50 protein-coding genes (2 of these 50 only partly in view) are annotated in these 57,671 nt (G+C 59.8%); 10 read left to right on the top strand and 40 right to left on the bottom strand.

The window, feature by feature from the left end; translation table 11 throughout:
• Nucleotides 1–75, top strand: partial view of an NfeD family protein gene (locus JZX89_RS04560; RefSeq protein ID WP_174373882.1) — the final stretch only. The gene continues 390 nt to the left of window position 1, outside the view; 75 of the gene's 465 nt are visible here — the last part of the coding sequence; the start codon falls outside the window, past its left edge; the stop codon is at nt 73–75.
• Between the two features lie 16 nt (nt 76–91).
• Here the strand turns inward: JZX89_RS04560 and JZX89_RS04555 are convergent, their stop codons facing one another.
• Nucleotides 92–1,087, bottom strand: a complete 996-nt coding sequence (locus JZX89_RS04555; protein WP_207133239.1) for a KpsF/GutQ family sugar-phosphate isomerase — start codon at nt 1,085–1,087, stop codon at nt 92–94.
• A 60-nt stretch (nt 1,088–1,147) separates the two neighbouring features.
• Nucleotides 1,148–1,513, bottom strand: coding sequence for a PAS domain-containing protein (locus JZX89_RS04550; RefSeq protein WP_149899542.1), 366 nt, complete (start codon nt 1,511–1,513; stop codon nt 1,148–1,150).
• Between the two features lie 186 nt (nt 1,514–1,699).
• On the opposite strand from JZX89_RS04550, the gene JZX89_RS04545 reads away from it, so the two are divergent.
• Together JZX89_RS04545 and uppP are read left to right on the top strand one after the other, a co-directional pair.
• Nucleotides 1,700–1,927: a hypothetical protein gene (locus tag JZX89_RS04545; protein ID WP_207133238.1), complete on the top strand. Its 228-nt coding sequence runs from the start codon at nt 1,700–1,702 to the stop codon at nt 1,925–1,927.
• Between the two features lie 6 nt (nt 1,928–1,933).
• Nucleotides 1,934–3,439 (top strand): polysaccharide biosynthesis protein UppP, encoded by a 1,506-nt coding sequence (gene uppP / locus JZX89_RS04540; protein WP_207133237.1) that lies wholly within the window; start codon nt 1,934–1,936, stop codon nt 3,437–3,439.
• Between the two features lie 54 nt (nt 3,440–3,493).
• On the opposite strand, the gene galU is transcribed toward uppP, so the two are convergent.
• Nucleotides 3,494–4,381 carry a UTP--glucose-1-phosphate uridylyltransferase GalU gene (gene galU / locus JZX89_RS04535; RefSeq protein ID WP_149899544.1) on the bottom strand — a complete coding sequence of 296 codons (888 nt, stop codon included), beginning with the start codon at nt 4,379–4,381 and terminating at the stop codon, nt 3,494–3,496.
• Between the two features lie 195 nt (nt 4,382–4,576).
• Here galU and JZX89_RS04530 point away from each other — a divergent pair, with 195 nt between their 5' ends.
• From JZX89_RS04530 to JZX89_RS04515, 4 genes are all read left to right on the top strand, one after another.
• Nucleotides 4,577–5,800: a lytic murein transglycosylase gene (locus tag JZX89_RS04530; protein ID WP_153514809.1), complete on the top strand. Its 1,224-nt coding sequence runs from the start codon at nt 4,577–4,579 to the stop codon at nt 5,798–5,800.
• Nucleotides 5,801–5,861: 61 nt separating this feature from the next.
• The gene (locus JZX89_RS04525) at nt 5,862–7,097 is read left to right on the top strand and encodes an SGNH/GDSL hydrolase family protein (RefSeq protein ID WP_207133236.1); all 1,236 of its coding nucleotides are present in this window, start codon (nt 5,862–5,864) and stop codon (nt 7,095–7,097) included.
• Between the two features lie 178 nt (nt 7,098–7,275).
• Nucleotides 7,276–7,950 carry a response regulator transcription factor gene (locus JZX89_RS04520; protein ID WP_149899547.1) on the top strand — a complete coding sequence of 225 codons (675 nt, stop codon included), beginning with the start codon at nt 7,276–7,278 and terminating at the stop codon, nt 7,948–7,950.
• Nucleotides 7,947–9,302, top strand: a complete 1,356-nt coding sequence (locus JZX89_RS04515) for a sensor histidine kinase (protein WP_207133235.1) — start codon at nt 7,947–7,949, stop codon at nt 9,300–9,302. Before JZX89_RS04520 ends, JZX89_RS04515 begins: the two co-directional genes overlap by 4 nt.
• Nucleotides 9,303–9,502: 200 nt before the next feature.
• On the opposite strand, the gene JZX89_RS04510 is transcribed toward JZX89_RS04515, so the two are convergent.
• Genes JZX89_RS04510 through gltB form a run of 3 tightly spaced genes read right to left on the bottom strand, consistent with a single transcriptional unit; the run spans nt 9,503 to nt 15,885 of the window.
• The gene (locus JZX89_RS04510; protein ID WP_149899549.1) at nt 9,503–10,957 is read right to left on the bottom strand and encodes a glutamate synthase subunit beta; all 1,455 of its coding nucleotides are present in this window, start codon (nt 10,955–10,957) and stop codon (nt 9,503–9,505) included.
• Between the two features lie 15 nt (nt 10,958–10,972).
• Nucleotides 10,973–11,131: a hypothetical protein gene (locus JZX89_RS04505; RefSeq protein WP_207133565.1), complete on the bottom strand. Its 159-nt coding sequence runs from the start codon at nt 11,129–11,131 to the stop codon at nt 10,973–10,975.
• Between the two features lie 8 nt (nt 11,132–11,139).
• Nucleotides 11,140–15,885 (bottom strand): glutamate synthase large subunit, encoded by a 4,746-nt coding sequence (gene gltB / locus JZX89_RS04500; protein ID WP_174373887.1) that lies wholly within the window; start codon nt 15,883–15,885, stop codon nt 11,140–11,142.
• 371 nt (nt 15,886–16,256) lie between these two features.
• Between gltB and JZX89_RS04495 the strand changes: the two genes are divergently transcribed.
• A complete protein-coding gene (locus JZX89_RS04495; RefSeq protein WP_207133234.1) occupies nt 16,257–17,309 on the top strand; it encodes a threonine aldolase family protein in 1,053 nt (350 codons plus the stop codon).
• Nucleotides 17,310–17,342: 33 nt separating this feature from the next.
• On the opposite strand, the gene JZX89_RS04490 is transcribed toward JZX89_RS04495, so the two are convergent.
• The 9 genes from JZX89_RS04490 to JZX89_RS04450 all read right to left on the bottom strand — a co-directional run bounded on the left by JZX89_RS04490 (nt 17,343) and on the right by JZX89_RS04450 (nt 28,288).
• Nucleotides 17,343–18,032 (bottom strand): response regulator transcription factor, encoded by a 690-nt coding sequence (locus JZX89_RS04490; RefSeq protein WP_207133233.1) that lies wholly within the window; start codon nt 18,030–18,032, stop codon nt 17,343–17,345.
• A 60-nt stretch (nt 18,033–18,092) separates the two neighbouring features.
• Nucleotides 18,093–20,795: a DUF4118 domain-containing protein gene (locus JZX89_RS04485; protein WP_207133232.1), complete on the bottom strand. Its 2,703-nt coding sequence runs from the start codon at nt 20,793–20,795 to the stop codon at nt 18,093–18,095.
• A 55-nt stretch (nt 20,796–20,850) separates the two neighbouring features.
• Nucleotides 20,851–21,417 carry a potassium-transporting ATPase subunit KdpC gene (gene kdpC, locus JZX89_RS04480; protein WP_207133231.1) on the bottom strand — a complete coding sequence of 189 codons (567 nt, stop codon included), beginning with the start codon at nt 21,415–21,417 and terminating at the stop codon, nt 20,851–20,853.
• A 12-nt stretch (nt 21,418–21,429) separates the two neighbouring features.
• Nucleotides 21,430–23,514 (bottom strand): potassium-transporting ATPase subunit KdpB, encoded by a 2,085-nt coding sequence (kdpB, locus tag JZX89_RS04475; RefSeq protein WP_207133230.1) that lies wholly within the window; start codon nt 23,512–23,514, stop codon nt 21,430–21,432.
• A 44-nt stretch (nt 23,515–23,558) separates the two neighbouring features.
• Complete coding sequence (locus tag JZX89_RS04470) at nt 23,559–23,723, bottom strand: hypothetical protein (RefSeq protein ID WP_194287612.1); 165 nt, start codon at nt 23,721–23,723, stop codon at nt 23,559–23,561.
• Nucleotides 23,724–23,732: 9 nt separating this feature from the next.
• Nucleotides 23,733–25,436 (bottom strand): potassium-transporting ATPase subunit KdpA, encoded by a 1,704-nt coding sequence (kdpA, locus tag JZX89_RS04465; protein ID WP_207133229.1) that lies wholly within the window; start codon nt 25,434–25,436, stop codon nt 23,733–23,735.
• Between the two features lie 34 nt (nt 25,437–25,470).
• Complete coding sequence (gene kdpF / locus JZX89_RS04460; protein WP_035226808.1) at nt 25,471–25,560, bottom strand: K(+)-transporting ATPase subunit F; 90 nt, start codon at nt 25,558–25,560, stop codon at nt 25,471–25,473.
• A 317-nt stretch (nt 25,561–25,877) separates the two neighbouring features.
• The gene (locus JZX89_RS04455) at nt 25,878–26,831 is read right to left on the bottom strand and encodes an asparaginase (RefSeq protein ID WP_207133228.1); all 954 of its coding nucleotides are present in this window, start codon (nt 26,829–26,831) and stop codon (nt 25,878–25,880) included.
• On the bottom strand, nt 26,828–28,288 hold the full coding sequence (locus tag JZX89_RS04450; protein WP_153514387.1) for an amino acid permease: 1,461 nt from the start codon (nt 28,286–28,288) through the stop codon (nt 26,828–26,830). Before JZX89_RS04450 ends, JZX89_RS04455 begins: the two co-directional genes overlap by 4 nt.
• A gap of 271 nt (nt 28,289–28,559) precedes the next feature.
• On the opposite strand from JZX89_RS04450, the gene JZX89_RS04445 reads away from it, so the two are divergent.
• Nucleotides 28,560–29,987: an aspartate ammonia-lyase gene (locus tag JZX89_RS04445; RefSeq protein WP_369809529.1), complete on the top strand. Its 1,428-nt coding sequence runs from the start codon at nt 28,560–28,562 to the stop codon at nt 29,985–29,987.
• Here the strand turns inward: JZX89_RS04445 and JZX89_RS04440 are convergent.
• The 4 genes from JZX89_RS04440 to JZX89_RS04425 all read right to left on the bottom strand — a co-directional run bounded on the left by JZX89_RS04440 (nt 29,956) and on the right by JZX89_RS04425 (nt 36,065).
• On the bottom strand, nt 29,956–30,672 hold the full coding sequence (locus tag JZX89_RS04440) for a FadR/GntR family transcriptional regulator (RefSeq protein WP_153514386.1): 717 nt from the start codon (nt 30,670–30,672) through the stop codon (nt 29,956–29,958). The two genes, JZX89_RS04445 and JZX89_RS04440, sit on opposite strands and share 32 nt — an antisense overlap.
• A gap of 163 nt (nt 30,673–30,835) precedes the next feature.
• The gene (locus JZX89_RS04435) at nt 30,836–33,907 is read right to left on the bottom strand and encodes an efflux RND transporter permease subunit (protein ID WP_207133226.1); all 3,072 of its coding nucleotides are present in this window, start codon (nt 33,905–33,907) and stop codon (nt 30,836–30,838) included.
• Nucleotides 33,904–34,989 carry an efflux RND transporter periplasmic adaptor subunit gene (locus JZX89_RS04430; RefSeq protein ID WP_207133225.1) on the bottom strand — a complete coding sequence of 362 codons (1,086 nt, stop codon included), beginning with the start codon at nt 34,987–34,989 and terminating at the stop codon, nt 33,904–33,906. The genes JZX89_RS04435 and JZX89_RS04430 overlap by 4 nt, the downstream gene beginning before the upstream one ends.
• The gene (locus JZX89_RS04425) at nt 34,989–36,065 is read right to left on the bottom strand and encodes an efflux RND transporter periplasmic adaptor subunit (RefSeq protein ID WP_149899563.1); all 1,077 of its coding nucleotides are present in this window, start codon (nt 36,063–36,065) and stop codon (nt 34,989–34,991) included. Before JZX89_RS04425 ends, JZX89_RS04430 begins: the two co-directional genes overlap by 1 nt.
• 300 nt (nt 36,066–36,365) lie before the next feature.
• On the opposite strand from JZX89_RS04425, the gene JZX89_RS04420 reads away from it, so the two are divergent.
• Nucleotides 36,366–36,983 carry a TetR/AcrR family transcriptional regulator gene (locus JZX89_RS04420; protein ID WP_207133224.1) on the top strand — a complete coding sequence of 206 codons (618 nt, stop codon included), beginning with the start codon at nt 36,366–36,368 and terminating at the stop codon, nt 36,981–36,983.
• 20 nt (nt 36,984–37,003) lie between these two features.
• Here JZX89_RS04420 and JZX89_RS04415 read toward each other — a convergent pair whose 3' ends face one another.
• The 21 genes from JZX89_RS04415 to JZX89_RS04315 form a co-directional block, all read right to left on the bottom strand.
• Complete coding sequence (locus JZX89_RS04415) at nt 37,004–38,458, bottom strand: NAD-dependent succinate-semialdehyde dehydrogenase (protein ID WP_207133223.1); 1,455 nt, start codon at nt 38,456–38,458, stop codon at nt 37,004–37,006.
• 10 nt (nt 38,459–38,468) lie between these two features.
• Nucleotides 38,469–39,551, bottom strand: coding sequence for an ABC transporter ATP-binding protein (locus tag JZX89_RS04410; RefSeq protein ID WP_207133222.1), 1,083 nt, complete (start codon nt 39,549–39,551; stop codon nt 38,469–38,471).
• The gene (locus JZX89_RS04405) at nt 39,548–40,348 is read right to left on the bottom strand and encodes an ABC transporter permease (RefSeq protein WP_153514380.1); all 801 of its coding nucleotides are present in this window, start codon (nt 40,346–40,348) and stop codon (nt 39,548–39,550) included. Before JZX89_RS04405 ends, JZX89_RS04410 begins: the two co-directional genes overlap by 4 nt.
• A 1-nt stretch (nt 40,349) precedes the next feature.
• Nucleotides 40,350–41,177: an ABC transporter permease gene (locus JZX89_RS04400; protein ID WP_246746670.1), complete on the bottom strand. Its 828-nt coding sequence runs from the start codon at nt 41,175–41,177 to the stop codon at nt 40,350–40,352.
• A gap of 107 nt (nt 41,178–41,284) precedes the next feature.
• Nucleotides 41,285–42,295: a polyamine ABC transporter substrate-binding protein gene (locus tag JZX89_RS04395; protein ID WP_207133220.1), complete on the bottom strand. Its 1,011-nt coding sequence runs from the start codon at nt 42,293–42,295 to the stop codon at nt 41,285–41,287.
• A 57-nt stretch (nt 42,296–42,352) separates the two neighbouring features.
• A complete protein-coding gene (locus JZX89_RS04390; protein ID WP_207133219.1) occupies nt 42,353–42,667 on the bottom strand; it encodes an NIPSNAP family protein in 315 nt (104 codons plus the stop codon).
• 4 nt (nt 42,668–42,671) lie between these two features.
• On the bottom strand, nt 42,672–44,138 hold the full coding sequence (locus JZX89_RS04385) for an aldehyde dehydrogenase (protein ID WP_207133218.1): 1,467 nt from the start codon (nt 44,136–44,138) through the stop codon (nt 42,672–42,674).
• Nucleotides 44,139–44,141: 3 nt separating this feature from the next.
• On the bottom strand, nt 44,142–45,182 hold the full coding sequence (locus JZX89_RS04380) for an LLM class flavin-dependent oxidoreductase (protein ID WP_207133217.1): 1,041 nt from the start codon (nt 45,180–45,182) through the stop codon (nt 44,142–44,144).
• Nucleotides 45,179–46,117, bottom strand: coding sequence for a flavin reductase family protein (locus JZX89_RS04375; protein ID WP_207133216.1), 939 nt, complete (start codon nt 46,115–46,117; stop codon nt 45,179–45,181). Before JZX89_RS04375 ends, JZX89_RS04380 begins: the two co-directional genes overlap by 4 nt.
• Nucleotides 46,114–46,959 carry an alpha/beta fold hydrolase gene (locus JZX89_RS04370; protein ID WP_207133215.1) on the bottom strand — a complete coding sequence of 282 codons (846 nt, stop codon included), beginning with the start codon at nt 46,957–46,959 and terminating at the stop codon, nt 46,114–46,116. Before JZX89_RS04370 ends, JZX89_RS04375 begins: the two co-directional genes overlap by 4 nt.
• Before the next feature lie 11 nt (nt 46,960–46,970).
• Complete coding sequence (locus JZX89_RS04365) at nt 46,971–47,573, bottom strand: amino acid synthesis family protein (RefSeq protein ID WP_207133214.1); 603 nt, start codon at nt 47,571–47,573, stop codon at nt 46,971–46,973.
• A gap of 117 nt (nt 47,574–47,690) precedes the next feature.
• Nucleotides 47,691–48,869: an iron-containing alcohol dehydrogenase gene (locus tag JZX89_RS04360; RefSeq protein WP_207133213.1), complete on the bottom strand. Its 1,179-nt coding sequence runs from the start codon at nt 48,867–48,869 to the stop codon at nt 47,691–47,693.
• Nucleotides 48,870–48,967: 98 nt separating this feature from the next.
• The gene (locus JZX89_RS04355; protein ID WP_153514800.1) at nt 48,968–49,699 is read right to left on the bottom strand and encodes an amino acid ABC transporter ATP-binding protein; all 732 of its coding nucleotides are present in this window, start codon (nt 49,697–49,699) and stop codon (nt 48,968–48,970) included.
• A 29-nt stretch (nt 49,700–49,728) separates the two neighbouring features.
• Nucleotides 49,729–50,418, bottom strand: a complete 690-nt coding sequence (locus JZX89_RS04350) for an amino acid ABC transporter permease (RefSeq protein ID WP_006316017.1) — start codon at nt 50,416–50,418, stop codon at nt 49,729–49,731.
• Nucleotides 50,419–50,509: 91 nt separating this feature from the next.
• Nucleotides 50,510–51,370, bottom strand: a complete 861-nt coding sequence (locus JZX89_RS04345; RefSeq protein WP_149899578.1) for a transporter substrate-binding domain-containing protein — start codon at nt 51,368–51,370, stop codon at nt 50,510–50,512.
• Nucleotides 51,371–51,554: 184 nt separating this feature from the next.
• Entirely contained in the window at nt 51,555–52,250 is a 696-nt protein-coding gene (locus tag JZX89_RS04340; RefSeq protein ID WP_174373909.1) for a GntR family transcriptional regulator, read from the bottom strand.
• Between the two features lie 157 nt (nt 52,251–52,407).
• Nucleotides 52,408–53,292, bottom strand: coding sequence for a formyltetrahydrofolate deformylase (gene purU / locus JZX89_RS04335; RefSeq protein WP_207133212.1), 885 nt, complete (start codon nt 53,290–53,292; stop codon nt 52,408–52,410).
• A gap of 89 nt (nt 53,293–53,381) precedes the next feature.
• The gene (gene glnT, locus JZX89_RS04330; protein WP_207133211.1) at nt 53,382–54,689 is read right to left on the bottom strand and encodes a type III glutamate--ammonia ligase; all 1,308 of its coding nucleotides are present in this window, start codon (nt 54,687–54,689) and stop codon (nt 53,382–53,384) included.
• Nucleotides 54,690–54,772: 83 nt separating this feature from the next.
• Nucleotides 54,773–56,101, bottom strand: coding sequence for an FMN-binding glutamate synthase family protein (locus JZX89_RS04325; protein WP_149899582.1), 1,329 nt, complete (start codon nt 56,099–56,101; stop codon nt 54,773–54,775).
• Between the two features lie 16 nt (nt 56,102–56,117).
• Nucleotides 56,118–56,804 carry a GltB/FmdC/FwdC-like GXGXG domain-containing protein gene (locus tag JZX89_RS04320; protein WP_207133210.1) on the bottom strand — a complete coding sequence of 229 codons (687 nt, stop codon included), beginning with the start codon at nt 56,802–56,804 and terminating at the stop codon, nt 56,118–56,120.
• A 38-nt stretch (nt 56,805–56,842) separates the two neighbouring features.
• A protein-coding gene (locus tag JZX89_RS04315) for a class II glutamine amidotransferase (RefSeq protein ID WP_207133209.1) crosses the window boundary here: on the bottom strand, nt 56,843–57,671 show its 3' portion. Its footprint extends 77 nt past the window's final position; only the last 829 of its 906 coding nucleotides appear in the window; the start codon falls outside the window, past its right edge — the gene reads right to left on this strand; it ends in the stop codon at nt 56,843–56,845.

Raw genomic sequence — 57,671 nt, 5'->3', positions numbered from 1 at the left:
CTTCCGGCCGGAACCCGTGTGAGGATCGCGTCAGCACGCGGCCGCACGCTGACGATCGAACCAATAGACCGATAAGAGAGACAAGTGGGCCTCAGGCCACGCCGATTCTCAATAGATCGTGGAAATGCACCAGGCCGATCGGCCGGTTGTCATCATCCACCACGATCAGCGCGCCAATGTGGAATTTTTCCAGTGTCGCCAGCGCGCTGGTCGCCAGCACCGATTTTTTGACCGTTTTCGGATTGCGGGTCATGATATCGTCGACCGTCAGTTCTGCGAGGTTGCGAGACAGGTTGCGGGCCAGATCACCCTCGGTGACGATGCCGCACAGACGGCCATCCTCGTCCAGAATACCGACACAGCCGAAATGCTTGCGGGAAAGAACGCCGACCGCTTCCGGCATCGCCGTTCCCTTGGCCACCAGCGGCACGCGGTCGCCGGTATGCATGATATCGCTGACCAGCGTGAGGCTAGCGCCCAGTTTGCCACCGGGGTGAAACACCCGGAAATCACCGGCAGTAAAATTGCGCGCTTCCAGAAGTGCTACGGCAAGGGCGTCACCCAGCGCCAGTTGCATCAAGGTGGAGGTGGTGGGCGCAAGGCCAAGCGGACAGGCTTCCTGTTCATTGGGAACCAGCAGCACGATATCGGAGGCTTTCGCCAGCGATGAAGCCTCGGAACAGGTGAGTGCGATCAGCGGAATGGAGAAACGGCGCGAATAGTTGATGATGCTGCGCAGTTCTGCGCTTTCGCCGCCTTTGGAGATCGCCAGCACCACATCGTCGCCGCCGATCATCCCCAGATCGCCGTGATTGGCCTCGGCCGCATGCACAAAAAACGCCGGTGTACCAGTAGAGGCGAAGGTAGCCGCGAGCTTTGCGCCGATATGACCGCTTTTGCCGACCCCGGTGATGATGAGACGGCCATTCGACTGGCCGATGGTCTCGATCGCCTTGCAGAAAGGGTCGGCAAGACCGTTCGTGAGAGCGTCCTCAAGGGCGGCAAGACCAGCCCGCTCCATCGAAATCGTCCGCACGGCGGATGAGATGGCATTGTCTTCGACCAGTTTGACGGCGCGCGTAATCATGGCCGACTGTTACTCTTTCACCCGGAATAAGTCCACTCTTCAGCCGGCCAGTACTGCTTTTTAGTGCCGCAGGTCCGGCGGAGAGATTTCCTCGATCGTTCCCAGCCGCTTGAAAGGGATGTTTTCCTCGTCGACCAGATATCGGCCGACTGTCCTTACCCATGAGACCGAACCGTCATCCCGGCGCACGGCATATTCCTGATTGTAAAAGCTTGCCGCCTTCAGGGTGATCAGCGCGGTCTCGATCACACGGTTTCGATGATCCAGATGCACTTTTTCGAGCATCTGAAAAATGCTGATGCCCTGCATCGCCTGTCTCAGCGGAATTCCGAAGAGTTCCGCACAGACTTCATCGAGATAGAATCGGTCATTGGTAATATCCCAGCAATAGAAACCGACCTGCTTGATGTTCAAAACGGGATTCATGAAACGACGCTGTCACATAAAATAAAAATCAATATAATTTACCAAGCAATAGAAAGACCAATACCCCTAAATCATAGGGCGATTCCGTGCCAAATTGAAACGTTTAAATCTTATCATATTAGAAATATTTTGCATTGCGGCATGTCTCTCCCAGTTCTCTGGCTGGCAGAATTCTGAATACAAGCAGTGAGTGAGAGGCTCGCCGATTTTCACGCGCTTGCCAAAACGCTCAAATCCCAGCGATCTTTATCAACTGTTAACCATAAAAAACCTATTGTTAAAGCGATGTTAAAACTTGCGCCGCCTGTCTGGTCCCTGGTTTGTCCACGTCATTTCATCGGCCTCTCACCCATTTGGCCCGGGGAAGTGTTCTGGCAAATTTTCGATCCGGCATCGGCCAATTTCGCCGGGTGAAGAGGAATGAATGTGAAGGGCGCCGCCACACGTCTGCAGACGTCGCGGAAAGCAGCAACCCTGTTGCTTGCCTGCACGCTTCTTTGCTCCACCACGGCAAGCCTTTTCGCCCAGACTGCCGTCACAGCCACACCCTTATTGCCCGGCGCTACTCCGGCCGGTGACGGAACAACTTCGGCCACCGCGGCGACGGGCGTTGGAGCAAAGACCGATGCGGGACAGGCTGCACCTGCGGCCACGCCTGCGCCACAACAGATCTGGCGCCCCTCGAACAATCCCGGCGACCCGATTTACGAACAGCAGGACGACGCCGGCCAACCCTATGCCGAGGCTGAAAACCCCTATGAGCCGACGGTGGATGGCGGTGAAAATCCGCAGATAGCGACTGAGCCTGGCCAGACCCCCGGCATCCGGCTCGGCACATTCCTGCTGCGTCCTTCGATCAGCCAGACCATCAACACGGAAAAACAGACGAACACCGGCGGTCCCTCCAGACGCAACTATCTGACAACAGGCATACGCGGCACGCTTACCAGCGACTGGTCCCGCCACGCGCTGACCGTGACGGGCGACGGCGCCTGGGAGAGAAATTTTGGTGGCGACAAGGATGGCGAAGAGCCCCGGGCGCGGATAGAGGCCGATCTGCGCCTCGATCTCGGCGAAGAGACGAAGGCCAATCTCAAGGCCGGTTACGAGTTCAGCCGCGAAGACACGACAGACCCCAATGCTCTGACCGGCGCTGCCGTGCAGGGCGGTGAACACCGTTTCACGACCGGCGCTTCGATAGAGCGGGACTTCGGCAAGCTGCGTGGGCTTGCGGCGCTCGATCTCTCCCGAACGGTCTATACGGATGCGAAAGGCCTCGATGGCAGGCCCATCAGCCTCAGCGACCGCGACCAGAACGGCGCGAACCTGCGCGGGCGCATTGGTTACGAATTGTCGCCGGCGCTCATCCCGTTCCTGGAACTGAACGCGGGAAAGACCAAATATGACAGTCGGCTGGACAATTCCGGTTACACCCGCTCCTCCAATTCCTATGGCGCGAAGATCGGAGCCGAGGTCGATCTCGGCGAAAAGACTCGTGGCGAGGCCGCCATCGGTTATCTGCGCAAACAATATGATGACGACCGTCTCGCCGCCATCGGCGCTTTGACGCTGGACGGCGAACTCAACTGGTCGCCGCAGCGCGGCACCAATGTCAATCTCGGTCTGCGCACGACGATTGAGGATTTTGCCGGCGGTCCGCAGGGCGGCTGGATTTCCTATCGGCTGGATGCCGGGCTTACCCATGAATTGCGCAACAATCTGGTCGCGCGTTTGACGGGGCAGATCGTGCACCGCACATTCCCCTCCTCCGACATCGAGAATGCCGTGGAATATACGGCAGGTGCCGGCCTGACGTGGGGGCTGAACCGCTATCTCGACCTGACCGCGGACGTCAGCTACCAGTGGACACCGGTTTATGACAGCAGCGAATTGCGCATCGGCGCGGGCCTTGTCCTGAAACGATAATTATCAAACAAAAATCCCGGCGCAAAGGCCGGGATTTCAGGATGTTCTGGTCGATTACTTCAGCCCGTCGATCAGGGCCTTGATCGGCTCTTCGATCGCCGGACGAATATCGGCGCGTTCAAGAGCGAAGGCGACGTTGGCCAGAATGAAACCATCCTTGGCGCCGCAATCGAAGGTCTGGCCACGGAAATGATAGCCGGCGAATTCTTGCGACTGGGCAAGCGTCAGCATGCCGTCCGTCAGCTGGATTTCATTGCCGGCACCACGCTCCTGATTTTCGAGGATATCGAAAATCTCCGGCTGCAGGATGTAACGGCCGTTGATGTAGAAATTCGACGGTGCCGTACCCTTGGCAGGCTTTTCGACCATTTCCGTGATCTTGAAGCCCTCGCCCACGGCATCGCCCACGCCGACAATGCCGTATTTGTGGGTCTGGTCGGGAGCGCATTCCTGCACCGCGATCACGTTGCCGGCAGTCTGGTCATAAAGTTCGACCATACCTTTCAGGCAGCTTTTCTGCGAATGCATGATCATGTCGGGCAACAGCACGGCGAAAGGCTCGTCGCCGACGATGTCACGGGCGCACCAGACCGCGTGGCCAAGACCGAGCGGCACCTGCTGGCGCGTGAAACTTGCCGTGCCGGCTTTGGGCAGAAGGCCGGCCAGCAATGTCAGCTCGGCATTCTTGTTGCGCTCACGCAGCATCTGTTCGAGTTCAAATTGAATATCAAAATAATCTTCGATCACCGCCTTGCCGCGGCCGGTGACAAATACAAAATGCTCGATGCCCGCTTCTGCCGCCTCATCGACGACATATTGAATGACTGGCTTGTCAACGACAGTGAGCATTTCTTTCGGAACCGCCTTGGTTGCGGGCAGGAAACGGGTACCGAGACCTGCGACCGGAAATACGGCCTTCCGAATTTTTTTCTGTTCTACCACATATCCCTCCTGAGAGATAAAACTTGATCACAATCCCCGCACGCTGTTGTTATTTCAAAAATAACAACGTTTTGTAAAGGGTGACGCTACCATCTATTAATGGTAAAGAATTTGTTGACGTTCTTTTGTTATCCATGACGACGCCCGATGCGTTTTCGCAATCGAAATGACATTCGAGAGAACGAAAGACTGATGATGACAAAGATGATCCTTTCAGATGTCCGCAAATTCGGCTGCATGATGGTTGCAGGCCTGGTGATTTCGCTAGCACCGGTCTCGGCTCATGCCGATGCCGGGTTCAGACAGTGGATCAACCAGTTCTACGCAACAGCCGCGAAAGAAGGCATCAGCAAGGCGACCTATCAGAAAGCCTTCGCCGGCGTCAGCGAACCGGACCCGGATGCGCTGCGCAAGGCAACCTTTCAGCCGGAATTCACCACCCAGGTATGGGATTATCTCGATTCCCGCGTTAACCCCTATACGGTGCGGATCGGCCGCGAGATGAAGATGAAGCACGCGACGACCCTGAACTGGATCGAGCGCAACTTCAACGTCGACAAACACATCATTCTCGCCATCTGGTCGATGGAATCGAATTACGGCGCGGTTCTCGAAAAGCCGGAGCGGCTGCACAATATTCCGCAGGCACTGGCGACGCTTGCCTATTCCGATCCCAAGCGCGGTAAATTCGCGCGCACGCAGTTGATCGCCGCGCTGAAAATTCTTCAGTCGGGCGATGTGACGCCGAAGCAGTTGACGGGTTCATGGGCTGGCGCGATGGGTCACACCCAGTTCATTCCGACGAGCTACCTGGCTTATGCAGTGGATGCCGACGGCAATGGCAAGCGCGATATCTGGCACTCGGTTCCCGACGCGCTGGCAACGGCCGCCAATCTTCTTGCCAAAAACGGCTGGGAGCCCGGCCGGACCTGGGGTTACGAAACCGCCGTTCCGCGTGGCGGCGCGCGTTACGAAGGCCAGACGAAGACAATTTCGGAATGGACAAAGCTCGGCTTTGCCCGCCCGAACGGCAAGAATTTCACGCGCGGTTCCGATCGCGCCATGCTGAAACTGCAGGGTGGCGCGAACGGACCCGGTTTCCTGATGATGAAAAACTTCTTCACCATCAAGAAATACAACGCATCGGACAGCTATGCGCTGGCCGTTGGCCTGCTTGCGGATGAAATCGCCGGTTATGGCGGCATGCAGCAGAAATGGCCGCGTCCGGACGGTACGCTGGATATTCGTGAAAAATTCGAACTCCAGACCCGCATGAAGGAACTGGGCTACTACGATGGCGAGGTCGATGGTAATTTCGGCTCCGGTTCGAAAGCCGCCATTAGCGCCATCCAGTCGCGCATGGGCATGGAAAATGACGGCCAGCCGTCGCAGAGATTGCTGAGAGCCCTGCGCAATTGATAATATGCCGGCGAATTCGGCGGGGGTCACCACCGCCGAAGCATCCGGAAAGGTCGATGTTATGAACAGGAAACAAGCGGTGAATAGCGGAAAGACCGGATGGCGCATCTGCGCCGTCATTCTTTCTGCTGCCCTTTGCGTGCCACTCGTTCCATCCCAGACCTTTGCCCAGGAACAGCGGCGCACCCTGTTCGAAATGCTGTTCGGCAGACCGGTTGGCCGCGATGGCGGATCCGGGCGTGATTATCAGCCCCGCAACCGGCGGGATTTCCCCTCCGCCCCACGCGAAAGATCAATTACACGTCCGCAACCCGCCCGAAAAGCACCTTCGGTGGTTCAGATGCGAACCGCAAAACCGGAGCCGGCCGCCAAGCTTGAAAATGCAAGGCGCGTTCTGGTCATCGGCGATTTTCTGGCCGGCGGCATGGGGGAAGAGCTGGTCAATGCCTTTGCCAGTTCGCCAGCAATCGCCGTCGATGTGCGGGCAAACGGTTCTTCCGGTCTTGTCCGAACCGATTATTACGACTGGTTTTCCAATCTACCGCAATTCATAAGCGAGACCAATCCGGCCACCATCGTCATCATGATGGGCTCGAACGATCGCCAGCAAATGCAGATCGGCGATATCAGGGAAAAATTCGGTACTGATGTCTGGTTCAAGGAATATGAACGACGGATTGATGAGCTTCTGACCCTTGCCGGACGCCCGAAAGTGCCGCTGCTCTGGGTCGGTTTGCCCGCGTTCCAGTCACCATCGCTCACGGCCGATCTCGTCGGTTTCAACCGGCTTTATCGCAGCCATATCGAAAAATATGGCGGCGAATTCGTCGATGTGTGGGACGGTTTCGTCGATGAAGGCGGAAAATTCGTTATCACCGGTTACGACATGAACGGCCAGCAGGCCCGCCTTCGCGAGGCCGATGGTGTCGGCATGACGCAGGCCGGCAAACGCAAGCTCGCCTTTTACGTCGAAAAATTCGTGCGCAGGCACCTCGACAGTGCCGGTCCCGATCTCGTGAAACTGGACGGCAGCAATCTGCCTGCACTCACCTCGCTGCCGGCGCTCGGCATTGATGCGGGGCAGGTCCGCACGCAGCCGATCAGCCTCACCGATCCCAATCTCGATGGCGGCGACAAGCTGCTGGGCGATACCCCTTTGACGGCCGGGCCGACACGCGTATCGGTGGTGGAGTCCCCACGTGAACGACTGACCAAGCGTGGCGAAATGGCCGATGCGCCTGCGGGCCGCATCGATGACTATCGCGTCCTCCCGGATACCGCACAAGCCCGGCAATAGGCGCTTCTGCACCGACACACGCGGACGGGCGTAATGTTTAGGCAATGCGAAAATGGCAAGATAACTGAAGTTCTGCACGGATGCGGCCTGTAACCGCATTTTTGTATGGCGATATTTCTTCGTTACCAGTCATGCACGGCCCGCGGGAGCCGCGCCAGGATTTTGCCGAGACCAATTCATGCGCCTGCTGCTTGTTGAAGACGAACGCGAAATGGCAGCAGCCCTGTCCGCCGCGCTCCACCGGTTTGATATCATCGTGGATAATGTCGGCACGCTCGATCTTGCCCGACATGCCATCATGGATGGTGTCCATGATCTTGTCGTGCTTGACCGGCAATTGCCCGATGGCGACGGCATCCAGCTTATAGAGGATCTGCGCCTCTTGCCCGTTACCCCGCCGGTGATCGTCTTGACGGCGCAAGGCACACTTGCAGATCGGGTGAAGGGCCTGAACCTCGGTGCCGATGATTATCTTGCAAAGCCCTTCGCCGTCGAAGAGCTTCTCGCCCGCATCCGCGCCCTGATGCGACGACCCGCCAGCGCAGTGACGATGACGGCGAAGCTGGGCAAGCTGGAATTTTGCTTCGAGACCCGTGAAGTACGCATTGCGGGCGAATTTCTTGCCCTGACCAGACGGGAACTGCTCATCCTCGAGGCCCTGTTGCGGCGACAGGGCCGAACGGTGCTGCGTTCGCTGCTGGAGGAAGCCGTCTATAATTTCGACGATGAAATCCAGTCCAACGCCCTCGATTCCCATATTTCCCGTTTGCGCCGCAAATTGCTGGCCACCGATGCCGGCGTCGAGGTCCATGGTATTCGCGGCGTCGGCTATCTTCTGAGGGCGACATCATGAAGCCGGCCAAAAGGAAATCGCTCAAGCGCCGCCTGACGATTCAATTGCTGCTGTTCCAGATCGGCAGCCTTTTCATCGTCAGCGCCGGCTTCGTCGCCTATCTGTCGACCGGCGGTGGAGGCAGCGCATTGCTCAGCCCGCAGGCAGCCCAGATTACCGCCAATGCGCTGGTGCGGGACAAGAGCGGCCGGTTGGCCCTGAAAGAAACGAGTGAGTTTGTCGAGTTACGCAGCAACACACCCGATTTCTGGTTCGTCGCCGTCAGTGAAACAGGGGAGATTGTGCAGGGCGGGCAGGTGCCCGAAGCATTCAGCAACATGGATCAGCAACTCAGCGATATCAAGCTCTCCGATATACGCGAGGCGGCGCTGTCCTATTCCTATCTCGCTGTCGTGCGTATCGCCGTCGTCCGCCGCGTTTCCGGGCCGTTGGGCGAATTCGCCATGATCGGCAAAGGTGGGCCATTCAGCATGACATTCCCCGTGCTGCTGTTCTCCAACATATTGATCATGCCGATCCTCTTCATCATGTCCCTCGTGACGATCGTGACCATTCCCTGGATCATCCGCAGGGAATTTCTCGCCCTTTCCTCCATTGCGCGGGCAGCGGAGACCATCGACATCGACAAACGCGGATATCGATTGCCGGATGGCGATATTCCACGCGAGGTGCAGCCACTGGTGCACGCCGTCAACGGCGCGCTGAAACGGCTGGACGATGGTTACGAGCGGCACAAGCGCTTCATTCTCGACGCCGCCCATGAATTGCGCACCCCCGTCGCCATTCTCCAGACTCGCGTCGAAACGCTGCTGGATGGCCCATCTCGAAACAGGATATTGGCCGATGCCAGCCGCATCGCCGTGCTGGCCGAACAACTGCTCGATCTGCAGCGTCTCGGCGGACAGAAAGCGCCGCTTATTCCGCTTGATCTCGTCAGCCTGTGCAGATCGGTTGTGGCGGATATGGCGCCGCTTGCCATCTCGCAAGGCTATGAGCTTTCCTTCGAACCGGAAGAAGAACCGATCCTCGCTTTGGCCGAAGACGCCTCACTTCAACGCGCGCTTATGAATATCGTGCAAAATGCCATCGAACATGGCGGCAATCGCGGAACGATCACCATTAAGGTCGCCGCCAACCGCGTTATCGACATATGCGACGAAGGCAGCGGGATTCCCGAAGAGGACAGGGAACTGGTGTTCGATGCGTTCCATCGCCTGAGGCCGCAAGATCGTGGCACCGGGCTCGGTCTCAACCTCGTTCAGGAAATCATCCGCTACCATGGCGGGGAGATCAACATCAGTGATTCATCTACCGGGGGGGCCTGCTTCCGTATCAGCCTGCCCTATTGCTGACACATGCCATTTTTTGCGAAAAAACTGCTTTCGGGAAACTCGTAATGCCGATGCAATTCACAGGCGCGATATTTTGCCTGTCCCCATGAATGCGACGCCCCAATCGCATTTTTGGTCGTCCAGTCAAACGAAAGGCCTGTTGTGTCTCTCACAACAGGCCTTTTGTTTTGCTTCGTGCGGCTTGCGCCGCATCAATCCGCTCAGCGTGGCAACAGGGTTGCGCCCATCAAAGCTTCGTCGATCGCACGCGCTGCCTGACGACCTTCGCGGATCGCCCAGACCACCAGCGACTGGCCGCGGCGAACGTCGCCCGCCGCCCACAGCTTATCGACGGAGGTCCGGTAGTCCGTCTCGTCGGCGATCACATTTGTGGAACCGCGACGGTCGGTGTTGAGCGCCAGCTTGCCGTTCATTTCCTTCAGCACGCTATCGGTGAAAGGACCGGAAAAGCCGATGGCGATGAAAGCGAGATCAGCCTTGATGATGAATTCCGTACCGGCAATCGGCTTGCGCCGATCATCAACCTGACAGCATTTCACACCGGTCAAGACGCCGTCTTCACCTACGAATTCGAGTGTGGCGACCTGGAATTCGCGGATAGCGCCTTCCGCCTGAGAGGAAGAGGTGCGCATCTTGGTTGCCCAGAAGGGCCAGACAGCAAGCTTGTCTTCCTTTTCGGGCGGCATCGGGCGGATGTCGAGTTGCGTGACTTTCACGGCACCCTGGCGGAAGGCCGTGCCGACACAGTCGGACGCGGTATCACCACCGCCGACGACCACGATATGCTTGCCGCCTGCGAGGATCGGATCGGCCGGCCAGCCAATGCTATCGATGTTTTCACGGCCAACGCGACGGTTCTGCTGTACGAGATAAGGCATGGCATCATGCACACCCTGCAGGTCCGCGCCGCCTATGCCGGCCGGGCGCGGGGTTTCCGAACCACCGCAATAAAGAACAGCATCGTGGTCGGCCAGAAGCGCTTCGACCGTTACATCGACGCCGACATTAACGCCGCAATGGAAGGTGACGCCTTCGCCCTTGATCTGTTCGACACGGCGATCGATGAAGTTCTTCTCCATCTTGAAATCCGGAATGCCGTAACGCAGCAGGCCGCCAGCCTTCGATTCACGCTCATAGACGTGAACCTCGTGGCCGGCGCGGCCAAGCTGCTGAGCCGCCGCCATGCCTGACGGGCCGGAGCCGATGATGGCGACTTTTTTGCCGGTGTGGATCGTCGCCGGCTTCGGCACGATGAAGCCCAGTTCATAGGCCTTGTCGGCAATTGCTTGCTCGACGGTCTTGATGGCGACCGGCGCGTCCTCGAGGTTCAGCGTGCACGCCTCCTCGCAAGGGGCGGGACAGACGCGGCCGGTGAACTCCGGGAAGTTGTTGGTCGAGTGCAGGTTGCGGATCGCCTCTTCCCAATTGTTGTTATAGACCAGATCGTTCCAGTCGGGGATCTGGTTGTGCACGGGACAGCCGGTCGGGCCGTGACAATAGGGAATGCCGCAATCCATGCAGCGCGCCGACTGCTTCTGCACTTCGGCATCCGACATCGGAATGGTGAATTCGCGGAAATGGCGGATACGATCCGATGCGGGCTGATACTTGCCCACCTGCCGGTCGATTTCCAGAAAACCTGTTACCTTGCCCACGTTTATGTCCTCACATCAAAGCGGAGCGCCTGTCGGGCCCCAGTACCAGTAAGCGAAACCGAAAGCCGCCCCCAGCACGATGAATTCAAATCCGGTCTCGCCGCTTGTCCAATAGATCGCCGTGGGAACGGCGACCGCGATCATCAGCGAGACCAGTTGGTGTATTGTCCTCACGCGGCTGATTATTCCGCCGCAACGCCCATTTTCATCCGCTCCATATCCTCCAGCGCACGACGGTATTCCACCGGCATAACCTTGCGGAATTTCGGACGGAACTCGCTCCAGCGGTCGAGTATGTCCTTGGCGCGCGCCGAGTTCGTGTAGTGGAAGTGGTTGGAGATCAGCTGGTAAAGGCGCTCCTCGTCGTGACGTGTCATGTCCTCGGAAACGTCCACACGTCCCTTGTGCATGAGGTCGCCGCCGTGATGGTGCAGCTTTTCCAGCATGTCGTCTTCTTCCGGAACCGGCTCCAGCTCGACCATCGCCATGTTGCAGCGGGTGGCGAAATCACCCTTCTCGTCAAGCACATAGGCCACGCCGCCGGACATGCCGGCTGCGAAGTTGCGGCCGGTTTCACCGAGAACCACCACGATGCCGCCGGTCATATATTCGCAACCGTGGTCGCCCACGCCCTCGACAACCGCGACAGCACCGGAGTTACGCACCCCGAAGCGCTCGCCCGCGACACCGCGGAAATAGCACTCGCCGGTGATCGCACCGTAGAGAACCGTATTGCCGACGATAATCGAGTTTTCCGCAATGATGCGGGCGTTTTCCGGCGGGCGCACGATGATGCGGCCACCCGACAGACCCTTGCCGACATAGTCGTTACCGTCACCCACCAGATCGAAGGTGATGCCGCGCGCCAGGAACGCACCGAAGGACTGACCGGCCGTTCCCTTGAGGGTGACGTGGATCGTATCGTCCTTCAGGCCCTTATGGCCCCAACGCTTGGCAAGCGCGCCTGACAGCATGGCGCCGGCGGAACGGTCGACGTTCTTGATCGGCACCTCGAAAACCACGGGCTCGCGGTTTTCCAGCGACGGCAGCGACTTCTCGATCAGCTTGCGGTCGAGAATATCGTCGATCGGGTGCTTCTGGCGCTCGGTCCAGAACGTTGCTTCCTTGGGTGCTTCGACCTTGTGGAAGATGCGGCTGAAATCCAGCCCCTTGGCCTTCCAGTGGGCCAGCATCTCATCCTTTTCGAGCAGTTCGGAAGCGCCGATGATCTCGTCCAACCGGGTAACGCCCAGCGAGGCAAGGATTTCGCGCACTTCTTCGGCCACAAAGAAGAAATAGTTGATGACGTGTTCCGGCGTACCCTTGAAGCGCTTGCGCAGAACCGGATCCTGCGTCGCCACACCCACAGGGCAGGTGTTGAGGTGGCACTTGCGCATCATGATGCAGCCGGCCGCAATCAGCGGCGCGGTGGCGAAGCCGAATTCGTCGGCGCCCAGCAGCGCGCCGATGATGACGTCTCGGCCGGTCTTCAAACCGCCATCCACCTGCAGTGCAACGCGTGAACGAAGGCCGTTCAGCACCAGCGTCTGCTGGGTTTCGGCAAGGCCGATTTCCCAGGGGCTACCCGCATGCTTCAGCGAGGTGAGCGGCGAAGCGCCCGTACCGCCATCGAAGCCGGAAACGGTGATATGGTCGGCGCGCGCCTTGGCGACACCCGCCGCAACCGTTCCGACGCCGACTTCAGACACCAGCTTCACCGAAACATCGGCTTCCGGATTGACGTTCTTCAGATCGTAGATCAACTGCGCCAGATCTTCGATGGAATAAATATCATGATGCGGCGGCGGCGAGATGAGGCCGACGCCCGGCGTGGAGTGACGGGTCTTGGCAACCGTCGCATCCACCTTGTGGCCGGGCAGCTGGCCGCCTTCGCCGGGCTTGGCACCCTGCGCCACCTTGATCTGCAACATGTCGGCATTGACGAGATATTCCGTCGTCACACCGAAGCGACCGGATGCGATCTGCTTGATGGCCGAGCGTTCCGGGTTCGGCTTGCCATTCAGCAGCGGCAGGTAACGGTCGGATTCTTCGCCGCCCTCGCCGGTGTTGGACTTGCCGCCGATCTGGTTCATGGCGATGGCGAGCGTCGTATGCGCCTCACGGCTGATCGAGCCGAAGGACATGGCGCCGGTCGAGAAGCGCTTGACGATATCGGCTGCCGACTCCACCTCATCGATGGAGACCGGCTTGCGGCCGAGCTTTTCCGCAGACTTGATGTTGAACAGGCCGCGAATGGTGTTCATCCGCAGCGCCGTCTCGTTCACCATGCCGGCAAATTCACGGTAACGATCCTGGCTGTTGCCGCGCACGGCATGTTGCAGCGAGGCGACGGCATCCGGCGTCCAGGCGTGGCTTTCACCGCGCATGCGATAGGCATATTCGCCGCCGATATCGAGCGTGTTGGCAAGAATCGGATCCTTGCCGAAGGCCGCAGTGTGGCGCGTTACGGTTTCCTCCGCGATTTCGGTGAGGCCGACGCCTTCGATAGAGGTGGCGGTGCCAAAGAAATATTGCTCGACGAATTGCGAAGAGAGGCCGATGGCGTCGAAAATCTGCGCGCCGCAATAGGACTGGTAGGTGGAAATGCCCATCTTGGACATGACCTTGAGAATGCCCTTACCCACCGCCTTGATGTAGCGATAGACGACTTCGTCATCGGACACTTCCTTCGGGAACGCGCCGTGCTTGTGCATATCAAGCAGCGTGTCGAAGGCGAGATAGGGGTTGATCGCCTCTGCGCCATAACCGGCGAGCAGACAGAAGTGGTGGATTTCGCGCGGTTCGCCGGTTTCCACGACGAGACCGACCGAGGTGCGAAGACCCTTGCGGATCAGGTGGTGATGTACCGCCGCCGTTGCCAGAAGCGCCGGGATCGCGATGCGGTCGGGGCCGAGCTGGCGGTCGGACAGAACGATGATGTTGTAGCCACCGCGAACGGCGGATTCCGCCCGCTCGCACAGGCGCTCCAGCATGTCAGGCATGCCTTCCGCGCCACGCTCCACATCATAGGTGAAGTCGAGCGTCTTGGTGTCGAACCGGTCTTCCGTGTGGCCGATGGAGCGGATCTTTTCCAGATCGCCATTGGTCAGGATCGGCTGGCGCACTTCCAGACGCTTGGCACGGGCAGCCCCTTCGTGATCAAGAAGGTTCGGGCGCGGGCCGATGAAGGACACGAGGCTCATGACAAGCTCTTCGCGGATCGGGTCGATCGGCGGGTTGGTGACCTGCGCGAAATTCTGCTTGAAATAGGTGTAAAGCAGCTTCGACTTGTCCGACATCGCCGAAATCGGCGTATCGGTGCCCATCGAACCGATGGCTTCCTGACCGGTCGTCGCCATCGGCGACATCAGAAGCTTGGTATCTTCGCTGGTGTAACCGAAGGCCTGCTGGCGGTCGAGCAGCGACACATCGCGGCGCAGAGCACGCGGCTCAACGGGCTTCAGATCCTCAAGAATAAGCTGGGTGCGATCGAGCCAGGTGCGGTAAGGGTGCTTGGCGGCAAGCTCGTGCTTCACATCCTCGTCGGAAATGATCGCGCCCTTTTCCATGTCGATCAGCAGCATCTTGCCCGGCTGCAAACGCCACTTCTTGATGATACGTTCTTCCGGCACCGGCAGGGTGCCGGCTTCCGACGCCATGATGACGCGGTCATCGTCGGTGACGAGATAACGCGCGGGGCGAAGGCCGTTGCGGTCGAGCGTTGCGCCGATCTGCTTGCCATCGGTGAAGGCGACGGCTGCGGGGCCGTCCCACGGTTCCATCAGTGCTGCATGATATTCGTAGAATGCCTTGCGCTCAGCCGACATCGACAGGTTACCCGACCAGGCTTCCGGGATCAGCATCATCACGGCATGGGCCATGGAATAACCGCCGCGCACGAGGAATTCGAGCGCGTTGTCGAAACAGGCAGTGTCCGACTGGCCCTCATAGGAAATCGGCCAGAGCTTGGAGATATCGTCGCCGAACAGCGCCGACGAAACCGACGCCTGCCGCGCCGCCATCCAGTTGACGTTGCCGCGCAGCGTGTTGATTTCGCCGTTATGGGCAACCATGCGGTACGGGTGCGCCAGCTTCCAGGACGGGAAGGTATTGGTGGAGAAACGCTGGTGCACGAGGGCAACGGCGGATTCGAAACGCGGGTCCGCCAGATCCTTGTAATAAGCACCCACCTGATAGGCGAGGAACATGCCCTTGTAGACGATGGTGGAGGAGGACAGCGACACGGGATAGAAATCCTGCGTCTCCTTGCCACCGCCCTCATCATAGATGCGGTTGGACAGCACCTTGCGGATCAGGAACAGCTTGCGCTCGAAATCGGCATTGGTCGCGGCATCGCGCCCCGCGCCGATGAAGACCTGAACATGGTGCGGTTCGGTTCCGGCAATATCCGGCGCCTTGGAGAGCGAGTCATTATCAACAGGCACGTCGCGGAAGCCGAGGAACTGTTGCTCCTCCTCACCGATCACATCGACGATGACTTTCTTGTAGTGCTCGATGCGGGACGGATCACGCGGCATGAAGATATGGCCGACTGCATATTCACCGGCCTTCGGCAGCGTCACGCCTTGGCCCGCCATTTCTTCACGGAAGAAACGGTCGGGAATCTGTACGAGAATGCCAGCACCATCGCCCATCAGTGGGTCTGCGCCGACAGCACCACGATGCGTCAGGTTTTCGAGGATGAACAGACCATCCTTGACGATCTGGTGCGACTTCTGGCCCTTCATATGCGCAACGAAGCCGACGCCGCAGGCATCGTGCTCGTTGCGCGGATCGTAAAGACCCTGCTTTTCCGGCAAGCCGCCCGCGAAACGCCCCTTCGCAGAAACGGGTGCGGCCGCAGCCGCGGTGGGACAGTCTGTGGTCAGGGTTGCGGCGGCGATCTCTGCCTGCGGCTTGTGCGTCATTTGTGTCCCTCCTGCAAAATTACTTGCATGGTTTCATGCGAAGATCCGGCTCGACCACGAATTCTCGCTTCCCGCAAAAATCGCATTCAACCCGGCTCGATCAAATTTAGGACAGCAAAGCTGTCTCAATTCATGAGGATTTTGGCAGAAACGGGCGAATTTAGCAAGGGTTCGAATCCAATTAGTCGAACCGCCATTTGCCGTGAAGTTTCGATACTGACCTATTGCGCGAAACTTTATTGTCATAAAACAGGCCGAGCTATTGCTTTCATTACCGGATTTGCCAATCGCGATGTTAGGTCCTAGAAGTTTTGCAATCACGCCTCATGCAGCCCCAAAACAGAACCTCAGCTATCGGAAAGCCTTAAGAGATGTTTTTTGCTTCAGACAATTGGGCTGGCGCCCACCCGGCCGTCAACGAACGGCTTTCGCGGGAATCCACCCGGTTTGCCGCCGCTTACGGCACCAGCGAACTCGATCTCTCCATTGAAAAACGCTTCAACGAGATATTCGAGCGCGACGTCGCGGTGTTTTTCGTCGCGACCGGCACGGCGGCCAATTCGCTTTCGCTGGCCAGCATCGCCCGCCCGGGTGGCCTGACATTCTGTCATTCGGAAGCGCATGTGATCGAGGACGAATGCGGCGCACCTGATTTCTTCAGCGGCATGCGCATGGTCGCCGTCGAAGGGCCAGATGGCAAGATGTTGCCGGAAAACCTGATCGAACGCATTGCGCGTTATCCGCAGGATGCCGTTCACCATGGCCGCGCCGCCGCCATCACCATGACGCAGGCAACCGAGGCCGGCACGGTCTATACGCTCGATGAAATCGACGCCATCGCCAAAATCGCCAAAGACAACGGCCTGCCGCTGCATATGGACGGCGCGCGTTTTGCCAATGCGCTTGCCGCACTCGGCACCACGCCTGCCGAAATGACCTGGAAACGTGGCGTCGACGTCCTGTCTTTCGGCGGCACCAAAAACGGTTGCTGGTGCGCGGAAGCGATCGTGTTTTTCGATCCCGCTCTCGCCCGGGACTTCTCCTTCCTGCGCAAGCGCACCGCCCAGCTTTTTTCGAAATCGCGTTTCATTGCCGCACAGTTTGAGGCTTATCTGCAGGACGATCTCTGGCTGGGTCTCGCCGGCCACGCCAATGCCATGGCCAACCGGCTTCGCGCCGGCTTTGGCTCGCTCAACAGCGCCCGCCTCGCCTGGCCGACACAGGCCAACGAAGTTTTCGCTATTCTACCGAAGGCCGCCGCCGAAGCCGCAACAGCCAAGGGTGCTAAATTCTATGACTGGCTGGAGCCGCGCGACATGCCGGAAAAGGTCGGCAAGGACGAAGTGCTGATCCGCATGGTCACCAGCTTTGCGACCACCGAGGCCGACGTGGACGAATTCCTGTCGATCTGCGCCTCTGTCTGACACAACATTTGAGGGCGTCCCATAACGGCGCCCTCAAACCTCCTGAAGCCGGTAACCGACACCGGTTTCCGTCAGGATATAACGTGGCTGGTCCGGGATTTTTTCGATCTTCTGGCGAAGCTGGCGCACATAAACCCGCAAATATTGCACGTCGGTCAACTCGTCCCACGCATGCTCCAGCAGAAATCGGTGCGTCAGCACCTTGCCCGCATGCTGCACCAGAACCCGCAGAATATCATATTCCTTGGGCGAGAGTTTCACCTCGCGGTCTTCCACCCTGACGATACGCCGGACGAGATCGACTGACAGGTCACCGGTCTGGAAAACCGGCCTCTCCCCCTGGCTCTGCAAACGATGGCGCAGGGCGACGCGGATGCGGGCGACGAGTTCGTTCATGCCGAAGGGCTTGGTGATATAGTCGTCAGCGCCCAGTTCCAGCGCCTTGACGATGCCCGCCTCATCGGTGCGACTTGAAAGGATGATGACGGGCAGCGCCAGCCCGTCACCGCGCCATTTCGCCAGAAGATCATGCCCGGACATATCAGGCAGGCCGAGATCGAGCACCACGAGATCTGGCTTGTCCTCATTCACCCGTTCCATCGCAACGCGGGCATTCATCGCTTCGCTGACCGCGTAGTCTTGAGACGACAGCCCCACCCGCAAAAGCTTACGGATCGGCGGTTCATCATCGACGATGAGAATGCGGACGGCGGAATTGGTCACTCCCGATCTCCTTTGGGGGTATGGCGAAGCACTTTAATGATTCTCCCCTGAAATCGCGCCCTAATCATGATCTAGCACAGGCGCTTCAGCGGGAACCGGCAGGCTTATCGTGAATTGCGCGCCTGAACGACCCAACCGGTTTTCCGCGCGGATCGACCCGCCCATGGCCTCGATGAACCCCTTGCATATGGACAGTCCAAGGCCTGTTCCGGCCTGCACATGGTCCGCTTTGCGCACCCGGTAGAAACTGTCGAACACCCGCTCCGTGTCATCGGGGGGAATACCCGGACCTTCATCGGCAACGGACAGGAAGACATGCCTGCCCTGCCGCCGCCCGCGAATCTCGATTGTTGTTTGTTCGGGCGCGTATTTGGCTGCGTTGTCGATGAGATTGAACAGAACCTGTTCGAAAAGCACGGGATCGACCTTCAGCATCGGCAGATCGGAGGGAATATCGAGAACGATCTCGTGCCTGACGACGATTTTCGCCGCACGCGAAAGTGCCGTGCCGACCATATCGCCAAGGAAATGCAGCCCGTAATTCGGCTCCATCGCGCCTGAGCCGATCCGCGTCATGTCGAGCAGATTGGAGATGAAGCGGTTCAGCCGTTCGGACTCCTCAACAATCGTCGAAAGCAGCTCGGCGCGCGCATCCGGCGGGATGTCCTCGGCAAAATCTTTCAGCGTTCCGGCAGACCCCAGAATAGCGGCGAGCGGCGTCTTCAGATCATGGGAAATGGAGGTCAGAAGCGCCGTGCGCAGCCGGTCGGTTTCGGCCGCAAGCCTCGCCCGGTCCACATCCGACACCAGCTGGATGCGCTCGATAGCGAGTGCCGCCTGATCGGAAAGCGCGTCGAACATCCGTTGCTGCTCGGGCGTCAGCAACGGACCGAGCCGGTCGTCGTCCAGCCCCACCACGCCGACTGCGCCGCTGCCGGTGCGCAATGGCAGATAAAGCCGTTTGGCGCCGGGCAGCGTGTCGGCACCCCGGCCGGCGGCCTTGTTGTGCTCCCAAGCCCATTGGGCAGCGGCAATATCCGCATCCATCAACGTATCATCGGGAGGATAACCCGCCTTGACCGCAATCGTATTGTTTTCCGGCAGCAGCAGGACGACCCGGACATTCAGCATGGACGCCATCTGGAAAGCGGTTGCCCACAAAACGTCGTCCAGCGTGCCGGTGCCTGCCAGTTTTTTGGAAAACAGATACAGGTCCTCGGTGGTTCGCGCCCTCGCCCGTGCCGAAGCGGCCTGCCGTTGCACGGCGACCGTCAGGTTGGACGCCACCAGCGCCACCCCGAAATAAAACAACAGGGCGACGACGCTGTCCGGCGCACTCACCGTCAGCGTATAGCGCGGTTCCAGAAAGAAGAAGTTGAACGCAACAGCACCGAGCACCGAGGCATAAAGCGCCGGTCCGAGGCCGCCGCGCACGGCGGCTGCCAGAACCGCCATCAGGAAGACGAGCGCCAGATTTTGCACGTCGAGCGTCTGATCAAGCACGACGCCGACCACGATCGCCAGTCCGACAAACAGGGTGCTGTTGAAATAGGCCTGCAGCGACCGGCGCGATGGCGGCGACGCAAGCTTCGTGTTCTGCGCCGGCTTTTCCTCGCTCTTGTCGCCGGAAATGACATGTACGCTGATATCGCCGGCATGGTCGATCAGATCATGCGTCAGCGAGCGTTGGAGGATTCTCTGCCACCAGGACTTTCTGGGCCGGCCGATGATGATATGGGTGAAATTATTGGCGTTCGCGTAGGAAATGATCTCCCGCGTGAGATCGAGCGCCGGCAGGGTTACCGTCTCGCCGCCCAGCCTCTCGGCAAGCCGCATCGTGCCGGCCAGCCGGTCCTTCTCCACCTCCGACAATTGCTGTGAACGCGGCGTATCAAGATGCAGCGCCGTCCATGGCGCGCGCAGCCGGTCTGCCTGCCTTCGGGCATAACGCACCAGACCGGAGCCGTTGCCGCCATGGTCGAGACAGACCAGAACCCGGTCTCCCGCCGCCCAGGGGCCGGAAATGGCGTGTGACTGCATGTGGTTGAGCAATTGCTCATCCACCCGCTGCGCCGTGCGCCTTAGCGCCAGTTCACGCAAGGCCGTCAGGTTGCCGCGCGAAAAATAATTCTCGATGGCACGCCGCGCGGTGCGGGGCATATAGACCTTGCCGTCTTCCAGACGCTTTATCAGATCGTCGGGAGTGATATCGATGATTTCGACATCGTCGGCGCGGTCGATGATGCTGTCCGGCACCGTTTCGCGCACGCGGATGCGGGTGATCTGCGCCACCACATCATTCAGGCTTTCGACATGCTGGATGTTCAGCGTCGTATAGACATCGATGCCCTGCGCGAGGATTTCCTGAACATCCATATAGCGCTTGGGATGGCGGCTGCCGGCAGCATTGGTGTGGGCAAGCTCATCGACCAGAACCAGAGCGGGGCGGCGGGCGATTATCGTATCGAGATCCATCTCCTCCAGTATCTGACCGCGATAATCGATGCGCTTGCGGGGGATCACGTCCAGCCCTTCGACCAGCGCCTCGGTTTCGCGGCGGCCATGGGTTTCCACAACGCCGATGATGGTGTCGACACCATCCGCAAGCTTCGCCCGGCCGGACATCAGCATTTCATAGGTCTTGCCGACGCCGGGGGCTGCGCCGAGAAAAATCTTCAGCCGGCCCCGCGCCTCGCGCCGGGCATTTTCCAGCAGCGCATCGGGCGACGGTCGGCTCGGCATATTGCTGATATCGTCAGGCATTTAACCCACCAGTGGTCGAGGCTATGGCTTCCGAAGAAGCCATAGCCATTTCAGTTCATGAGCCGGCTGCGTCAAGAGCCATGTTGAGCGCCAGCACATTTACGACGGGCTCGCCCATGAAGCCCAGTTCCGGTCCCTCGACATGACGCCCGACGATGGCGCGCAACGAAGCTTCATCCATGCCCCTTGCCTTGGCCACGCGCGCAACCTGAAAATAGGCGGCTTCAGGCGAGACATGCGGGTCAAGACCGCTGCCGGATGCCGTCACCAGATCGGCAGGAACCTCGGCCGCCGGATTTTCGGCTTTCGCCGTCTCGTAATCCTGTTTCACCCGGTCGATGAGTTTGGCGCTGGTCGGTCCAAGGTTGGAGCCCGAAGACGAGGCGGCGTCGTAGCCGGTACCAGCGGCGGAAGGCCTGCCGTGGAAATATTTCTCGCCGGTAAAGGCCTGCCCGATCAATTGCGAACCCACCACCGTGCCGTTCTTCTCGACAAGGCTGCCATTGGCCTGAAAGGGAAAGATCGCCTGCGCCAGACCCGTCATTGCGAGCGGATAGGCGAGGCCGGTGATGGCGGTGGTGGCAAGGATGAGCACCAGTGCGGGACGAAACTGTCTAAACATTGTCTTTACTCCTCAAACCAGACCAAGCGCCGTGATGGCTAGGTCGATGGCCTTGATGCCGATAAAGGGAACGATGATGCCGCCGAGACCATAGATGACCAAGTTGCGCGACAGCAGCGCGCCGGCGCCGATCGGGCGGTATTTCACGCCCTTCAACGACAGCGGGATAAGCGCGATGATGATCAGTGCATTGAAGATGATGGCCGACAGGATCGCGCTCTGCGGCGTCGAAAGCCCCATGACATTGAGAACGCCAAGCTGCGGATAGAGCACCAGGAACATCGCCGGGATGATGGCGAAATATTTGGCGATATCGTTGGCGATGGAGAATGTCGTCAGCGCACCGCGCGTCATCAGCAATTGCTTACCGATTTCGACGATCTCGATGAGCTTGGTCGGATCGCTGTCGAGATCGACCATATTGCCAGCCTCACGCGCCGCCACCGTGCCGGTATTCATGGCAACGCCGACATCGGCCTGCGCCAGCGCCGGCGCATCGTTGGTGCCATCGCCGCACATGGCGACGAGTTTGCCCTTGGCCTGTTCCTCGCGGATAAGTTCCAGCTTGTTTTCAGGCGTTGCCTGGGCAAGGAAATCATCGACACCGGCTTCCGCGGCAATGGCGGCAGCGGTCATTGGATTGTCGCCGGTGATCATCACAGTGCGGATGCCCATGCGGCGAAGCTCGGCGAACCGCTCGCGAATGCCGCCCTTGACGATATCCTTCAGCTGCACGACGCCGAGCAGCTTTCCATCCCGCACGACGGCGAGCGGCGTGCCACCGGTCTTGGCGATGTCTTCCGCAATGGTGCGGATATCACGTGTGGCGTCCGTTTCGGTCTTCAGCGCAAGCGCCGCATTACCGTGTTGCAAAACGCCGCCATCGACATAAGCCAGAACAGCATCGACCGCACCCTTGCGAATGGTGGAACCTTCGAAATCCACCCCGCTCATGCGGGTCTGGGCGGTGAAGGGCACGAAGGTGGCGTGCAGCTTCTGCATGTCGCGGGCGCGGATGCCGTATTTTTCCTTGGCGAGAACCACGATGGAGCGGCCCTCCGGCGTTTCGTCGGCAAGTGAGGCAAGTTGTGCGGCATCGGCCAGATCCTGCTCGGAAACACCGGTGACCGGACGGAATTCGGTCGCCTGCCGGTTGCCGAGCGTGATGGTGCCGGTCTTGTCGAGCAGCAGCGTGTCGACGTCACCGGCAGCCTCGACCGCGCGGCCTGACATGGCGAGCACGTTGAAACGAACCAGCCGATCCATGCCGGCGATACCGATGGCCGACAGAAGCGCGCCGATCGTCGTCGGGATAAGCGTCACGAACAGCGCCACCAGCACGATGATGGGGATCGAGCCACCGGCATAGGTCGCAAAGCTTGGAATGGTCGCGGTGGCGAGAACGAATATCAGCGTCATGCCGGCGAGCAGGATGTTGAGCGCGATCTCGTTCGGTGTCTTCTGGCGCTCTGCACCTTCCACCAGCGAAATCATCCGGTCGAGGAAGGTGGAGCCGGCAGCAGCGGTGATGCGAACCCTTATCCAGTCCGACAGAACCTGCGTGCCGCCGGTAACGGCCGAACGGTCGCCGCCGGATTCGCGGATAACAGGGGCGGATTCGCCTGTTATCGCTGCCTCGTTGACGGAAGCCACACCTTCGACGACTTCGCCGTCGGAGGGGATGATATCGCCGGCTTCGACGAGAACGACGTCGTTCACCTTCAGGCTGGTGCCCGCCACCATCTTGTACTGGCTGCGGTCATCGCCGGTCAGCAGTTTCGCCTGGGTTTCGGTGCGGGTCCGGCGCAGCGAATCCGCCTGTGCCTTACCGCGCCCTTCGGCAACGGCTTCGGCGAAATTGGCAAACAACACAGTGAACCAGAGCCAGAGGTTGATCTGGAAGGAAAAGCCGAGATTTTCGCTGCCGATGATGAGATCACGGATGAACAGCACCGTTGTCAGCACCGATACTGTCGCCACGACGAACATGACCGGGTTGCGCGCCAGCGTGCGCGGATTGAGCTTTTTGAAAGCGCCGGCAATAGCCGGGATGAGGATGCGAGAATCGAGGATGCTCGCTTGTTTGGACTGGCTCATGAAGAGGCTCCAGCGTTTGAAACAGGGCGACCGATACCGGTCGATCAGCCGTTAAGAACTTCGAGAGCGACGACGGCGGCGAACAGAGCCGCCATCATCGCAAGAATGAGATTGGAGGCGCACCAGCCGCCGGGACCGGCGCTCCTTTTGACGGGAGCACCAGTGCGGACAGGAAGGTTACGTCGGTGTCGGGGTGTGTCATTGGTCATGGCGCCACCTCAAAAGACCTGGCCCGCAGCCATCACCAGATGTTCCGCAACCGGACCCAGCGCCAAGGCTGGCAGGAAGGTCAGGCCGCCAACGATCAGGATCGTGCCGACGAGCAGGCCAACGAACAGCGGCCCATCCGTGGGGAAGGTGCCGGCCGAGGCCGGAACGGTCTTTTTGGTCACCAGCGAGCCGGCAATGGCGAGTGCCGGAATGATCACCAGAAAACGCCCCATCAGCATGCCGAAACCAAGGGTGATGTTGTACCAGGTGGTATTGCCGGTCAGGCCGCCGAAGGCCGAGCCGTTATTGGCGGCTGCCGATGTATAGGCATAGAGGATTTCGGAGAAACCGTGCGGCCCGGCCGTGCCGATCGACGCCACCGCCGATGGCAGGACCGTCGCCGTGGCGGTGAAAGCCAGCATGGCGAGTGGCAGGCAGAGAATGGCCAGAACCGCCATCTTCATTTCCTTGGCCTCGATCTTCTTGCCGAGATATTCCGGCGTGCGGCCAACCATCAGACCCGCCACGAAGATGGCGATGATGATGAACAGCAATATGCCGTAAAAACCCGCGCCGACACCGCCGACGATCACTTCGCCCAATTGCATGTTGATGAGCGGGACGAGACCGCCAAGCGCTGTGAAACTGCCATGCATGGCATTGACTGCACCGCAGGATGCGGCTGTCGTGATGACCGCAAACAGCGACGAAAGCGCCACGCCGAAGCGAACCTCCTTGCCTTCCATGTTGCCGCCGGCAAGGCCAAAGCTGTGCATCAGCGGATTTCCGGCTGCTTCCGCCCAATAGGTGACGCCGACGCCGGCAATGAAAAGAACGCCCATGGCGGCAAGGATCGCCCAGCCCTGGCGCTGGTTGCCCACCATGCGCCCGAAGACATTAGTGAAGGCCGCGCCGATCGCGAAGATCGACACCATCTGGATCATGTTGGAAAAGGCATCAGGGTTTTCAAACGGATGCGCGGAATTGGCGTTGAAAAAGCCGCCGCCATTGGTGCCGAGCATCTTGATCGCCAGCTGTGACGCCACGGGGCCGACCGCAATCGTCTGCTGCGCACCCTCGAGCGTTTGTGCCGTGACATAGGCACCGAGCGTCTGCGGCACGCCGAGCCACACATAAACAAGGGTCAGCACGATGCAGAGGGGCAAAAGCACGTAGAGCGTCGCGCGGATCATATCCACCCAGAAATTGCCGATGGCCTTGCCCGAAGCACGCGAAAATGCGCGGATGAGGCCGATGGCGATTGCCATGCCCGTCGCGGCAGAAACGAAGTTCTGCACGGTAAGGCCGGTCATCTGGGTCAGATAGGACATGGTGCTTTCGCCACCATAATTCTGCCAGTTGGTGTTGGTGACGAAGCTGATTGCCGTGTTGAAGGACAGTTCCGGCCCGACGGCCGGCATTGCCTGCGGATTATAGGGCAGCACGGCCTGAAAACGCATCAGCGTATAAAGCAGAGCAAAACCGAGGAGATTGAAGAGCAGCATGGAAAACGCATAGGTCGTCCAGTGCTGCTCCTCGCGCTCGCTTGTTCCGGCAAGGGTATAGAGACCGCGCTCGACGGGTGCGAGAACCGGCGAAAGCAGGGTGCGTTCGCCACTAAAAACACGCGCCATATAGAAGCCGAGCGGCTTCACCAGCGCGACGACGATCCCGCAGAAAAGCAGAATCTGAAACCATCCAATGAGGGTCATGGTATTTTAACTTTCAATAGCCGCCGCTTCCCGATCAGAAGCGTTCGGGGCGAATGAGAGCATAGGTGAGATAGGCGGCGATAAAGACGGTGACGGCACCGCTCAGGACATAGTCGAATATCATCGCAGCCTCCGTCTAAAGCCGGTCGCAGGCGCGCGTATAGGCAAAGCAGAGGGCGAAGAACACCGTCGCTGCGCCGATCAGAACAAGGTCCATCATGATGGGACTCCTTTTTTCCACAAGGAGCCGGACAGGAAGAAAAGCGCCGTCATGTGGGACGTCGCTTTTCATTCTTTCTGGCTCAGGAAGGGAACACCATCCCTTCCTGAACAGAAGAATGCACCCGAACCGCATAAAGGTTCGAGACGGCCACAGAGGGAATAAAATAGGAATCCTATAGGAATTTCGATGCCCGCCAACGCGGGCACCGCTGCCGTCTCTTAGTGAGAAAGCGGCTCGCCGAAAGCGGAAACAATGGTTCCCGCCGGACTGTTGCCGGCCAGCAGCGCCGCCAGCAGAATGCGGACCTGTCCCGGACGAAGCGTGGAAGAATGCACGGCGCCGGCCGCGACAAGGTCGTGACCACCGCCGCCGCCGCCATAACTTGCGACGAGACGGCCTTCCGGCACGCGACTGGAAACGACGACAGGGACGCCACGTTCCGCACAGCGTTTTACCGCCTCGGCAATATCAGGATTGGCGTTACCCGAACCGAGCGCCGCAAGCACGATACCTCTAGCGCCCGCCCGCAGGCTCGCGTCGATATGGGTGGCGTCACAGCCGGGGTGGATGGCGACGATATCAACCCTGATATCGGTGACGGCAGCAGCAAGGTTCGGCGCGGCGGCCTGAACCAGTGGTCGCGCCGAGCGGAAGGCGTCCGCCGCATCCGCACTCAGCTTGTAAAGCCCCCAGGCAGGCAGACAGCGACCGCCAAAGGAGAGAAGTACGCCCTTTGCGGCATTCTGCGGATCGAGCGCGGTTTCTATGGCCTGCGCCAGATTGGCGGGGCCGTCTGCATCCGGGTGGTCTGCCGTAAACTGCGCACCGGTGAAGACCACCGGCTTGGTGAGGCTGTGCTGCAGATTGACGAGCAGCGACGATTCTTCCATCGCGTCGGTACCATGGAGAACAACGACGCCCGCCACCGCGGGGTCATTGAGTTCCACCCCTACCGCATCGCTGATGCGCTGCATGTCTGCCAATGTCAGGCTGGAGGAATCCTTCGCCATCAGATCGATCGGCTTCAGCCGGGCGCTGATCTGCGGCACCAGCGCCAGCAGGTCGTCGCCGGAAAGGCTGGGCGTACTGGCGCCATCGGCGCCACGCCGGCTGGCGATGGTGCCACCGGTGGCGATGACCGCCACCAGTGGAGTTTCACCCTGCCCGCTCAATGCGACGGCCCCGCGCCGGCCGCACGTTCAGCCGCCAGACGGTGGATACGATCGCGCAGCAGATACCAGCCGATGACCAGCGCCGGGATGATGACCAGCAGCGAAGCGATGGTCCAGGAGCCGACGGGATAATCGAACGCCATCAGCACCAGCACGCCGAACAGGAAAATCAGCGTGAGAATGCCGGTATAAGGCGCGCCGAACATGCGGAAATCCGGACGCGCGATTTCGCCGCGCTGCGAAAGCTGCCAGAGCTTCAGCTGGCAGAGCACGATGACGGCCCATGCGCAGATGATGCCAAGCGCCGAGAGGTTAAGGGCGATTTCGAAGGCCGAGGCGGGAACGACAGCATTCAGCGCCACGCCGAGAACGGTAACGACGGCGGTGACCGCAATGCCGCCATAGGGCACGCCGGCCTTGTTCATCTTCGCCAGCGCTGCCGGAGCCGAGCCGGAAACCGCCATGGAATGCAGAATGCGTCCGGTGGAATAAAGACCGGCGTTGAGCGAGGAGAGCACGGCAGTCAGAACCACGAGGTTCATGATCACGTCAGCACCCTCTACGCCGATGGAACCGAAGAAGGTGACGAACGGGCTCTCGCCTGCCTTGTAGGCGGTATAGGGCAGAAGCAGCGTGAACAGCAGCACCGAGCCGACATAAAACACGACGAGGCGCAGAACGACGGCGCGGATGGCGCGGGGCATGACCTTGCGCGGGTCTTCGGTTTCTCCCGCCGCCGTGCCGATCAGCTCGATCGAGGCATAAGCAAAGACGACGCCTTGAATGATGACGAAGGCCGGAAGAATACCGTTCGGGAAAAAGCCGCCATTGTCAGTGATAAGGCTGAAACCGGTAACGTGACCTTCAATCGGCGTGCCGAAAATGACGAAGTAGACGCCGACAACGAGGAAAATGGCGAGTGCCACCACCTTGATCAGGCTGAACCAGAATTCCAGTTCGCCAAAGACCTTAACCGACAGCATGTTCATCGCCAGCACGACCAGAAGTGCCGTCATCGCGAAGACCCACTGGTCGATACCGGCGAGCCACGGAACATATTGCTTGAAGAAATTCATGTAGAGGGCAACGGCGGTCACATCCGCCACGGACGTCATCGCCCAGTTCAGCCAATACATCCAGCCGGCGGCAAAGGCCATTTTCTCGCCGTAGAACTCACGGGCATAGGACACGAAGGAACCGGAACTGGGACGATGCATGATAAGCTCGCCGAGCGCACGCAGCACCAGAAACGCGAAGAAGCCGCAAAGCGCGTACACAAACACCAGTGCCGGACCCGCCTGCGCCAGCCGGCCGCCAGCGCCGAGAAACAGGCCCGTGCCGATCGCGCCGCCGATGGCGATCATCTGGATCTGACGCGGCTTCAGGGCCTTGTGGTAACCGAGTTCTTCTTCGACGAAGACCTCACGTTCGGCAGATGCCGTTTTCCCAGAATGCATGGATTTATCCTCCCGATAAAACGCTTTTAATCGGCAATAAGCCGGAAATCAAAGTGGAACTGGCGCAGTCCCCAAGGCTGGAAATATGGCCAGCATGCGCATACATGCTGTAAAGCTGCATGACAGATTTTCGCCCCTCATAATGGCAGATAATGCCGCTCGTCAAGGGTATTCGACATGATTGACCTTCTCCTCAGCCCAGATTAAGGTCGAAAAATCTGTAAGACAGCTTTACAGATATAGCAACACTTAAAAGCCAGTGGAGGAAAAAGTGAGTGTGACGCGCAGGGAGCATGATTTGCTCGGAACGAAGGAAATTCCGGCGGATGTCTATTGGGGTGTGCACACGGCACGCGCGGTGGAAAACTTTCAGATCACCGGGGTGACCATTGGCCACAATCCTTATCTCGTCCGGGGATTAGCCTATGTGAAGGAGGCGGCGGCGCGCGCAAATCACGAACTCGGCCTGCTCGACACGGAACGAATGGAAGCGATCGCTGCGGCCTGCCGCGAAATTCGCGCAGGCGCGCTGCATGAGCAATTCGTGGTGGATGAAATCCAGGGCGGAGCCGGCACCTCCACCAACATGAATGCCAATGAGGTCATCGCCAACCGGGCGCTTGAACTGCTTGGCCGCGAAAAAGGCGACTATGCCCGCCTTCACCCCAACGACCATGTCAATCTCAGCCAGTCGACCAATGACGCCTATCCGACGGCGGTCAATGTCGGCCTGATCGAATCAATCGACGATCTGGCGGCCTCCATGGGCGTGCTGAAAGATGCTTTCGACCGCAAGGCACAGGAATTTGCCGGCTTCATCAAGATCGGGCGCACGCAATTGCAGGACGCCGTGCCGATGACGCTCGGCCAGGAATTCCGCACTTTTGTGGTGATGCTGGGTGAAGATCAGGCCCGCCTGATCGAATCCGCGGCCCTGCTGCACGAGATCAATCTCGGCGCAACCGCCATCGGCACCGGCCTTAATGCGCCGCGCGGTTATGCGGCGCTTGCCTGCCAGCATCTGGCAGCGCTGACCGATCGGCCGCTGGTAACGGCAGTAGACCTCATTGAAGCGACGCAGGATCCCGGCGCATTCGTGCATCTCTCCGGCGTGCTGAAACGGGTGGCCGTCAAGCTGTCGAAAACCTGCAACGATCTTCGCCTGCTCTCCTCCGGTCCGCGCGCCGGCATCGGTGAAATCACCCTGCCGTCGGTTCAGGCGGGGTCCAGCATCATGCCGGGCAAGATAAATCCGGTCATTCCCGAAGTGGTCAATCAGGTCGCCTATGCCGTCATCGGCAACGATATCACCATCACCATGGCCGCCGAAGCCGGGCAGCTGCAGCTGAACGCCTTCGAACCGATCATGGTGCGCGCCCTTTCGCAGAGCGTCAGCCAGTTGAGCGCCGCCTGCCGCACGCTGGCGGAACGCTGCGTTGACGGCATCGTCGCCAACCCCACCATCATGGCGCAACGTGTGGAGGAATCGATCGGTCTTGCCACCGCGCTCAATCCGCTGATCGGTTATTATGCGGCAACGGAGGTCGCGAAAGAGGCGCTGGCCAGCGGCCGCACCGTGCCGCAGGTGGTTCTGGAACGTGGATATCTGACGGAAGCGCAATTGCAGCAGGCGCTGAGCCCGCGGCACCTCGCCAACCTGCCGGCGCTCACGGTTGACGAGCCCGATCTTCTCCAATGATCGTCGTCACCACCTGCTTCACCTGCCCAAGGTGAAGCTCCATCGCCTCGCGCGCCTCGGGTGCTGAACCCCGCCGGATCGCTTCGACGATCCGGCGGTGCTCGTAATTCGACGCAACGCGGCGGCCCGCCATCAGATTGACCATCTCGGATTGCTGGGACACAGCCTCGCGGGCATCGGCCACCACCTTGGCGAACAGGCCATTGGCCGAGGCTTCCGCGATGGCGCAGTGGAATTGCCCATCCAGCAGCACCCAGGGGTGCGGCCTCTCTTCGACTTCCATCCTGTCGCAGAGGTGCAGTAATATCTCCAACTGGGCATCGGTGCGCCGGAGCGCCGCCCATCCGGCCGCCGGCACCTCGATGAAGGGACGCGCCTCGATCAGATCGCGGGCGGAATAAGCGCCGTAATTCAACTCGGAAGGCGGCGTCGGCGTCATCACATAGGTGCCGCTTCCGGTGCGGGTCTGCGTCAGCCCCAAAGTCTGGAGAGATCGCAAAGCCTCGCGAATGATCGGTCGGCTGACACCATATCTTTGCGCCAGATGCGCCTCGGAAGGCAGCCGTGTGCCGACCGCAATCTGCCCCGAAGTAATCGCTGAGCGGATATCTTCAAACACCGCTTCCGCGGCGTTCTTGCGATTGATCGGCTGTGCATCCGCAAGCCAATCCGACAACCCGCCCATCTTTAGACCCTCCGCACCCTCAATATGCCTGCCATCCAGCAATGAAGGGATGGCCGCCGCTCACGCGGCTAAGCCGACCTTCCTAACACTATCCGGCCAGATGGAACAACGACGGCGTATATTTTTATCGGAGGAAGGAAGCGGCTACCGCTTCCTTCCAATATCATGCCTTCACTTCCTGTCCCTCCGGCTCGTCATCCTCACGCGGAATGCGGAACCACGCGACATAAAGCGCCGGCAGGAAAAGCAGCGTCAGTGCCGTGCCGACCACGATACCGCCCATCATCGCATAGGCCATCGGCCCCCAGAAAATCTCCCGCGAAATGGGGATGAGGGCAAGTGTGGCCGCCGCCGCCGTCAGCATGATCGGCCGCATGCGATGCTCGGTCGCCTCGACGACAGCACGCCATGCTGAGACCCCCTCGCTTCTCAGATGCTCGATCTGCACGACGAGGATGACCGAGTTGCGGATCAGGATGCCGATCAGGGCCAGCACGCCAAGAATGGCGACGAAGCCCATCGGCGCATTGGAGAGAAGCAGCGCCACCACCACGCCGATCAATGCGGTCGGCGCCACGGCGAAGACCAGGAACAGCCTGCTGAAGCTTTGCAGCTGCAGCATCAGGATGGTCGCCATCGCAAACAGCATCAGCGGCACCACGGCAACGATCGGCGCTTGCGAATCCGCGCTGGATTCCACCGAACCACCCGTTTCCAGCTTATAGCCGACGGGAAGCGTTTTCTGGAACGCCTCGATCTTCGGCTTCAGCTGCTCCACGATCGTTGCGGGTTGCGTCGGTCCGATAATGGCGGCCTTGACCGTGATCGTCGGGATCCTGTCACGACGCCAGATAGTCGGCTGTTCCAGTTCGTAGCGGAAGTTGGCGATAGCCGACAGCGGCACGGCCTTGCCGTTGGTCGCCGGCAATTGCAGGTTCTGCAATGTTTCGATGGAGCCGCGCTCCGACATCTGCGCCCGCGCTACCACATTGACGAGATAGATGTCGTCCCTGACCTGCGTGACCGTAGACCCTTCGACAATGCTGTTCATGGCATTGGCAATGTCTTCGGACGAAACACCAAGCTGGCGGGCCTTGTCCTGGAGAACGTCAACCTTGACCACACGGGTCGGCTCGTTCCAGTCCATGACTATGTTGGACAGCAGCTGGTGTTCGCCGACGATGCCCGACAATTGTTGTCCAAGCTCACGAACGTTCTGGATATCAGGACCGCTCAGGCGATATTGCACCGGTTTCCCGACCGGCGGGCCGATATCGAGCAATTTCACGAAGGCGTCGGTGCCTGTGAAGGTCCGGTTCAGGTAATCCTGCAACTCGGCGCGCACCTTGTCGCGCACATCCAGCCCTTTGGTCACGATCACCGTCTGGCCGAAGGTGACGTCAGGCATCTGCACGTCGAAGGACAGGATGAAACGCGGCGCGCCTTCACCGACATAAGTTGTCCAGTGGTCGATGTCCGGGTTCTTCGCCAGCGCCTCCTGCTCGAACTGCGCCATCTGTCGGTTGGTTTCGGCAATCGAGCTGTTCTGCGGCAGGTTCCAGTCAACGATAAGCTCCACGCGGTCGGATGACGGGAAGAACTGCTGCTGCACGAGGCTCATGCCGCCAACGGAAAGACCGAACAGCGCGATGGTGAGGATGATCGTGACCCAGCGCCAGCGCAAAGCCCGGCCGAGAAGCCACGAGAAGGCGGAGGCAAAACGCCCCTTTTTCTCGTGATGCGATTTCATCGTCTTCGGCAATATCGTCACGCCGAGCAGCGGCGTGAACAGGACCGCGACGATCCACGACACCACCAATGAGACGGCGATCACCACGAAGAGGGTAAATGTGAATTCACCCGCCGCGCTGTTGTTGAGGCCGACGGGAATGAAGCCGGCGACGGTGACCAGCGTGCCCGTCAGCATCGGGAAGGCGGTCGAGGTATAAACATAGGTCGCCGCCTTTCTGAGATCGTCTCCGAGTTCAAGACGCGCGACCATCATCTCGACGGCAATCATCGCATCATCGACGAGAAGCCCGAGCGCAATGATGAGGGCTCCGAGAGAGATGCGCTGCAGTGAAATGCCGGTATATTCCATATAAACAAAGGTGATTGCCAGCACGAGCGGGATCGAGACGGCGACCACCATGCCGGCCCTGAGACCGAGGCTGATGAAGCTGATGACGAGAACGATGGCGATCGCTTCGAAGAGCGCCGAAGTGAAGCCCGATACCGCCTCATCAACCACGGCGGGCTGATCGGATACCCGGTGCAGATCGACGCCGATTGGCAGGTCCGCGACGATGCGCTTCATCTGCGCATCCAGCGCCTCGCCGAAATGCACGAGGTTCGCACCGGTTTTCATGCCTATGGCAAGACCGATGGCCGGTTGGCCATTAAAACGGAACAGCGAGGACGGCGGATCGACATAACCGCGCCGGATCGTCGCCACTTCCGTCAGCGGAAAGAACCGGTTGTTGACACGCAGGTTGATGGACCGCAGGCTGTCTTCCGAGGTGAACTGACCGCTGACGCGCAGCGCCACACGCTCAGGGCCGGCATTGACGAAACCGGACTGGGTAACGGCGTTTTGGGATTGCAGCGTCTTGATGATCGACTGCTGATCGATGCCGAGCGCCGCAATCTGCCGCGTGGAAAATTCCAGATAGATCGCCTCGTCCTGCGCGCCGATAACATCCACCTTACCGATATTGTCGACGGTCAGAACTTTTGCGCGGGCATCTTCCACCAGATCGCGCAATTGCCGCTGGCTGAGGCCATCGCTGGTGAAGGCGTAGATATTGCCATACACATCGCCGAAGCGGTCGTTGAAGAACGGACCGACGACGCCCGAGGGGAACTCGCCCTTGATATCACCGATCATGTTGCGCACCCGCACCCATGTCGGTTCAACGTTCCTGGCCTTGGTTTCCGGCACCAGCTCCACGAAGATCGTCGTGCGGCCGGCCACCGTCTGGCTGCGCAGATGGTCGAGATTATCGAGTTCCTCGAGTTTCTTCTCGATCCTGTCGGTCACCTGCCGGGCCACGTCCTCGGCCGAAGCGCCGGGCCATTGCGCACTGATTACCATCGTCTTGATGGTGAAGTTCGGATCTTCCTCACGGCCGAGATTGAGATAGGAGAAAACACCGGCAAGAACGAACACCAGCATGAAGTACCAGACGAGCGAACGGTGTTCGAGCGCCCAGTCGGAAAGATTGAATTTCTTCACTGACGGACCTCCTGATCGATCCTGATGGCTTGCCCATCCTTAAGCTTGTGAACGCCGGCACTGGCAACCCGCTCGCCGGGTTTGACGCCGCCGGTAATGCGCACGCTGCCGCCGTCAACCGGCTCGCCCGCTATCGTAACCGGGCGCAGCGCCACCGTTGCCGTATCGGCGTTGACGATCCAGACGCCCCATCCATTATCGGTTTTCAGCAAGGCTGATGCGGGAAGCGCAATCTGCGGTTCGGATGCGGCAAGCATCGAGGCCGTGACGACGGAGCCCAGCCGGAAGGCCGCGGGCGCATCCTGCAGGCTGATCTTCGTGCGACGCGTGCGCGTCGCCGTTTCGGCCTCAGGGGCGATTTCGCGCACCACGCCGGTGGTGCGGATTTTCGGATCGAGCTGCAGGGCGATCTCAAAGGTCGAGCCGATTTCCAGCCGCTGCGCCGCAAATTGCGGAACATCCACCACCACATCGCGCACTTCCGGGCGGGCGATCGTCACGACCGTCTGACCGGCCGAAACGACCTGGCCGATTTCGCCCGATGTGGCGGTTACCACGCCGTCAAATTCTGCACGCAATTGCGCATAGCCAAGCTGCTCTTCGGCCTTGTCCAGATTTGCCCGCGCCTTGGCAACGGCGGCATTTGCGGTGCGCGTGGCCTGTTCGGCCTCTTCCAGCGCGGCTTCAGTACCGCTGCGGGCCTCGGCCAGCACGCGCTGGCGCTGTTCGGTCGTCACCGCATTGGCTAGCTGCGCTTCAGCATTGGAAAGATCGGACTGCGCGCTCTTCACCGACAGTTCGAGTGCCAGCGGATCGATCGAAGCAACCACATCACCTTTCTTGACCAGATCGGCCACATCGACATTGCGGGCGATGATCCGGCCGAGAACGCGAAAACCGAGATCGGTCTGGATGCGCGATTCCACCGTGCCGGTGAGCCGCAGCGCATCGGGCGACTTCTCTTCCACCACAACGGAGAGTACCGGACGCGGTGCCTCCGCGGCGGCTTCCTGCTTTTCCTGGCAGGACGAGACGGCGACTGCCGCAATGAGCAAAAACAAGCTTCTGTTTATCCTGAACATTATTGTGCCTGCCCCTTTTCATAGGCGACCTTTTCACCGGCCCGCAGAAATTTTGTCCCGACGGTGACGACGATATCGCCGGGGTTGAGCCCGTCCGCGACGACGAATTGGCCGGTCTCGTAGTCGGCGACCTCGATCTGGCGCATGGCGATTTCCGAAGATTGCGGATCGACAATCCAGACGGCAGGAAGACCGTTCTGCGATGTCATCGCCGACCATGGAAGCTCGATGGCATCGACCTGTCTGAAGCGGAAATGGCCGGATACGGGTGCACCGAGCGGCATGGTCAAATCGCCGTTGAGGCCAACCTTGACCCTGATCGTCCCATTGTCCGGATCGATCGTCGGGGAAATCTCCCGCACCGGCGCCGCAACCGTACGGGACGGATCCGACAGGAGGCTGACATTGACGAGATTGTCGATATCACGCTCGAGGAACAGCGATTCGTAGACATCGAAAACCGCATCGCGCGGCCCGTCATGCGCCAGCGTGAAAACAAGCTGCGCAGCCTGCGCCACCTGGCCGACCTCGACATTACGCGCCGTGATCACACCATCCGCATCGGCCCTGAGTTCGGTATAGGAAAGCGCATCGCGGGCCGTATCGAGCTGCGCCTGCGCCGATCTCACCGCGCCCTGCGTGGTGAGCAGGGTTTCCTGGGCCTTGTCGACCGCCGAGCGCGAGGTCACCTGCGTCTTGAACAGGCTCTGCTGGCGATCGAACGTCAGTTGCGCCTGCGTCTGCTGCGCTTCGGCCGATTGCAGATTGGCGAGCGCGACATCGATGTCGGCCTTCTGCTCTTCGGGATCGATACGGGCGAGCAATTGCCCCTTCGTCACCCGCGCACCCACATCCACAAGCCGCTCGGTGATCTTGCCACTGACCCGGAAGGACAGGTCCGTCTGAACCCTTGCCCTCACTTCGCCGGTGATGACGCTGCCGCGATCGACCGGTTTTTTCACCGCCGTGACCACATCGACGGTCCGCAGCGGCTTTTCGGCCGGCGGCTCTTCATTGCTGCAGGACGACAGGGCAAAAACACCGCCGACCGCCAGCGCGATAAGAATGGTTTTCATGGTGACCTCTTGATCTTCGCCCCGTCCTATAATATTTGACTGACTGAATAGTCAATGAAATTCTTATGCCGCCGATCCGGGAACCGTTCGGGCTTAACGCCGGGCTCCCGGATGATTATCGAAGATGTGCCCCGGGGCGTTCTTGGGAGACACCGGGAATAGGCTGAAGAATGAACCACGCACCACCTGCAAAAATCGATTCCGGTTTTTGCGCCGGTGCGATAGGCAGGCCATCAATGACGTCCGCCGCTCACGACGGATAGAAGGGCACGCGCCGAAAATACCTGAGGAGCCGGGGTCATGACGAAAACAAAACTGACACGTGCAGAACAGAAGATACAACGTCCGTTGCAAATTCTCGATGCCGCATTTGAGGAATTCACCAAAAGGGGATTTACGGCAACGCGGGTCGAAGACATTGCCGACCGGGTGGGGGTGACGAAAGGGACGGTCTATGTCTATTTCGAAACCAAGGAGGCACTTTTCGAGGCTGTGGTGAAGCACGCCTCCACGCCGTTCCGGGAGGCGTTCCGGGCCTATGCGCATAAGTCAGACGATCCCGTCGAGGAGCTTCGCCTGCTGCTCGAATTCCTGTTCGACGCACTCGTCGACAACCGAAAAATGCGGGAACTGTTTCGTCTGATCGTCGCCGAAGGCGCAAAATTCCCCGAACTCATCGACCAGCACCATGATACGATGATGGTCCCCGTCTTCGCACGCATCGATGCGATCCTCGAGGAGGGCGTGGCGAAAAAAAGGTTCAGGGCCAATCCTCCCGAACTTGCCAAGGTGGTGATGTCACCCATGGTCGGGACATTGGTTTTCCGGCTGATTTTCGACGACAGACGCATCCTGGACAAGCAGGCCGTGCTGAAGGTCCATCTCGACCTGATCATGCGCGGATTGCTAACTCCATGAGCATTTTCAAAGCCCCTCTCTCAACCGACGCCGCCAATGCAGACATATTTGAGTTCGGTATATTCCTCGACCCCATGGCGTGACCCTTCCCGGCCCAGACCCGACATCTTGACCCCGCCAAACGGCGCTTCAGCAGTGGAAATCGCCCCCGTATTGACGCCGACCATGCCATATTCAAGCGCCTCGGCAACCCGGAACACGCGGGAAAGATCACGGGCATAAAAATAGGATGCAAGGCCGAAATCGGTATTGTTGGCCTGCGCGATCACATCCGCTTCATCCTCGAAACGGAAAAGCGGGGCGAGCGGCCCGAAGGTTTCCTCACGCGCCACCTGCATACCGGCATCGACATTGCGCAGGATCGTCGGCTCGAAAAAATTGCCGCCGAGCGTATGTCTCTTACCGCCGGTGGCGATCTCGGCGCCTTTCGAAAGCGCATCGGCGATATGGGCCTCGACTTTCGCGACGGCGTTGCCGTCGATAAGCGGACCGAGAATGCTTCCCTCCTCCAGCCCGTTGCCGACCTTCAACTGTGAGACGGCCCGCGCGAATTTTTCAGAAAAGGTATCATAGACACCGCTCTGCACATAAAGACGGTTGGCACAAACGCAGGTCTGGCCATTATTGCGGAACTTGGCGATGAGCGCGCCTTCCACGGCCGCATCGAGATCGGCATCGTCAAAGACGATAAACGGCGCGTTGCCGCCGAGTTCCAGCCCCAGTTTCTTGATGGTCGGCGCACATTGCCGGTAAAGATGTTCTCCCGTGTGCGTCGAGCCGGTGAACGTCAGAAGACGAATATCCGGGTTTGCCGTCAGCACGCCGCCGATTTCCGCGGCAGGGCCAGTGAGAATGCTGAAAAGCTCTAGCGGCAGGCCGGCGCGCTCGGCGAGAATGGCAAGCGCGATGGCTGAAAACGGCGTCTGCGGCGCGGGTTTCAGCACCACCGCACAGCCGGCGGCCAGCGCCGGGCCGACCTTGCGGGTGATCATGGCATTGGGAAAATTCCACGGCGTGATGGCCGCAACGACACCGACCGGCTGGCGAAGAACGAGGATGCGTTTGTCGGCCTGGTGACCAGGCACCGTCTCGCCATTGATGCGGCGCGCCTCTTCGGCGAACCATTCGATGAAGCTGGCGCCATAGGCGATTTCGCCTTTGGCCTCGGCAAGCGGCTTTCCCTGTTCCAGCGTCAGGATCATGCCGAGATCGTCCCGGTTTTCCATGACAAGCCGATACCAGTCTTTCAGGATAGTCGCGCGCTCGCCGGCGGTGCGGCGCGCCCATGCCTTCTGGGCGATCACGGCCACGGCGATAGCGTCCTGCGTTTCCCCAGCACCAAGTTCGGGAACCCGCCCAACAACCTCGCCCGTAGCGGGATTATGGATCGTCGCCGTTTCACGGCCATCGCAGCCGATCCAGCGGCCGGCCACCGGCACTTTTTCACCAAAGAGCGTGGGATCATTCAGATGCATGGCCCATCCCTCAACAGAAAACCTGCGCCGACGCCGGGTCGAAGGCAAGATGCACGAGATCGCCACGGCTCAGTCCGGAAATCGCGTCGTGGCCGAAGGGCAGCCGCACGGCAAGCGGTTCACCTGAACCGGTATAGGCAACAACATGGACGTTGTTGCCAAGGAAGGTGATGTCGCTGACCGTGGCCTGAAAACCGGCGGAGGAACCCGGCCGGTTACGGCTGAGTTGCAGGCGTTCCGGGCGCAGCATCAGCGCCGCTTTCTTGCCGGGCGCGGCCTCGCCATGCATCGGAATATGATCGAAGACGATATCCTGTCCCAGCGAAACCGTTGCCTTGCCACCCGATGCGGCGAGGAGATCGCAGGCGATGAAATCGCTGTCGCCGATGAATTCCGCCACGAAACGGGTGGTGGGGTGGGCATAAAGCTCCGGCCCCGTGCCGATCTGGTCGATCACCCCTTTCGAAAACACGGCGATCCGGTCGGAAAGGCGCAACGCCTCTTCCTGATCGTGGGTGACGTAGAGGATCGTCACTTCCGTCTGCTGGTGAATACGGCGGATTTCGAACTGGATTTCCTCGCGCAGCTTCTTGTCGAGCGCCGAGAGCGGCTCATCCATCAGAAGAACCGGCGGATCATAGGCAAGGGCGCGCGCCAGCGCCACGCGCTGCTGCTGACCACCGGACATCTGCGCGGGCTTCCGGTCCTCGAAACCTTCGAGACGAACGAGCCGCAGCATCTCCTTCACCTTGGCATCGATCTCCGCCTTGCTCTTGCGGCGGACCTTCAGCGGAAAGGCGATGTTCTCACCGACCGACAGATGCGGAAACAGGGTATAACGCTGGAAGACCATGCCGATATTGCGTTTGTGCGACGGCGTCGACAGCAGGCTTTCACCGTTCAGCAGGATGTCGCCCGCCGTCGGCTGCTCGAAGCCGGCGAGAATATAAAGCGTTGTACTCTTGCCCGAACCGGATGGTCCGAGAAACGTCATGAACTCCCCCGGCTGCACGTCGAGATTGACGTCCTGAACGGCGACGACCGGTCCGTATTGCTTAGCGATACCGCGAATTTGCAGGAGCGGTTTGGTCATGTTTTCAGTCCTTTTCGCACAGCCGCGACAAGCAGCATGAGAATGATGGTCACCGCGATGAGAAGCGTGGAGGCGGCGGCGATGACAGGCGTCAGATCCTGACGCAGCGTCGCCCAGATTTTTACCGGCAGCGTCTGCAATGTCGGGCTTGCCATGAAGATCGCCAGCACCACCTCATCCCAGGAGGTGAGGAAGGAGAAGATCGCCGCCGAAAACAGGCCGTGGCTGATGGCGGGCAACGTGATGCGGATTTTCGCCTGTAACGGGCTTGCACCGCACAGCACTGCCGCATCCTCTATCGACTTGTCGAAACCTTCGAGCGCACCGGTCAGCGCCAGAATGGAAAAGGGCAGCGCCACGACGAGATGGGCGATGACGAAACCGGTGGTGGTGCCCGCAAGGCCGAGTTTCAGGAAAAAGGCGTAGAGCGCCACGGCAAGCACGACGACCGGCAGGATCATCGGTGTCATGAACAGCGCCCGCAGCGTGCCGCGCCCGATGAAACGGCCGCGCACCAGCCCGAAGGAGGCGACAAGACCGATGAGCACGGAAAGCACCGTGACCATGAGAGCGATGCGCAGGCTCGTCCAGGCGGCATCCAGCCAGCGTGGATCGGCAAAGAAATCCGCGTACCATTTCAGTGTCCAGCCGGGCGGCGGAAAAATCAGCCATTGCGACGAGCCGAAGGACAGCGCGGCGATGAAGACGATCGGGAGGATCAGAAATGCCGAGGTCAGCACGGTGATGAGAAGCAGCAGCCATTTCCAGAGGCCGAGGCTGTTATAGTTCAAAAGCATGTCAGCGCCCCCCTGCCCCGGCCGCGCCGAAGAATTTCAGCTGCACGGCGTAGAGAGTAAGTGTCACCACCAGCAGCACCAGCGCCGCCGCCCCGCCCATGCCCCAGTTGACGAGCGACTGCACGAATTGCGCGATGAGTTCGGCCAGCATCATGTTCGCCGTGCCGCCGAGCAGCGCCGGGGTGACGAAATAACCGAGCGACATGACGAAGACCATCAGCGCGCCGGAGATCATACCGGGGGATGCGAGCGGAATGAGAACGCGGGTCAGCGCCTGCCAGCGGGTTGCACCGCAGAGCGACGCCGCCTGCAGGATGGCCGGGTCGATCTTGCGGATGACGCCGTAGAGCGGAATGATGATGAAAGGCAGCATGATATAGGTCATGCCGATGGTAACCCCGGTGAGATTGTTGACCAGCGGCAGAGGCTGATCGATGATGCCAAGGCCCATCAGTGTCTTGTTGACCACGCCGGTACGCTGCAACAGCACCATCCAGGCATAGGTGCGCGCCAGCAGGTTGGTCCACATCGACAGCAGCAATATTGCGAAAACGATGGAGGCAAGCCGCGCAGGCATGATGGCGAGCGCCCAGGCAACGGGAAAGCCGATCACCAGCGACACCACTGTTACCAGCGCCGATACAGCGAAAGTGTTGAAGAAAATCTTCAGATAGGTGGAACTGCCCAGCAGTGCCGCATAGTTGCCAAAGCCGAAGACGGGTTCGGTAACGCTGCGCGACAGCAGGATCAGAACCGGAACGACAAAGAACAGGACAAGCAGAACCAGCGCCGGCAGGGTGGCGGCAAAATTGCCGGGCCGGAAGGGCATTCGCGCCCTCGCCTGCGTGCTGACTGTTTCATCGGTTAGCGAGACCATGTCCAAACCTCCCCGGACGCGGAAAATCGCGCGGGCGTTTCGCTGCCCGCGCCGTTATCTTATTTCGCCTGCCAGGCGTACCAACGCTCGCCGATTTCATCGCGGTGCTGCGCCCAGTAGCCCATATCGGCATCGACCTGGCTTGCGGTCTGCTGGTCCGGCAGGGTTTTCGCCGTTTCCGGATCCATCAGCTTGGCGGATTCGATGTTAACAGGAGCGTAGCCCGTCGCGGTCGCCATATCCGCCTGCGCCTGCGCGGAGGTGGCGAGTGCGATGAACTTCATCGCCGCATCCTTGTTCTTCGTTCCCTTGGGCACGACGAGGGAATCCGCTGCGGTGATGTTCTGTTCCCAGGAGGTCTCCACCTTCACGCCGCTCTTCTCGAGCGCCGTCATGCGGCCGTTCCAGACGCTGCCGAAGGGCGCTTCCGCCGATGCGATCAGCTGCTGCGACTGCGCCCCACCAGACCACCAGATGATATCGGATTTGATCGTATCGAGCTTCTTGAAAGCGCGGTCGAGATCAAGCGGATAAAGCTTGTCGGCGGCCACACCATCGGCCAGAAGCGCAGCTTCGATCACGCCCGGTGCGGACCACTTGTAGAAGGTGCGCTTGCCGGGAAATTTAGCCGTATCGAACAGATCGGCCCAGCTCTTGGGGCAGGCAGCCACGGCATCGACATTGCAGCCGATGACGAAGGAATAATAAAAGCTGCCGACGGAATAGTCCGTCACGAAACGCGGATCGAGCTTCGTCTTGTCGATGACGGCGAAATCGAGCTTCTCCAGCAGCCCTTTCGGTCCGGCCTGCGCGGCATAGTCACCCTCGACATCGACCACATCCCATGTCACGCCGTTTGCCTCGACCATGGCCTTCAGCTTGCCATAGTCGGTCGGGCCGTCCTGAAGCACGTTGATGCCGCTCGACACCATGAATTTTTCGGCCCAGGCCGCCTTCTGGGCGTCCTGCGTGGTTCCTCCCCAGCTGGAAAAAACCAGATCATTCGCCTGTGCGGCTGCACCGAGGGCGAAAAGTGCTGCGCATGTCGTCAATACCAGTTTCGATCTCATGTTCCCTTACTCCGTTTTAGAGCTTGTCGTTGGCATGCACGTCGCGACCGGCGGCTTTCACTTGAGCGGTGAAAAACGCGCCGGCTTCATGATCTTGTTTTCGGCGACTTCGATGAGGTCGCGGATTTTCGGCAGGAAGGATAACCAGCGCGGATCTGCCATCAGCTTTGCGCGCCGCTCCTCACGGTCATCCAGACTGGAAAAGGCCCAGATATGGACGATCTCGTTGATCGGGCCGATCTCGGAGGAAAAGTAACCCACCAGTTCGCCGAGATGACTCTTCTGGATTTCGATACCCTCTTCCTCCACGACCTTGAGATAGGCCGGGATGGCGCCGTTCTTCAGCCTGTAGGTGCGCATCTCGTAAAACATCGGCTCACCGCATCACGAAAGGATCGGGGATAGGGTCGTCAGAGGTGCGCAGCCATATGGTCTTGGTGCGCGTGTAATCGAGCGCCGCCGCAAGCCCGCCTTCGCGTCCATCACCCGAGAGGCCAAAGCCACCGAAAGGCGCGATCGGTGAGACGGCGCGATAGGTGTTTACCCAGACGATGCCGGCACGGATCGCCTTCATCAGCCGGTGTGCACGCGTCAGGTTCTGCGTGAAGACGCCGGAGGCGAGGCCATAAACCGTGTCATTGGCCAACGCGATCGCTTCCGCCTCGGTCTCGAAAGAAACAACCGAAAGAACGGGACCGAAAAATTCCTTTTCCATGGAGGGTGAACGGATGCCGTCGCAATCGAGAATGGTCGGTCGATAGAAATAGCCGTCGCCATCAACAGACGCGCCGCCCGTCACCACTTTCGCACCGGCATCCACGGAGGCGGAAACCAGCGAGACGATGTGCTTGCGCTGGCGCTCCGTCGCCAATGGCCCCACTTCCGTCGCCATATCCAGCGGCGAACCGATGCGGATCGCCTCGGCCTTCGCTGCCAAAATCTCGAGGAAACGGTCCTTGACGGTTTTTTCGATAATCAGGCGCGATCCGGCAACGCAGCTCTGGCCGGTCGCAGCAAAAATGCCTGCCACCTGCGCATTGGCGGCGCTCTCAAGATCGGCATCGGCGAAAACGAGGATCGGCGACTTGCCGCCGAGTTCCAGCGAGGTGGAGGTAAGGTTTTCAGCCGAATTGCGGACGATATGGCGCGCCGTTTCCGGACCGCCGGTAAAGGCGATATGGGCCACCTTCGGATGGGTGGTGAGCGCATTGCCGCAGGACGCGCCAAAACCGGTGACGATATTGACGACGCCGGCGGGAAAACCGGCCTCATGCACCAGCCGGGCAAATTCCAGCAGCGGTGCCGGCCCATCTTCCGATGCCTTGATGACGATGGTGCAGCCGGCGGCGAGTGCAGGACCGATCTTGACGGCGGCCAGAAACAGCTGGCTGTTCCACGGCACGATGGCGGCCACCACACCAACGGGTTCGCGCCGCAGCCAGACATCCATATCCGGCTTGTCGATCGGCAGATAGGCGCCCTCGATCTTGTCGGCCAACCCGGCATAATAGCGGTAATAGTCCGCGACATAGGCAATCTGCGCCGAGGTCTCGCGGATGATCTTGCCGGTATCGCGGGTTTCGAGTTCGGCCAGCGTCCTGGCATTCTCTGCAACCAGATCGGCCAGCCGGTAGAGCAGCTTGCCGCGCTGTGTGGCCGTCAGTTTCGACCAGGCGGCGTCTTCATAAAGCGCCCGATGCGCAGCATTAACCGCGCGGCCGACATCCGCCTCCCGGCTTTCCGGCATTTCAGCCCAAGGCTGACCGCTTGCGGGATCAAGGCTTGGAAAGCTCGCTTCGCCATCCTCGAAATGTCCGTCGATATAGCACTGAAAACGGCGCATCGCTTACTCCTTGAAAGCCGGCATGACATCGGAAAGGAAGCGCTCCAGCGAGGCCTTCTTGCGCTCGAAGCTCATGCCGGTATCGATCCAGAAAGAATATTCGTCGTAACCCATCGCCTCATAGGCTTTGAGCCGGGTAATGACCTCATCGGCACCGCCGACGACATTGTTCTTGCGCATGACATCGCCGGAAAGCATGGCGTTCCCGGCAATATCCTCCGGCGCAATGCGCTCGATCAGCCCCTGATGAACCGGCTTCTCGTTTTTGAACCAGGCGAAGAAGTAATTGTAATAAACGCTCATCTCATGGGCCGCCTGCGCGATATCGGCTTCATCGGAACCGACATAGGTATGGCGCAGCAGCATGATTTTCGGCCGCTGTTTTTCCGGGTTTTTGGCGCAGGCGTCGTTGAAGCGGCCCATCAGGGTTTCCACCTCGTCATCGCCCTGCCAGAGCGGCGTCACCTGCACGTTGCAATCATTGGCGACCGCGAATTCATGCGAATTCGGATCGCGCGCCGCCACCCAGATCGGCGGGAAGGGCTGCTGCAACGGTTTAGGGGCGGAGGTCGTGGCCGGAAATTTGAAGAACTCGCCATCATGGGCATAATCGCCCGCCCAGACACCCTTGATGGCAGGGATCAATTCACGCATCCGCTGGCCCGCACCCCAGGCATCGAGGCCGGGAAGCAGCCGCTCGTACTCGAATGAATAGGCGCCGCGTGCGATGCCGATATCGAGACGGCCATCGCAAATGAGGTCCGTCATCGCCGCTTCGCCGGCAAGTTTGATCGGATGCCAGAAGGGCGCGATCACCGTTCCCGTGCCAAGACGCGCCGTCTTCGTGCGCCGCGCCAGATCGGCGATGGTCACGAAGGGATTGGGAGCAATGGTGAAATCCATGCCGTGATGTTCACCGGTCCAGATGGCATGCATGCCACCGCGATCGGCGATTTCGCAGAGCGTCACGAACTCCTCGTAGAGCGTCTTGTGGTCCTGCGAGGCGTCCAGCCGTTCCATGTGGACGAAGAGGGAAAATTTCATGGGTTTGCCGCCTTCATGGAAATGGGATGGACCTTGCCGGCGGTCTCGTTACCGACATAGACGCCGAAATTGCCGATCGAGCTTTCCAGCACGAAACGATTGACGATATCCGCCGTTGCGGTGGAATCAAATTTTGCGGAGCCGAGCGCACCGGGCGACAGGAACCGCCCCTGACGCGGCGCATCGTCGCCATCGGCAAGCGCGTGGTAAACGATGTGCTGGCGGCCATCCGCCTTGTTTTCGTAGACCGAATAGAGAAAGCCGGTTTTGACGGCGAGGCCCGTCAATTCCTCCAGCCGCAACGTCAACGCCGCAACCGGATCGCCGCCTGAAACGACGCAACCGGGCAGCGACAGAACATCGTCGCCAACGAGGTAAATCTCGCCACGTCGTTCCAGAACCGCGCCAACGGCGATCTCACCCTCCGCCGCCGCCGAGACCGCCTTTGCGGCCAGCATCGGCGTGAAATAACCGCCGCGTGCATAACCGAGACCGTTCAGGCCGCTATTTTCGAAGGCGGTAACACGACCGAGCAAAATGACATGGTCGCCCGCCTCGATAACCTCCTGCATCGAACATTCGAACCAGGCCGCGACATCGGCAAAGACCGGCGAAGCCTGCGGTGCATCCGACCAGGGCGCAGCGGCGAAACGGTCTTCCACCGGTCGGGCGAAGGTGTTGGAAAGGTCTTTTTGGTTTTCCGACAGAATATTGACGGCAAAGTTTTTCGCGCCGGTCATCGTCGCGAAATTGCGCGAGGTACGGGCGAGGCAGATCAACAGCAGCGGCGGATCGAGCGACACGGAGGTGAAGGAATTCGCGGTGAAGCCGATGGGGTTTCCCGCATCATCCCGCGTTGTCACGATCGTGACGCCGGTTACGAAAGCGCCGAATGCGTCGCGCAAAGCGCGCGGATCAAGGGTTGCAACAGTCATTGCGGCTCCTCCTCTTCAGCCAGCCATTCGGCCATCAATGCATTGACAGTCTCAGGTGCGGTCAGATTGACCATATGCCGGTGGGCATCGACGATGCGAGCGTAACCGCGCGGCGTGATCGCCGCCATCTGCTCGGCCATCAAAGGCGTCGAATTCGGATCATCCGAGCCGGTTAGAAAAAGCGCGGGGCAGGTGACCGAGGGCCAGCGATCCGCATAGGTCTCGTCCCCACCCGCAAAGGCCGTATAGGCGACCGCGTAACCTTCCGGATCGACCATATCCAGCCAGCCCCGCGTCAATTCCCGCGCGTGCAGGCTTTTGGGATCGTCGCCGAACCAGCGAAGCAAGGGGCCTTCCTTGTCCACGCCGGTGGTGCGGATCGATGCCGCGCGTGCAAGAACCGCAGCCTTCGCCACCGGATCGCGGCGATAAACACCGTTCAGATAACCGACGCGTGCAATGCGATCGCCGAAGGTCGCAGCGGCCCCGCCGGAAATCAGCGCACCCATGGAATGCCCGGCAACATTGGCACGCGTAATCCGCATATCGTCAAGAAACCGGCCGAACCAGCCGACGAAATCCGTAAGCGTGCTACCGGCGGGCAGACGCTCGCTCCCGCCATGCCCCGGCATATCGACGGCGATGACGCGGTGCGTTCTGGAAAACACCTCGATCTGCGGTTCCCACGCTTCGAGCCGCATTCCCACACCGTGGATGAGGATCAGATCCGCACCGGCACCGGCCTCGAAATAGGCCGCCCCGCGCTCGGTCGTCTTGCGGGGGAGCGCGGCAGCACCTGCCTTTGCAACATTGATCGATGATGTGGTTGCCGCCTCCTGCATTTGCATAACCCTCAAACGCCGGCCGGATTGGCGACATCCTGACCAAGATCCTTCAGATCCTGATACCGGTCGCCGATGCGGTGGTGGGGCCGGCCGCCGACGGAAGCGCCGAGTGCAACCACGATCTCGTCCGCAGCCGGAGCGTCCGGAACGGAGGTCTGGATGGTCAGATAATGCGAACGACGGCCTTCATCGTTCTTGTCCATCAACGGGATCATGATCGGCGCATTGCCCGGACCACGGGTGTTGCAGAAGGCGAGATAGGACTTGGCGCCAACCGCGTGACGATAATGATTGCCGAAACGCAGCGTGTGGATGAGTGCGGAAGCGTGTTCGATCTCGCCATCCAGCCCGACAACCGCCGCCTTGCCATAGGCCTCCACCGCCTCTCCGGAACCGACGGCATCGAGGATCATCTTGGTCAGCAATTCACCCAGCACCGGCGCGCCCGCATGGATTTCCGGCTTCAGATTTTCCACGAAGCCTTTTCCTGCCCATGGATTTTTCACGACCGCGATGGCGGCGAACAGCTTCAAAGGCGTCGCGGCAGCCTTGCCTCCCTCAATCAACGTCGTTTCGACCTGTAGCAGGGTCTTGCGGATCTGGATGGACATGAGTGCTTTCTCCGTAAATATGATAGCTTATGGTATGCCATAATACAAAACTGTCAAGTGCCAGGCCCATTCCGTTGAAAAATGGCACATTAGGCAGTTTTTCCAGTGGCTTACGTTTTAGAAATCCTCGATGCTGCCGTCATAGGCCAGTTCATAGAGACGCGTCATTTCGGGTGGCGTCGGGACACGCGGGTTGTTGGCCGGCGTGCCGGAATCAAGACCCTGACGCACCATTTCCGGCAGAAGCTCGAAATAGCCGCTCTTATCGATGCCGAACTCCTGCGGGGTCGGCACCTTCAGCCGTTTGTTCAGGCCGATGAAGGCCTCCACCAGCTTGGTGCCGGCGACCCGGTCGCTGTCCGTGGCGGCAGCACAGCCCAGCGCACGGGCGGCGGCGGCATACTGCGGCAGAGCGGAATTCAGCGAAAACTGCGTGACCAGCGGCAACACCATCGCATTCGACATGCCGTGCGGCACGTGGAAAAAAGCCCCGATCGGCCGGCTAAGGCCATGGATCAGCGCTGTCGATGTATTAGAGACCGCAAGACCGGCATGGGTCGCGCCCAGCATCATCGCTTCGCGCGCATCCCGGTCATCAGGGTTATCAGCCACTTTTTCGAGATTTGCCCCGATCAGTTTCAGCGCGGAAAGCGCCAGTGCCTCGGAATGGGCGTTGCCGTTGCGGTTGACCAATGCTTCCAGCGCGTGGGTCAGCGCATCGATACCGGTATCGACCGTAACCCGGTAAGGGCAGGTCAGCGTCAGCTCGTAATCGATGATGGCGGCGACAGGCAAAGCGGCGGTGCCAAGGATCAGCATTTTTTCGCTTGCCACCGTATCGGTCACAACGGCGGCGCGGGTCACTTCCGATCCGGTTCCGGCGGTCGTGGGGATGGCAATCACCGGCATGACGGCGAAATCCACGATCCGTGGCACCTTCAGGGCACGCAGCTCTTCGCCGCTGGTCGCGACGATGGCAGCCGCTTTTGCGGTATCGATGGCGCTGCCGCCGCCGAGTGCCACGAGACCATCATGACCGCCATCTGAAATGCGTTTCACCAAAGCAGCGATCGAAATGTCCGTCGGGTCTTCCACGACATCGGCGAAAATGGCGGCTTCGATGTCTTCGCCGCCAAGCGCCTGCAAAAGTGTATCGGCATGGCCGAGCTTTTGCATGACCGGGTCGCAGACAAGCAAGGGGCGAGAAACCCCCAGTAATTTCAGCACAGCCGGCAATTGAAAACGGCTGCCGCCGCCGATCAGCATTTCACGGGGCATCAGGACACGGTTTATCATTGCGGTTCTCCGCCACTCTCATTCTGCGTTGTTCGGAACGGCTAAAGGCCCTATGACCTGAAGCGGAATATCGTTATCCCGCTCAGGCCGAGATGAGCCTAATGCGCCAGGATTTTCGAGAGGAACGAGCGGGCGCGCTCCGTCTTCGGATGGGTGAAGAAGCTGTCGCCCTCGCCGATCTCAACGATTTCGCCGCCATCCATGAAGACGATGCGGTCCGCCACCTTGCGGGCAAAACCCATCTCATGGGTTACCACCATCATCGTCATGCCCTCCTGCGCCAGCGAGACCATGACATCGAGGACCTCGTTGATCATTTCCGGATCGAGCGCCGATGTCGGCTCGTCGAAAAGCATGGCAACCGGGTCCATCGCCAGCGCGCGGGCAATGGCGACACGTTGCTGCTGGCCGCCCGACAATTGGCCGGGATATTTCTTCGCATGCGCCGTTAGCCCCACCCGCTCAAGCAGGGCGTTGGCCTTGGCAAGCGCTTCCGCCGGTGAGCGGCCGAGAACCTTCTCCTGCCCGATGCTGAGGTTTTCGAGGATCGTCATATGCGGAAAAAGCTCAAAATGCTGGAACACCATGCCCACTTTGGAGCGCAGCTTCGGCATGTCGGTCTTCGGGTTGGTCACTTCCACCCCGTTGACGGTGATGACGCCGTTGCCGATCGTCTCAAGCGCGTTCACACATTTGATCAGCGTCGATTTGCCGGAGCCGGATGGGCCGCAGATGACGACGACTTCGCCCTTGGCAACATTCAGGCTGCAATTGGTCAGAACCTGAAAATGCGGACCGTACCATTTATTGATGGACTGGAGTTCGATCATGCTGGTTGTTTGCGACATCGGACCGCTCCTCAATGTATGTCAGTCGACATGGGCCCATAGGCCTTGCCGAAGCGTTTCTCGATCCGGCGCTGGATGAGTTCCCAGGCGGTCGTCATGGCGAGGTAATAAAGGGCCGCAACCGTGAAAAGCTCCAGCACGAGGAATTTCTCCTGAATGAGAACCTGCGTGCGGCGCAGAAGCTCCTCCATGGAAATGATCGAGGCAATCGACGTCGTCTTCAGCACGCCGTTAACGGAATTGCCAAGCGGCGGAATGATGATGCGGAAGGCTTGTGGCGCCACGATGTAACGCATCACCTGCGCTTCGGTCATGCCGATGGCCCGCGCCGCGTTGATCTGGCCCTTGGGAACGGCAGCGATGCCGGCCCGGACGATTTCCGACAGATAGGCCGCTTCGCACAGCGACAGGCCGATCAGGGTGGATTGCAGAACCGTCAGCTTGATGCCCATCTGCGGCAGGCCGGTGTAAATGATGATGAGCTGTACCAGAAGCGGCGTGCCGCGAAAGATCCAGGTGTAGAAATAGGCCGGCCCGGACAGGAACCGGTATTTCGACATGCGCATCACCGCAATGACGAAGCCCAGCGCCAGACCCGCCGTCATGGCGAAAACCGTGAGGCCGAGCGTCACCAGCGCCCCCTCGAACAGATAATAATTCGTCAGATATTCGAAGAAACCTTCCCAGTTCCAACCCTTCACGTCTCTCTCCAGTTCATGCGGGCTCCAATTCATGCGGGAACAGTCGCGGCGAGAGCTTTCCCGCCGCGATGACAGTTCAGATGGCTGGAATTCAACCTTCCGGGCCGAGAACGGCGAGATCGCCGGGGGCAATGCTGACGCCATAACCACCCATCAGCTTCTCAAGCGAGCCATCGGCTTTCATCTCCTTCAGAGCGAGGGAGACGGCATCGGCGACGTCCTTGTTGCCGAAGGACAGCGAGCCGGGGGTGGGATACATGCCGGAAAGCGCATGGGTGAATTCGCCACGGTCCTGATACTGCTTGGCAACCGGATCGATGGATACAGCCGCCTGCACCTGGCCTGCGCGCAATGCCTGATAGACCGTCGCATAATTGTCGAACAGGTTGATGGTCATCGGCGCGAGACCGCGCTTTTTGAAGTCCTCGTTCAGTTCCTTGATCTTGCGCTCTGCATAACCGCCAATATCGGTGCTGACGGCCTTGCCGGCCAGATCGTCGACCTTGGTGATGGGATCGGACGCGCCGACCGCCGTGGAAATGCTGATGGCAAGGTTTTCATAGGGGATCATGAACAGGATCTTGCGTCGTTCCGCCGTCACGAACAAGCCGGCATTGATCAGGTCCCAGCGGCCGCCCTGCAGGCCCGGCACCATCGTCGCATATTCGGTGCTGATATATTCAGGCTTCAGGCAGAGACGCTTGGCGATCTCATAACCCAGCTCGATGCGCAGGCCTTTCAGGACACCTTGCTGATCGGCATAGGCCATGGGCGGCAGGGTCGGGCTGGTGGCCATGACGAGATGGCCGGGCTTGATGAGATGATTGTCGGATATTTTCGGCGTGCAGTCCTGTGCAACGGCGGCACCGGCAAAAAGAGTGATGGCGACGCCCGCCAGAAAGGTTTTGGCGCGCACGACTGTGCATTTCCGGGAAATCGGATTCCAGTTCATATTTAGCTCCGCTCTTTATATTATTGATTATGGCATACCATCACACCAAACGGTTTACCCTGTCAAGAAGCGGACAAGTATTTTTCTAAATTATTGAAAAACAATGGTAAAATAAAAATAGCGCAACCTTGCGGCTCCCGGCAGGGCAGCCGCAAGGGCGGGGCAACGAGAGCGCCGAAGACTTTCAGTCGGCGGTTTTTTGCGCCGTGAGGACCGCTTCAGCGATGGCGCAAGCGCTCGTCACATGGTCGAGCGCGGCTTTGTAGGCGGCGTCACCATCTCCCTGGCGGATCGCCTCGACAATCTTTTCCATCTGCGCCGGGCCTTCGGTATCGCGGCTTTTCGTCTTGATCGTCATGGAGCGCAGATGGTTGATCCGCACCGTCAACAGATTGACGACACCCCAGGCGACCTGCCGGTCGATCTTGCTGAACAGCGTATGGTAAAAGGACGAGGTATGCGCCAGCACGCCCGGCATATCCTTGGAGACATAGCTCTCTCGAATATGTTTCAGCGAAACTTCAAGCGCCTCGACGATGGCGGGATCGCGGCGTTCGGCACAGAGCCGGGCCGCCATTCCCTCCAGTGCACCGCGAATTTCGTAAATCTGCTTGGCTTCATTGAGATCGAGCAGCGCAACCATCGGACCCTTGTTTGGCAAATTCGCGACCAGCCCTTCGGATTCCAGATGCCGCAAAACCTCGCGCACGATGGTGCGGGACACGCCGAGCTGGGCGCAGAGATCGCGCTCGACCAGACGATCGCCGGGGCGGAAGTAACCGTTCACGATGGCATCCCGCACCTTGTCGAGCGCAAGTTCCCTCAACGTCTTCGTTGGACGCTCAACGCGAATGGCAGTTCCCTGCAAAGCACCGGTCATGGTATCACCTCGTTTGGCACATCCCGCTTCGGCTCGCCGCAAGCAGAATCGGGTTCTGGCTCTTGATATTATGGCGTACCAACTTATTTAGCCGCGCATCATCTTTATGGCAACAGCAGAGCTGCGGCAGGACAGACGGTCGCAGCAGGCGGAAACATTATCCCATTCTTTCCGAGGCGTAGGAGCCGGGACCGGGTGGGAAGACAACTGTGCGGTTACCGTTGATGAAGGTGCGGTGGTGGATGTGAGCGTGGATGGCCCGGGCCAGTACCTGCGCCTCCACATCGCGGCCGAGCGACACGTAATCCTCAGCACTCTGTGCATGGGTGATACGCACGATATCCTGCTCGATGATCGGACCTTCATCCAGATCGGCCGTCACATAATGCGCCGTCGCGCCGATCAGCTTCACGCCGCGCTGATAGGCCTGCTTGTAAGGGTTGGCGCCCTTGAAGGACGGCAGGAAGGAATGGTGGATATTGATGATCTTACCCGACATCGTCTCGCACATTCTGTCGGAAAGCACCTGCATGTAGCGGGCAAGCACGATCAGCTCCGTTCCGGTGCTTTCAGCAATCTCCATGATCCGGGCTTCGGCCTGCGGCTTGTTTTCCTTCGTCACCGGAATGTGGTGGAAAGGAATATCGTGATTGACGACGACCTTCTGGTAATCGAAATGGTTGGAGACGACGCCGACGATATCGATCGGCAGCGCGCCGATGCGCCAGCGGTACAGCAGATCGTTCAGGCAATGGCCGAAACGCGAGACCATCAGTATGACCTTCATCCTTTCGGACTGGTCATGCAAAGCCACCTCCATGCCGAACTTTTCCGAGATCGGCGCAAGCCCGGCCACAAGGTCCTCTCGCCTGGCGCCCTCCTCGGAAATGAACCCCACCCGCATGAAGAAGCGGCCCGTACCAAGATCGTCGAACTGCGAACTATCGACGATGTTGCAGCCCTTATCAGCCAGGAAGCCAGAAAGGGCGGCGACGATGCCGCGGGTGGATTTGCATGTGACGGTCAGGACGAAGTTCGTCATCTGGCGCTCTTTCTGTCATCGATATGGGAAAAACCCGCGCGGTTTGATGCGCGCGGGAAAAGCCGCAAGGGCGGCGGGGAAAACCGAGGTCAAACGTCGAGCGTGGTCTGATGCTCCCAGGCGGTGAACTGCGCGCAATAGCTGTTCCACTCGCCCTGCTTGAGCTTCAGATATGCCTTTGAGAATTCGATCCCCAACGCCTGCTGCAACTCCGCATCCTTCTCGTATTCGCGCAACGCATCGAGGAGATTGAGCGGCAGCTTCGGCGCATCCGTAACCGTGTGGCCCTCACGATACATGTCGATATCGTAGTGCGGACCGGGATCGGCTTGCGAGCGGACACCGGAGAGACCCGCAGCAATGATGATGGCCTGTAGCAGATAGGGGTTCACAGCTCCATCCGGCAGGCGCAGTTCGAACCGCCCCGGCCCCGGCACACGCACCATATGGGTGCGGTTGTTGCCGGTCCACGTCACCGTGTTCGGAGCCCAGGTCGCGCCCGAAATGGTACGCGGCGCGTTGATGCGTTTGTAGGAATTGACCGTCGGATTGGTGACAGCGGCAAGAGCGGAGGCATGTTTCATGATGCCGCCGAGAAAGGTCTTGCCCTGGGCGGAAAGCCCAAAAGGCATTGCCTTGTCGGCGAAGGCGTTGACCTTGCCGTCGAGGTCCCAGACCGAAATATGGGCATGGCAACCGTTACCGGTCAGCCCCTTAAAGGGTTTCGGCATGAAGGTGGCGCGCAACCCATGCTTTTCGGCAACGGACTTGACCATGAATTTGAAGAAGGAATGTTTATCGGCGGTCTGGAGCGCATCGTCATATTCCCAGTTCATCTCGAACTGGCCGTTCGCATCTTCATGGTCGTTCTGGTAAGGCTTCCAGCCAAGCTCCAGCATGTAATCGCAAATCTCAGCGATCACATCGTAACGGCGCATCACCGCCTGCTGGTCGTAACACGGCTTTTCCGCCGTGTCGTATTCGTCGGAAATTTTCGCGCCATCCGGCGAGATCAGAAAAAACTCCGGCTCCACGCCGGTTTTGACCCGCAAGCCTTTTTCGGCGGCTTCGGCGATGAGTTTTTTCAACACCACACGCGGCGCCTGTTCCACCGGCTGGTCTTCCATCACACAATCGGCCGCAACCCAGGCGACATCCTTTTTCCACGGAAGCTGGATGACCGACGAAGCGTCAGGCACGGCGAAAAGATCGGGATGGGCCGGCGTCAGATCGAACCATGTGGCGAAACCGGCAAAACCCGCGCCACCCTTCTGCATATCGGCGATGGCTTCGGCGGGAACCAGCTTGGCGCGCTGGCCGCCGAAGAGATCGGTATAGCTGATCATGAAATATTTGATGCCCTTTTCGGCAGCAAATGTGGAGAGGTCCAGTGTCACGTCATTCCCCTTTTTTTGGTATCAGACACTTCATTGACAAAAGACGGACGCATCCTCCCAAATGCGTCCGTCCATTATGTTGTTTAAAAACTGCCTTTCCCCGGAAACCAGTTGGTTCCCGCCAGAGGAACCTGCGCCATGGCGGCGGCCTCCATGGTCAGCGCCACCAGATCTTCCGGCTCCAGATTGTGGAGATGGTTCTTGCCGCAGGCGCGCGCGATGGTCTGCGCTTCGAGCGTCATGACCTTCAGATAATTGGCAAGGCGACGGCCGGCCGCGATCGGATCGAGGCGTGCGGCAAGCTCCGGGTCCTGCGTGGTGATGCCGGCCGGGTCTTTGCCTTCGTGCCAGTCATCATAAGCGCCGGCGGTGGTGCCGAGTTTCTGATATTCGTCTTCCCAGTGCGGATCATTATCCCCCAGCGCTACCAGCGCCGCCGTGCCGATGGCGACCGCATCGGCCCCCAGCGCCAGTGCCTTGGCGACATCAGCACCTGAACGAATGCCGCCGGACACTATCAGTTGCACCTTGCGGTGCATGCCGAGATCCTGAAGCGCCTGAACGGCGGGGCGAATGCAGGCAAGCGTGGGCATGCCCACATTCTCGATGAAGACATCCTGCGTTGCCGCCGTGCCGCCCTGCATACCGTCAAGCACCACCACATCGGCACCGGCTTTCACCGCCAAAGCCGTGTCGTAATAGGGCCGCGCGCCGCCGACCTTGATGTAGATCGGCTTTTCCCAGTCGGTGATTTCGCGCAATTCGAGGATCTTGATTTCCAGATCGTCAGGGCCGGTCCAGTCAGGATGACGGCAGGCGGAACGCTGGTCGATGCCCTTGGGAAGATTGCGCATATTGGCGACGCGATCGGAAATCTTCTGGCCGAGCAACATGCCCCCGCCGCCCGGCTTCGCACCCTGGCCGACAACGATCTCGATGGCATCCGCGCGGCGCAAATCTTTGGGGTTCATGCCGTAACGCGACGGCAGATACTGATAAACCAGCGTCTGGCTGTGGCCGCGCTCCTCATCCGTCATGCCGCCATCACCCGTCGTGGTGGAGGTGCCGGCAATCGTCGCGCCACGGCCGAGCGCTTCCTTGGCGTTGCCGGAGAGAGCGCCGAAGCTCATGCCGGCAATGGTGATAGGCGTTTTCAACGTGATCGGCTTTTTGGCAAAACGCGTGCCGAGCGTAACTGTCGTATCGCATTTCTCGCGGTAACCCTCGAGCGGATAACGCGAGATGGACGCACCGAGAAACAACAGGTCATCGAAATGCGGAACCTTGCGCTTGGTGCCCGCGCCGCGAATGTCGTAAATACCGGTCGCAGCCGCCCGGCGGATTTCCGCCAGCGTGTGATCGTCGAATGTCGCGGATTTGCGCGGCGGGGTGAAGGGGTTGTGATAGCTCATCTAAATATCCCTCGCCTCAATACGCGTCGGCGTTGTCGATGTTAAAATTGTAGAGCGTGCGGGCCGAACCGTAGCGCTTGAACTCGCTTGGGCTGACATCGGTGACGCCGGCTTTCTCAAGAAGTTCGGCAAGTTTCTCCAGGTGTTCCGGCCGCATTTCCTTTTCGATGCAATCGGCACCGAGGCTCTTGACCGAACCGCGCACGAAAAGCTTCGCTTCATAAAGGGAGTCGCCAAGTGCATCGCCCGCATCGCCGCAGACGACGAGGTGGCCGGACTGGCCCATGAAGGCGGACATGTGGCCGATATTGCCCTTCACGACGATATCGATGCCCTTCATCGAAATGCCGCAGCGGGAGGCGGCATTGCCTTTGATGATCAGCAGCCCGCCGCGACCGGTGGCACCCGCATATTGCGAAGCATCGCCCTCGATAACAACGGTGCCCGACATCATGTTTTCCGCCACACCCGGCCCGGCCGAGCCGTGCACGGTGACGGTGCCGCCATCATTCATGCCGGCGCAATAATAACCGACCGAGCCGCGCACATCGACGGTCACGGGACTGTCGATGCCGACGGCGACGGCATGGTGGCCGCGCGGATTGACGACTTCGAATTCGGTATCGTTGACGCCGGAGGAAAGGCCGTGCAGCGCGCTGTTGAGTTCACGCAGCGGCGTGTGGGAGAGATCGAAAACTGGCATGGATTATGACTTTCAAAACAGGCGCCGATGAACGGCTATCAGGCGGCCTTTTCATGGTCCCAGAAATAGACGGTCCCCGGTTCCGGCTCCCAGACACGGGCATTTTCGATGCCGGGCAGATTGACCAGCGCGCGATATTCGGAGCCGAAAGCGACATATTGATCGGTCTCGGCCATCACAGCCGGCTTGCAGGCGATGGGATCGCGCACCACGCCGAAACCGGATTTGGTGCCGACGACGAAGGTGAAGAAGCCGTCGAGATCATCAAGCGCACCCTCGAGCGCTTCGCCCAGATCCTTGCCCTTGGCCATTTCCGCCGTGAGATAGGCGGCGGCCACTTCCGAGTCGTTCTGGGTTTCGAATGTCATGCCTTCGCGCACCAGTTCGCGACGCAGATTGTTGTGGTTGGAGAGCGAACCATTATGCACCAGGCACTGGTCGGCACCGGTGGAGAAGGGATGCGCGCCAAGCGTCGTCACCGCCGATTCCGTCGCCATACGGGTGTGGCCGATGCCGTGACTGCCAGCCATGGAACGCACATCGAAACGGGCGACAACATCCTTCGGCAGCCCGGTTTCCTTGTAGATTTCCACGCTGTCGCCGGAACCCATCACCCGGACATCCGGGCGGATGGCGGCAAGAACTGCACGAATGCCATCGAGCTTTTCGGAAGAGATATCCAGCACCGCATGGGTGCTTTTCACCGTGACGGAGGCTTCGACGCCGTTTTCCTTCAGCGCTTCGGCAAGGCCGGAAAAATCAACAGCGGGATTGGCCGACTGGATCGTCACTTTCGCACGGCCTGCCGCAGTGCTTCCATAGATCGCGATGCCGGCCGAATCCGGCCCGCGATCAGTCATGGTGACG

The sequence above is a fragment of the Agrobacterium burrii genome (genome assembly GCF_017313405.1).
In the GTDB taxonomy this organism is placed as follows: Bacteria; Pseudomonadota; Alphaproteobacteria; order Rhizobiales; family Rhizobiaceae; genus Agrobacterium; species Agrobacterium burrii.
This window is presented reverse-complemented; position numbering and strand designations above follow the sequence as displayed.

Coding starts and splice junctions, on each gene's coding strand:
- JZX89_RS04380 (WP_207133217.1), bottom strand. CDS start 45,182: ATGAAATTTTCCCTCTTCGTCCACATGGAACGGCTGGACGCCTCGCAG.
- JZX89_RS04550 (WP_149899542.1), bottom strand. CDS start 1,513: ATGAATCCCGTTTTGAACATCAAGCAGGTCGGTTTCTATTGCTGGGAT.
- JZX89_RS04340 (WP_174373909.1), bottom strand. CDS start 52,250: ATGACCGGTGCTTTGCAGGGAACTGCCATTCGCGTTGAGCGTCCAACG.
- JZX89_RS04360 (WP_207133213.1), bottom strand. CDS start 48,869: ATGATAAACCGTGTCCTGATGCCCCGTGAAATGCTGATCGGCGGCGGC.
- JZX89_RS04390 (WP_207133219.1), bottom strand. CDS start 42,667: ATGTTTTACGAGATGCGCACCTACAGGCTGAAGAACGGCGCCATCCCG.
- JZX89_RS04520 (WP_149899547.1), top strand. CDS start 7,276: ATGCGCCTGCTGCTTGTTGAAGACGAACGCGAAATGGCAGCAGCCCTG.
- JZX89_RS04395 (WP_207133220.1), bottom strand. CDS start 42,295: ATGAGATCGAAACTGGTATTGACGACATGCGCAGCACTTTTCGCCCTC.
- JZX89_RS04355 (WP_153514800.1), bottom strand. CDS start 49,699: ATGATCGAACTCCAGTCCATCAATAAATGGTACGGTCCGCATTTTCAG.
- kdpF (WP_035226808.1), bottom strand. CDS start 25,560: ATGATATTCGACTATGTCCTGAGCGGTGCCGTCACCGTCTTTATCGCC.
- JZX89_RS04325 (WP_149899582.1), bottom strand. CDS start 56,101: ATGAGCTATCACAACCCCTTCACCCCGCCGCGCAAATCCGCGACATTC.
- JZX89_RS04450 (WP_153514387.1), bottom strand. CDS start 28,288: ATGCATTCTGGGAAAACGGCATCTGCCGAACGTGAGGTCTTCGTCGAA.
- JZX89_RS04430 (WP_207133225.1), bottom strand. CDS start 34,989: ATGTTCAGGATAAACAGAAGCTTGTTTTTGCTCATTGCGGCAGTCGCC.
- JZX89_RS04345 (WP_149899578.1), bottom strand. CDS start 51,370: ATGAACTGGAATCCGATTTCCCGGAAATGCACAGTCGTGCGCGCCAAA.
- JZX89_RS04425 (WP_149899563.1), bottom strand. CDS start 36,065: ATGAAAACCATTCTTATCGCGCTGGCGGTCGGCGGTGTTTTTGCCCTG.
- JZX89_RS04370 (WP_207133215.1), bottom strand. CDS start 46,959: ATGCAGGAGGCGGCAACCACATCATCGATCAATGTTGCAAAGGCAGGT.
- JZX89_RS04420 (WP_207133224.1), top strand. CDS start 36,366: ATGACGAAAACAAAACTGACACGTGCAGAACAGAAGATACAACGTCCG.
- gltB (WP_174373887.1), bottom strand. CDS start 15,885: ATGACGCACAAGCCGCAGGCAGAGATCGCCGCCGCAACCCTGACCACA.
- JZX89_RS04405 (WP_153514380.1), bottom strand. CDS start 40,348: ATGCTTTTGAACTATAACAGCCTCGGCCTCTGGAAATGGCTGCTGCTT.
- JZX89_RS04470 (WP_194287612.1), bottom strand. CDS start 23,723: ATGACCAATGACACACCCCGACACCGACGTAACCTTCCTGTCCGCACT.
- JZX89_RS04530 (WP_153514809.1), top strand. CDS start 4,577: ATGACAAAGATGATCCTTTCAGATGTCCGCAAATTCGGCTGCATGATG.
- JZX89_RS04515 (WP_207133235.1), top strand. CDS start 7,947: ATGAAGCCGGCCAAAAGGAAATCGCTCAAGCGCCGCCTGACGATTCAA.
- JZX89_RS04415 (WP_207133223.1), bottom strand. CDS start 38,458: ATGCATCTGAATGATCCCACGCTCTTTGGTGAAAAAGTGCCGGTGGCC.
- JZX89_RS04320 (WP_207133210.1), bottom strand. CDS start 56,804: ATGCCAGTTTTCGATCTCTCCCACACGCCGCTGCGTGAACTCAACAGC.
- JZX89_RS04400 (WP_246746670.1), bottom strand. CDS start 41,177: ATGCCCTTCCGGCCCGGCAATTTTGCCGCCACCCTGCCGGCGCTGGTT.
- kdpC (WP_207133231.1), bottom strand. CDS start 21,417: ATGTTTAGACAGTTTCGTCCCGCACTGGTGCTCATCCTTGCCACCACC.
- JZX89_RS04365 (WP_207133214.1), bottom strand. CDS start 47,573: ATGTCCATCCAGATCCGCAAGACCCTGCTACAGGTCGAAACGACGTTG.
- JZX89_RS04440 (WP_153514386.1), bottom strand. CDS start 30,672: ATGGGCGGGTTGTCGGATTGGCTTGCGGATGCACAGCCGATCAATCGC.
- kdpB (WP_207133230.1), bottom strand. CDS start 23,514: ATGAGCCAGTCCAAACAAGCGAGCATCCTCGATTCTCGCATCCTCATC.
- JZX89_RS04410 (WP_207133222.1), bottom strand. CDS start 39,551: ATGACCAAACCGCTCCTGCAAATTCGCGGTATCGCTAAGCAATACGGA.
- purU (WP_207133212.1), bottom strand. CDS start 53,292: ATGACGAACTTCGTCCTGACCGTCACATGCAAATCCACCCGCGGCATC.
- JZX89_RS04495 (WP_207133234.1), top strand. CDS start 16,257: ATGTTTTTTGCTTCAGACAATTGGGCTGGCGCCCACCCGGCCGTCAAC.
- JZX89_RS04555 (WP_207133239.1), bottom strand. CDS start 1,087: ATGATTACGCGCGCCGTCAAACTGGTCGAAGACAATGCCATCTCATCC.
- JZX89_RS04485 (WP_207133232.1), bottom strand. CDS start 20,795: ATGCCTGACGATATCAGCAATATGCCGAGCCGACCGTCGCCCGATGCG.
- kdpA (WP_207133229.1), bottom strand. CDS start 25,436: ATGACCCTCATTGGATGGTTTCAGATTCTGCTTTTCTGCGGGATCGTC.
- JZX89_RS04375 (WP_207133216.1), bottom strand. CDS start 46,117: ATGACTGTTGCAACCCTTGATCCGCGCGCTTTGCGCGACGCATTCGGC.
- JZX89_RS04385 (WP_207133218.1), bottom strand. CDS start 44,138: ATGCGCCGTTTTCAGTGCTATATCGACGGACATTTCGAGGATGGCGAA.
- JZX89_RS04525 (WP_207133236.1), top strand. CDS start 5,862: ATGAACAGGAAACAAGCGGTGAATAGCGGAAAGACCGGATGGCGCATC.
- uppP (WP_207133237.1), top strand. CDS start 1,934: ATGAATGTGAAGGGCGCCGCCACACGTCTGCAGACGTCGCGGAAAGCA.